General features: G+C 50.0%; 56 protein-coding genes and 2 pseudogenes. 15 read left to right on the forward strand and 43 right to left on the reverse strand.

The features are described 5' to 3' along the window. Window positions 1-155: 155 nt before the first annotated feature. The 4 genes from XYCOK13_RS19520 to XYCOK13_RS19535 form a co-directional block, all read right to left on the reverse strand. Window positions 156-509, reverse strand: a complete 354-nt coding sequence (locus XYCOK13_RS19520; protein WP_213413923.1) for a hypothetical protein — start codon at window positions 507-509, stop codon at window positions 156-158. A gap of 401 nt (window positions 510-910) precedes the next feature. Then, window positions 911-1,897 (reverse strand): Gfo/Idh/MocA family protein, encoded by a 987-nt coding sequence (locus XYCOK13_RS19525; RefSeq protein WP_213413924.1) that lies wholly within the window; start codon window positions 1,895-1,897, stop codon window positions 911-913. A gap of 91 nt (window positions 1,898-1,988) precedes the next feature. Next, window positions 1,989-3,683, reverse strand: coding sequence for a diguanylate cyclase domain-containing protein (locus XYCOK13_RS19530; RefSeq protein WP_213413925.1), 1,695 nt, complete (start codon window positions 3,681-3,683; stop codon window positions 1,989-1,991). 33 nt (window positions 3,684-3,716) lie between these two features. Then, on the reverse strand, window positions 3,717-5,093 hold the full coding sequence (locus XYCOK13_RS19535) for a sugar ABC transporter substrate-binding protein (protein ID WP_213413926.1): 1,377 nt from the start codon (window positions 5,091-5,093) through the stop codon (window positions 3,717-3,719). A gap of 327 nt (window positions 5,094-5,420) precedes the next feature. On the opposite strand from XYCOK13_RS19535, the gene XYCOK13_RS19540 reads away from it, so the two are divergent. Beyond that, the gene (locus XYCOK13_RS19540) at window positions 5,421-5,522 is read left to right on the forward strand and encodes a YjcZ family sporulation protein (RefSeq protein ID WP_213413927.1); all 102 of its coding nucleotides are present in this window, start codon (window positions 5,421-5,423) and stop codon (window positions 5,520-5,522) included. Between the two features lie 42 nt (window positions 5,523-5,564). After that, window positions 5,565-5,660: a YjcZ family sporulation protein gene (locus XYCOK13_RS19545; protein WP_213413928.1), complete on the forward strand. Its 96-nt coding sequence runs from the start codon at window positions 5,565-5,567 to the stop codon at window positions 5,658-5,660. Window positions 5,661-5,732: 72 nt separating this feature from the next. On the opposite strand, the pseudogene XYCOK13_RS22395 reads toward XYCOK13_RS19545, so the two are convergent. From XYCOK13_RS22395 to XYCOK13_RS19580, 8 genes and pseudogenes are all read right to left on the reverse strand, one after another. Further along, window positions 5,733-5,858 (reverse strand): annotated as a pseudogene (locus tag XYCOK13_RS22395) (hypothetical protein); the annotation flags it as partial. A gap of 86 nt (window positions 5,859-5,944) precedes the next feature. Continuing rightward, on the reverse strand, window positions 5,945-6,577 hold the full coding sequence (udk, locus tag XYCOK13_RS19550) for a uridine kinase (protein ID WP_213413929.1): 633 nt from the start codon (window positions 6,575-6,577) through the stop codon (window positions 5,945-5,947). Between the two features lie 198 nt (window positions 6,578-6,775). Further along, window positions 6,776-7,849 (reverse strand): GerAB/ArcD/ProY family transporter, encoded by a 1,074-nt coding sequence (locus XYCOK13_RS19555; protein ID WP_213413930.1) that lies wholly within the window; start codon window positions 7,847-7,849, stop codon window positions 6,776-6,778. A gap of 18 nt (window positions 7,850-7,867) precedes the next feature. Further along, window positions 7,868-8,089 (reverse strand): hypothetical protein, encoded by a 222-nt coding sequence (locus XYCOK13_RS19560; RefSeq protein ID WP_213413931.1) that lies wholly within the window; start codon window positions 8,087-8,089, stop codon window positions 7,868-7,870. After that, on the reverse strand, window positions 8,086-9,264 hold the full coding sequence (locus XYCOK13_RS19565) for a Ger(x)C family spore germination protein (protein ID WP_213413932.1): 1,179 nt from the start codon (window positions 9,262-9,264) through the stop codon (window positions 8,086-8,088). The genes XYCOK13_RS19560 and XYCOK13_RS19565 overlap by 4 nt, the downstream gene beginning before the upstream one ends. 24 nt (window positions 9,265-9,288) lie before the next feature. Further along, the gene (locus tag XYCOK13_RS19570) at window positions 9,289-10,833 is read right to left on the reverse strand and encodes a spore germination protein (protein WP_213413933.1); all 1,545 of its coding nucleotides are present in this window, start codon (window positions 10,831-10,833) and stop codon (window positions 9,289-9,291) included. 172 nt (window positions 10,834-11,005) lie between these two features. Next, window positions 11,006-12,442: a nicotinate phosphoribosyltransferase gene (locus tag XYCOK13_RS19575; protein WP_213413934.1), complete on the reverse strand. Its 1,437-nt coding sequence runs from the start codon at window positions 12,440-12,442 to the stop codon at window positions 11,006-11,008. A gap of 28 nt (window positions 12,443-12,470) precedes the next feature. Further along, entirely contained in the window at window positions 12,471-12,725 is a 255-nt protein-coding gene (locus XYCOK13_RS19580) for a hypothetical protein (protein WP_213413935.1), read from the reverse strand. Between the two features lie 228 nt (window positions 12,726-12,953). Between XYCOK13_RS19580 and XYCOK13_RS19585 the strand changes: the two genes are divergently transcribed. Then, the gene (locus tag XYCOK13_RS19585; RefSeq protein WP_213413936.1) at window positions 12,954-15,059 is read left to right on the forward strand and encodes a methyl-accepting chemotaxis protein; all 2,106 of its coding nucleotides are present in this window, start codon (window positions 12,954-12,956) and stop codon (window positions 15,057-15,059) included. A gap of 108 nt (window positions 15,060-15,167) precedes the next feature. On the opposite strand, the gene mutT is transcribed toward XYCOK13_RS19585, so the two are convergent. Next, a complete protein-coding gene (mutT, locus tag XYCOK13_RS19590) occupies window positions 15,168-15,557 on the reverse strand; it encodes an 8-oxo-dGTP diphosphatase MutT (protein ID WP_213413937.1) in 390 nt (129 codons plus the stop codon). A gap of 128 nt (window positions 15,558-15,685) precedes the next feature. Here mutT and XYCOK13_RS19595 point away from each other — a divergent pair, with 128 nt between their 5' ends. From XYCOK13_RS19595 to XYCOK13_RS19615, 5 genes are all read left to right on the forward strand, one after another. After that, window positions 15,686-16,303, forward strand: a complete 618-nt coding sequence (locus tag XYCOK13_RS19595) for a hypothetical protein (RefSeq protein WP_213413938.1) — start codon at window positions 15,686-15,688, stop codon at window positions 16,301-16,303. Window positions 16,304-16,392: 89 nt separating this feature from the next. Beyond that, entirely contained in the window at window positions 16,393-16,740 is a 348-nt protein-coding gene (locus XYCOK13_RS19600) for a potassium channel family protein (protein ID WP_213413939.1), read from the forward strand. 236 nt (window positions 16,741-16,976) lie between these two features. Next, window positions 16,977-17,144, forward strand: coding sequence for a hypothetical protein (locus XYCOK13_RS19605; RefSeq protein ID WP_213413940.1), 168 nt, complete (start codon window positions 16,977-16,979; stop codon window positions 17,142-17,144). A 169-nt stretch (window positions 17,145-17,313) separates the two neighbouring features. After that, entirely contained in the window at window positions 17,314-17,910 is a 597-nt protein-coding gene (locus tag XYCOK13_RS19610; RefSeq protein WP_213413941.1) for a spore coat protein, read from the forward strand. 343 nt (window positions 17,911-18,253) lie between these two features. Continuing rightward, complete coding sequence (locus XYCOK13_RS19615) at window positions 18,254-18,445, forward strand: hypothetical protein (RefSeq protein WP_213413942.1); 192 nt, start codon at window positions 18,254-18,256, stop codon at window positions 18,443-18,445. An 88-nt stretch (window positions 18,446-18,533) separates the two neighbouring features. Here XYCOK13_RS19615 and XYCOK13_RS19620 read toward each other — a convergent pair whose 3' ends face one another. From XYCOK13_RS19620 to XYCOK13_RS19630, 3 genes are all read right to left on the reverse strand, one after another. Further along, window positions 18,534-19,451 carry an aldo/keto reductase gene (locus XYCOK13_RS19620; protein WP_213413943.1) on the reverse strand — a complete coding sequence of 306 codons (918 nt, stop codon included), beginning with the start codon at window positions 19,449-19,451 and terminating at the stop codon, window positions 18,534-18,536. A 276-nt stretch (window positions 19,452-19,727) separates the two neighbouring features. Continuing rightward, window positions 19,728-21,758: a bifunctional diguanylate cyclase/phosphodiesterase gene (locus XYCOK13_RS19625; RefSeq protein WP_308443036.1), complete on the reverse strand. Its 2,031-nt coding sequence runs from the start codon at window positions 21,756-21,758 to the stop codon at window positions 19,728-19,730. Window positions 21,759-21,821: 63 nt separating this feature from the next. Continuing rightward, on the reverse strand, window positions 21,822-22,856 hold the full coding sequence (locus tag XYCOK13_RS19630; protein ID WP_213413944.1) for an HD-GYP domain-containing protein: 1,035 nt from the start codon (window positions 22,854-22,856) through the stop codon (window positions 21,822-21,824). Between the two features lie 361 nt (window positions 22,857-23,217). On the opposite strand from XYCOK13_RS19630, the gene XYCOK13_RS19635 reads away from it, so the two are divergent. Then, window positions 23,218-26,220, forward strand: coding sequence for an ATP-binding protein (locus XYCOK13_RS19635; RefSeq protein ID WP_244865282.1), 3,003 nt, complete (start codon window positions 23,218-23,220; stop codon window positions 26,218-26,220). Window positions 26,221-26,238: 18 nt separating this feature from the next. Here the strand turns inward: XYCOK13_RS19635 and XYCOK13_RS19640 are convergent, their stop codons facing one another. The 7 genes from XYCOK13_RS19640 to XYCOK13_RS19670 all read right to left on the reverse strand — a co-directional run bounded on the left by XYCOK13_RS19640 (window position 26,239) and on the right by XYCOK13_RS19670 (window position 35,646). After that, window positions 26,239-27,378 carry a response regulator gene (locus XYCOK13_RS19640; protein ID WP_213413945.1) on the reverse strand — a complete coding sequence of 380 codons (1,140 nt, stop codon included), beginning with the start codon at window positions 27,376-27,378 and terminating at the stop codon, window positions 26,239-26,241. A gap of 123 nt (window positions 27,379-27,501) precedes the next feature. Further along, window positions 27,502-28,455, reverse strand: a complete 954-nt coding sequence (locus XYCOK13_RS19645; RefSeq protein WP_213413946.1) for a D-2-hydroxyacid dehydrogenase — start codon at window positions 28,453-28,455, stop codon at window positions 27,502-27,504. Between the two features lie 14 nt (window positions 28,456-28,469). Continuing rightward, entirely contained in the window at window positions 28,470-29,660 is a 1,191-nt protein-coding gene (locus XYCOK13_RS19650; protein ID WP_213413947.1) for an AGE family epimerase/isomerase, read from the reverse strand. Between the two features lie 45 nt (window positions 29,661-29,705). Then, the gene (locus tag XYCOK13_RS19655) at window positions 29,706-32,096 is read right to left on the reverse strand and encodes an AraC family transcriptional regulator (protein WP_213413948.1); all 2,391 of its coding nucleotides are present in this window, start codon (window positions 32,094-32,096) and stop codon (window positions 29,706-29,708) included. Window positions 32,097-32,209: 113 nt separating this feature from the next. Next, on the reverse strand, window positions 32,210-33,712 hold the full coding sequence (locus XYCOK13_RS19660) for an ABC transporter substrate-binding protein (RefSeq protein ID WP_213413949.1): 1,503 nt from the start codon (window positions 33,710-33,712) through the stop codon (window positions 32,210-32,212). Between the two features lie 34 nt (window positions 33,713-33,746). Continuing rightward, window positions 33,747-34,628 (reverse strand): carbohydrate ABC transporter permease, encoded by an 882-nt coding sequence (locus tag XYCOK13_RS19665; RefSeq protein ID WP_213413950.1) that lies wholly within the window; start codon window positions 34,626-34,628, stop codon window positions 33,747-33,749. 16 nt (window positions 34,629-34,644) lie between these two features. Then, window positions 34,645-35,646 carry an ABC transporter permease gene (locus XYCOK13_RS19670; RefSeq protein WP_213413951.1) on the reverse strand — a complete coding sequence of 334 codons (1,002 nt, stop codon included), beginning with the start codon at window positions 35,644-35,646 and terminating at the stop codon, window positions 34,645-34,647. Window positions 35,647-36,085: 439 nt separating this feature from the next. Between XYCOK13_RS19670 and XYCOK13_RS19675 the strand changes: the two genes are divergently transcribed. After that, entirely contained in the window at window positions 36,086-36,427 is a 342-nt protein-coding gene (locus XYCOK13_RS19675; RefSeq protein WP_213413952.1) for a hypothetical protein, read from the forward strand. A 304-nt stretch (window positions 36,428-36,731) separates the two neighbouring features. Here the strand turns inward: XYCOK13_RS19675 and XYCOK13_RS22400 are convergent, their stop codons facing one another. From XYCOK13_RS22400 to XYCOK13_RS19705, 8 genes are all read right to left on the reverse strand, one after another. Beyond that, window positions 36,732-36,815, reverse strand: coding sequence for a putative holin-like toxin (locus XYCOK13_RS22400; RefSeq protein WP_373314463.1), 84 nt, complete (start codon window positions 36,813-36,815; stop codon window positions 36,732-36,734). Window positions 36,816-37,155: 340 nt separating this feature from the next. Next, complete coding sequence (locus XYCOK13_RS19680; protein WP_213413953.1) at window positions 37,156-37,725, reverse strand: hypothetical protein; 570 nt, start codon at window positions 37,723-37,725, stop codon at window positions 37,156-37,158. Between the two features lie 11 nt (window positions 37,726-37,736). Continuing rightward, a complete protein-coding gene (locus XYCOK13_RS19685; RefSeq protein ID WP_213413954.1) occupies window positions 37,737-38,369 on the reverse strand; it encodes a matrixin family metalloprotease in 633 nt (210 codons plus the stop codon). Between the two features lie 641 nt (window positions 38,370-39,010). Next, window positions 39,011-39,091 carry a putative holin-like toxin gene (locus XYCOK13_RS22405; protein ID WP_373314465.1) on the reverse strand — a complete coding sequence of 27 codons (81 nt, stop codon included), beginning with the start codon at window positions 39,089-39,091 and terminating at the stop codon, window positions 39,011-39,013. Window positions 39,092-39,348: 257 nt separating this feature from the next. After that, window positions 39,349-39,738 (reverse strand): LytTR family transcriptional regulator DNA-binding domain-containing protein, encoded by a 390-nt coding sequence (locus tag XYCOK13_RS19690; RefSeq protein WP_213413955.1) that lies wholly within the window; start codon window positions 39,736-39,738, stop codon window positions 39,349-39,351. 16 nt (window positions 39,739-39,754) lie between these two features. Next, a complete protein-coding gene (locus XYCOK13_RS22410; protein ID WP_213413956.1) occupies window positions 39,755-39,898 on the reverse strand; it encodes a cyclic lactone autoinducer peptide in 144 nt (47 codons plus the stop codon). Continuing rightward, window positions 39,895-40,422: an accessory gene regulator ArgB-like protein gene (locus tag XYCOK13_RS19700; RefSeq protein ID WP_213413957.1), complete on the reverse strand. Its 528-nt coding sequence runs from the start codon at window positions 40,420-40,422 to the stop codon at window positions 39,895-39,897. The genes XYCOK13_RS22410 and XYCOK13_RS19700 overlap by 4 nt, the downstream gene beginning before the upstream one ends. A gap of 3 nt (window positions 40,423-40,425) precedes the next feature. Further along, window positions 40,426-40,830: a hypothetical protein gene (locus XYCOK13_RS19705; RefSeq protein WP_213413958.1), complete on the reverse strand. Its 405-nt coding sequence runs from the start codon at window positions 40,828-40,830 to the stop codon at window positions 40,426-40,428. Between the two features lie 1,363 nt (window positions 40,831-42,193). On the opposite strand from XYCOK13_RS19705, the gene XYCOK13_RS19710 reads away from it, so the two are divergent. After that, entirely contained in the window at window positions 42,194-42,784 is a 591-nt protein-coding gene (locus tag XYCOK13_RS19710; protein ID WP_213413959.1) for a papain-like cysteine protease family protein, read from the forward strand. Between the two features lie 137 nt (window positions 42,785-42,921). Continuing rightward, window positions 42,922-43,581 carry a hypothetical protein gene (locus XYCOK13_RS19715; RefSeq protein WP_213413960.1) on the forward strand — a complete coding sequence of 220 codons (660 nt, stop codon included), beginning with the start codon at window positions 42,922-42,924 and terminating at the stop codon, window positions 43,579-43,581. Between the two features lie 80 nt (window positions 43,582-43,661). On the opposite strand, the gene XYCOK13_RS19720 is transcribed toward XYCOK13_RS19715, so the two are convergent. Then, window positions 43,662-44,459: a hypothetical protein gene (locus XYCOK13_RS19720; RefSeq protein ID WP_213413961.1), complete on the reverse strand. Its 798-nt coding sequence runs from the start codon at window positions 44,457-44,459 to the stop codon at window positions 43,662-43,664. Window positions 44,460-44,625: 166 nt separating this feature from the next. Next, complete coding sequence (locus XYCOK13_RS19725; protein ID WP_244865280.1) at window positions 44,626-44,955, reverse strand: extracellular solute-binding protein; 330 nt, start codon at window positions 44,953-44,955, stop codon at window positions 44,626-44,628. A 412-nt stretch (window positions 44,956-45,367) separates the two neighbouring features. Here XYCOK13_RS19725 and XYCOK13_RS22080 point away from each other — a divergent pair. Then, window positions 45,368-45,686: pseudogene (locus tag XYCOK13_RS22080) on the forward strand (DDE-type integrase/transposase/recombinase); the annotation flags it as partial. Window positions 45,687-45,888: 202 nt separating this feature from the next. On the opposite strand, the gene XYCOK13_RS19735 reads toward XYCOK13_RS22080, so the two are convergent. From XYCOK13_RS19735 to XYCOK13_RS19770, 8 genes are all read right to left on the reverse strand, one after another. Beyond that, the gene (locus XYCOK13_RS19735; protein ID WP_213413964.1) at window positions 45,889-46,410 is read right to left on the reverse strand and encodes a hypothetical protein; all 522 of its coding nucleotides are present in this window, start codon (window positions 46,408-46,410) and stop codon (window positions 45,889-45,891) included. Window position 46,411: 1 nt separating this feature from the next. Further along, window positions 46,412-47,680, reverse strand: coding sequence for an HD domain-containing protein (locus XYCOK13_RS19740; protein ID WP_213413965.1), 1,269 nt, complete (start codon window positions 47,678-47,680; stop codon window positions 46,412-46,414). Between the two features lie 165 nt (window positions 47,681-47,845). Further along, window positions 47,846-48,526 (reverse strand): hypothetical protein, encoded by a 681-nt coding sequence (locus tag XYCOK13_RS19745; RefSeq protein ID WP_213413966.1) that lies wholly within the window; start codon window positions 48,524-48,526, stop codon window positions 47,846-47,848. A gap of 53 nt (window positions 48,527-48,579) precedes the next feature. Beyond that, window positions 48,580-49,263: a hypothetical protein gene (locus tag XYCOK13_RS19750; protein ID WP_213413967.1), complete on the reverse strand. Its 684-nt coding sequence runs from the start codon at window positions 49,261-49,263 to the stop codon at window positions 48,580-48,582. A gap of 74 nt (window positions 49,264-49,337) precedes the next feature. Then, on the reverse strand, window positions 49,338-50,033 hold the full coding sequence (locus XYCOK13_RS19755; RefSeq protein ID WP_213413968.1) for a hypothetical protein: 696 nt from the start codon (window positions 50,031-50,033) through the stop codon (window positions 49,338-49,340). A gap of 40 nt (window positions 50,034-50,073) precedes the next feature. Then, window positions 50,074-50,763 carry a hypothetical protein gene (locus XYCOK13_RS19760; RefSeq protein ID WP_213413969.1) on the reverse strand — a complete coding sequence of 230 codons (690 nt, stop codon included), beginning with the start codon at window positions 50,761-50,763 and terminating at the stop codon, window positions 50,074-50,076. A gap of 34 nt (window positions 50,764-50,797) precedes the next feature. Continuing rightward, complete coding sequence (locus XYCOK13_RS19765) at window positions 50,798-51,505, reverse strand: hypothetical protein (protein WP_213413970.1); 708 nt, start codon at window positions 51,503-51,505, stop codon at window positions 50,798-50,800. A 9-nt stretch (window positions 51,506-51,514) separates the two neighbouring features. Beyond that, entirely contained in the window at window positions 51,515-52,219 is a 705-nt protein-coding gene (locus XYCOK13_RS19770) for a hypothetical protein (RefSeq protein ID WP_213413971.1), read from the reverse strand. 495 nt (window positions 52,220-52,714) lie between these two features. Between XYCOK13_RS19770 and XYCOK13_RS19775 the strand changes: the two genes are divergently transcribed. Both XYCOK13_RS19775 and XYCOK13_RS19780 read left to right on the forward strand, forming a co-directional pair. Beyond that, window positions 52,715-53,188, forward strand: coding sequence for an SdpI family protein (locus tag XYCOK13_RS19775; protein WP_213413972.1), 474 nt, complete (start codon window positions 52,715-52,717; stop codon window positions 53,186-53,188). Between the two features lie 242 nt (window positions 53,189-53,430). Continuing rightward, window positions 53,431-53,544: a YjcZ family sporulation protein gene (locus XYCOK13_RS19780; RefSeq protein ID WP_213413973.1), complete on the forward strand. Its 114-nt coding sequence runs from the start codon at window positions 53,431-53,433 to the stop codon at window positions 53,542-53,544. Between the two features lie 167 nt (window positions 53,545-53,711). Here the strand turns inward: XYCOK13_RS19780 and XYCOK13_RS19785 are convergent, their stop codons facing one another. Together XYCOK13_RS19785 and XYCOK13_RS19790 are read right to left on the reverse strand one after the other, a co-directional pair. Next, window positions 53,712-54,149 carry a spore coat protein gene (locus XYCOK13_RS19785; RefSeq protein ID WP_244865283.1) on the reverse strand — a complete coding sequence of 146 codons (438 nt, stop codon included), beginning with the start codon at window positions 54,147-54,149 and terminating at the stop codon, window positions 53,712-53,714. 138 nt (window positions 54,150-54,287) lie between these two features. Continuing rightward, on the reverse strand, window positions 54,288-54,761 hold the full coding sequence (locus tag XYCOK13_RS19790) for a DUF4871 domain-containing protein (RefSeq protein ID WP_213413975.1): 474 nt from the start codon (window positions 54,759-54,761) through the stop codon (window positions 54,288-54,290). Between the last annotated feature and the right edge of the window lie 323 nt (window positions 54,762-55,084).

Genomic DNA, 55,084 nt, shown 5'->3' on the forward strand with positions numbered 1-55,084 from the left:
TTTGATGCAAGGCTAGTGCAATCGCTCCCTCTATTTCACCTTCCACGAACACAGGTGCTGGCAAGCCGGTCAAACGGCAAGGCAACATGACACAAGATTCGATGAATGAACGGTTCCCTCAAGCAAGTGACGGGTCTGCTCGTTACGCTCACTTCTTACGAGGAGACCGCTTGCTTCTCCGCGTGCTCGTGGCCTCCGGCAGCCTCCAGCATGAGCATAAAAATCAGGCCAAGCGCAAACAGGAAGCAAGCAGCGACAGCCAGACCAATGCCGCCGAACATCAAATATTCCCGCATGCTGCTGCCTGATGCAAAAAAGCTGGCCACAAAAGCAGCAATGCCCAGCAGCACCGTTACGGAAGTCAGTCTGCTCGCCAACGTCCACACCTGCTGCTGCTGTTCATTCATCTTCGACTGCCGCTTCATGCGCTGCTGCGGCATGTTCATCCCAGACTGCCGCTGCCCGTTCGCGCCCGGCTTCTGCTTCATGACCGGCTGTTGTTCATTCATCGTGATCCGCCCCTTTTTTCCTTCATTCTACCGGCGTTCACAGATTTGTCAAATCTTTTTTTACGCCGATATGGAGGACGGTGCGGCCAAGGGCCAAGGCCTGCGTTACCGCCATAAGAGCAGTTGGCAGCCATACGTTCATGTAAGTTGTCGCCCATACTGTGCAAACCATAAGAGCTATCCTGCTATTCGCCGCAGCCGATCATTCGTCATTGGCCAGCCATTCCTGCTGCCGAGCGCACAAAAAGCTCCGTACGCCAACACGCTTCTGGGGTACGGAGCTTTCGCGTCCTTTCTGGACCGGAAAAACAGCTTGCGCTTACGGAAGGGACTGCAGGCAAACTTACGTCTGATCCTGCCACGCTCGTCGCCTTTTTTAGTCCCTCATTCCGTTACAATTATTACTCGCCTGGATAGCTCAGCTTCCATTGCGCCCGGATTGCGTCGAGCGTCTGCATAATTTGCAGCGTTTCGTCTACAGGAATTACGCTGCTTTCGGTCCGACCTTCACGGAGGCATGCCATCGCTTCCATCGCCTCATAATTGTAACCCTTCGTTTGGCGATCACAGTTGAAGTGAACCGGTTCCTCGTCACGCACGTGCAGCGATGCAGATGAGGCAAACAGGAAATTCGGGATATGAATGTATCCCTTCGTGCCGTAGAGAAACGCATCATTGACCAAGCCAAGCCGCACCGAACCGTTCAGCATTGCCTTCCGGCCGTCGTCGTATTCGAACAGCAGCGAGAAGCGTTCATCCACATCGGTCTCGCCAATATGTACACTGCTCATAATCTTGCTTGGCTGCTTGCCGTACACCATTGAGGCAAGGGAAACCGGATAAATGCCAGCATCCAGCAAAGCCCCGCCGCCGAGCTCCTTGTTCAACAAGCGGTGCTCAGGCTGATACCCGATATCGAATCCAAAGTTCGCCTGTACGAGCTGTACTTCTCCGATCAAATCGGCCTGCATCCATTCCCGCACTTTGACCAGAGGCGGCAAAAAGCGCGACCACATCGCCTCCATCAGGAACAGCTTGTTGGCCTTCGCATAGGAAACCAATTCTTCCGCTTCGGCAGCATTAATCGTAAATGGCTTCTCGCAGAGCACAGCCTTACCAGCGCGCAAGCAAGTCATCACATTGTCCTTATGCGCAGGATGCAGCGTGCCGACATAGAAAATATCGACCTCCGGATCTTGCGCCATCTCCTCGTAACTGCCATACGCACGAGGAATGTTGAACTCCTTGGCAAACTTTTCTGCGCGCTCCAGCGACTTGGAGCCAACCGCCACCATTTCGGCCCCTTCCACTTGCAGCAAATCCTTTGCGAATTGCGACGAAATCCAACCCGGGCCCATGATGCCCCATCTAATTGTGCGTTCTGCCATCTTCATTGTCCCTCCCATGAATTGGTACATCATCCTTACCATTATGGCATACTCTGCCTATGAACCATGTAGAATTTTTTATGAATTTTGTCTACGCACGATCCATCGTTGACCGGTAGGCGACTACCGCATCCTTGCCGGATGCCTTCGCTTCATACATCGCACGGTCTGCCGCCTGCAGCAAACCTTCCGCATCCGCGGCATCCTTCGGATATACGGCGGCGCCGATGCTCGTCGTCACGAGAATCTCTTGCCCGAGGATGACACATGGTCTCCGGACAGCTTGCATAATGGAAGCCGCTACTTGTTCCGCCTCTTGGGTGTCCGACTCTCTTAGCGGGAGAAGCGCGACGAACTCGTCTCCAGCTATTCTCGCTACTGTATCCCCCTCTCGCATACAGGTAAGCAATCGCTTGGCGATTTTCTGAATCAGCTGGTCTCCCGCATGATGCCCTAATGTGTCATTAATGTCCTTAAACCGATCCAGATCCATGAACAACACTGCGAATCTGTGTTGCGATGTCTGTGCCTCCTCTATCAGCTGCTCGATTTTTTCGATCAAAAAGCGGCGGTTCGGCAAGCTCGTCAACGTATCGTGATAAGCCAGCGTAATTTGCTCCATCATCTGGTTGAACGCCCTGCCCAAATCGCCAATCTCGTTATCCGGATTATCCGTCGTGCGCACGGCTATATTCCCGGCTTCGCCTTCACGCATGACCCGATGGAGATGGCGAAGCGGAATGCCAACCCCCCGATGCACCAAGTAGCCGACGCATATGGCGGCAACCGCGCTGCAGACGACCGCCAGCCACAGGAAATTCCACAATAGCTGGCGAACCGGCTCGAGCAGCTCCTCTCTCGGATAGTAGCTCAATACGTACCATCCGGCCGGGTCTGTCTCATAGTAGACATAATAATGGTCGCGATCCATCCACTCGCTGGAAGTAAACGTTCCGCCACGTCCGTTCCCGGCCATGACCTCCTCCAGAATCGATGCATCCAGCAGACTTCCTCTAGCAAGGGCTGGTTCAGAGGCATCCACAATTCGCCCTTGCTCGCTCAAGATGACATACCCGCTGTTGCCCGTCTGCGCGGACCCGTCGAGCGCGGCATGAAGCTGGGCGGTGGACACCTCCAGCAGAATCATCCCCAGCGACAAAGATGGATTTAGCGGATCGCTCATCTTCCTCGCAACAGCAAAGTACGCTTCCTGCGGATTGGTGCTGACGAATGCCTCTTCGCGGGCATCCAAGAACACTGTCGGGCCTTCCGCAGCATCCAAGCTGTGGATCCAATCGATTTGCCGTATCCTTTCCGCATTGCCGCTTTTCATCATCGGGTGAATCAAGTTGTTCGGGAAAGTAGACACCACATGATGATAATCTAGCGAAAAAACGGTAATGCTTTCTCCGAGCGGCTTTCCGTACGTATAAGACCGGAGCAATTGGGCAAGCTCCAGTTCGGTTCGCTCATAGACTGCGGCATCTTGCGGAGTCGACAGCACAATCAGCTTGTTGAGGAGCTCCTGATCGTACACCATCATATCCAGATAGGACGCATATTCCCTAAGCATATGCTCCAGGTGCTTGCCGGTGCGCTCGACAGTCTGCAGCACCGCATCCGCAGTCTCCTGCTCGACGATGCGCACAGACTGTTTGTAGGAAAAGGCGGACAAAATCGACACGATCACGATCACACTGATCAGCAAAGATATCGTTAAACGAAACGATGTACGGCGCAGAACGCCGCGAATCGCGGTCTTCCATTCGTTGACAGGTCGTTTCATAGCTTCGCCCTCCGCGCGAGAGAGTTCCTCACCTCAATGCTGTCGACTCCGCTCCAGGATGCTGTTCACTTCTTCCACCGCATCGTTCAAAACCGCGCGGATCTTGTCCTCATAGTCCGAATCGCTCGCAACCATATCCCAGATAGCGGAAATATGATTGACCAGCGTCGTCTCGATCGGCCCCCATTGCGGAATGGACGGGAAGGACCTGCCGTACGATGCGGCCTCAGCGAAGGCTGCCAGCGCGGTATCCGGCTCATTGGCGGCTGCATCCAGCACCTCCAGCCTTGCTGGCAAGAAGCCCGTCACTTCGGCATATCTGGCTTGAGCTTCCGGACTCGATAAATACTTAATCAGTTCCCATGCTTCCGCTTTGCGCTCGGAATGCTTCACAATCGACAGATTGCTGCCGCCAATGAATGTAGCGCGGCCCTCGGGTCCGGCAGGGATCGGCGCAATCGCATAATGCCGGGCCGCTACGGTCTCGGCTTTGCCGCCCCGCTCATGGGGCGTGGCCAGCCTGGAGGCCAGCCAAGGTCCGGAAATGACGGCGGCCGACTTGCCGTCAGCGAAGTCGTCTTCCACCTGCCGGCTGTTCTTGGCCAATGAAGTCTCGTCCACCAAGCCTTCCCGCACCAGATTCATGTAATACAAGATGCCTTCGAGCGCGGCCTCGCTGTTGAAAGCAGCCTGCTGCCCGTCTGCGGTTAACACCTGGCCGCCGGCTCCCCATATCCATGGGAAGAAATTCTGCATGATGTCCCAATCATGCTTGCCGGGTATCGCGAATGCATGAACCGCTGCGCCATCTATCTTCGTTCCGTTGACGCTGCGCAGCGCCTCAAGGAAGGACTCCCAACTGTCAAAAGCTTCATCCGGATCGATCCCAGCCTGCTCGAATACATCCGTACGATAATAGACCGCGCGTGCGTCCACATGCCAGGGAATGGCATAAATCGCCGGGTCCCCCTGAATCCCGGTCGTTTGCCAGCTGGCCGGCAAGAAGGATTCGCTCCCGCCGATTTCATCCACGAGCGTCGTCAGCTCTTCCAGTCCGTCCATCGCCGCAATGGCAGGCACCCAGGTCGTGCCCAATTGGAGCACATCCGGCCCAGTCCCTTCCGAAACCGCTTTCACGATGGTCGACCAAGCCGGGGCCCAGTCCAAAACCTTAATTTCCAATGCAATGTCCGGATGGGCTTCCCGATATGGCTGGAGCACATCGAGCAAATCGTGATACTGCTTCTGATCGTTGCTGATGATCCACATATCCAGAGAAACCGTTTTACTATCTGTCGGTTCTGCTGTCTGATTCAAGTTCTGGACGGTCGGTGTACTTGTACAAGCTGCCGTCACGAGCACTAGCAGGAGGAATGCCGTGATCATACGCAATAGGTTTATCGTTTTCATAACCGGTTAATCTCCTTCACATGCACAAGTACCTAAAATTATATAAAATTATACTCCAACCCTGCTCAGAAGTACAGATTGGAAGTGGGTTCGGCTTTGTTTTTCTCCTGTTTGGCCAGCCCTCTCTCCAATTCGCCGCTTGCGCGCCCCCGCCAGCTTCCCAGTAAATGTACGCTAAATCGTCCGCCGTCTACTCCAATCCTTATGACAGCCTCTGCGTCCGCGCATAGGCGGATGACGATTTCCTGGCTGGCCGGGCGTCTGCTTATACATAACGGATGCATGCGCCATAGAGTAAGGTATCAAAGCAAAAGGAGGGAATGCATTATGGCATATGCCGCTGGTGCAGGCTATGGATTTACGTCCACTGGAGCCATCCTTGTGCTGTTCATTTTGCTCGTCATCATTAGTCGGACTATCTTGGTCTGATCGCAGTGAGTCCGACTGATTCGGATTGAAGGAGGGATAAACATGTCCGCAGCAGCTGGATATGGTTGGACAAATACAGGCACCATTCTGGTGCTGTTCATCTTGCTTGTCATCATAAGCCGCACATTCTACGTGTAACCCGCATATCCGATAAAGGAGCTGTCCCATAATCAACGGGCAGCTCCTTCATGTTTAAATAAAGTATATATGCTAACTATTAAGAACAACCAGTGAGCGCAACCGGTTCAAAGCTGCGGCCAGCTCCTGCTTCCGCGGCAAGGCAAGATCGCCCGGATGCTTGCCGACATAAGGAGAAATGGCATCCAGACCCTGTTCCTTTTATAGGCTTTGTAGCCCTTTCCATCCAACCGAAGCAGCAGCTGTTCAAGACGCTCCATGGTTCTTCCAATCCCCCGTCTCCCTTATTTCCCGCTAGATGCCGCACCGGACCAATACTTCTCCGTCAGCACGGTCAACAGCTGCACGCCGACTTCATTATGTCCCCCTTCAGGGATGATCAGATCCGCATATTTCTTGGACGGCTCAATGAAGGCTTCATGCATGGGCTTGACCGTACGCAAATATTGGTCGTGAATCGACTGAATGGTGCGCCCCCGTTCCTCGATATCGCGCAGCACCCGGCGCAGAATGCGCACATCCGGGTCTGTATCGACGAACACCTTGATATTCAGCATCTGGCGCACATTCTCGTCGGACAGCACATGCAGGCCTTCGATGATGACAATTGGATTCGGCAGCAGCTTCACCGTTTCGGTCTCGGAACGGGCATGAATGGAGAAATCATAAACGGGTGCATGCACCGTCTCACCAGCCTCCAGCTTGCGAAGATGCTCCACCAGCAAATCATTGTCGAAGGCAAGCGGATGATCGTAATTGATCTGCTCCCGCTCCGCCATACTAAGATGAGCTTGATTTTTGTAATAATTGTCCTGAGAGATGAATGTCACCTTGTCTGCACCCATGCGATCAATCACCGAACGGGCGACCGTCGTCTTGCCGGAGCCGGTTCCACCGGCGATACCAATGATAAGCATGCGCTTCTTCCCTTCCTGCCAGTCTTATGCAACGTTCTATTCGATTTCTGTATTGTAGCACAATCCTGGCCGATTGTTGACTGATCGCCTTCGCATGAGATTGTTCCCGCTGCATGAGAAGCCGAGAGCCTTTGCCACTAACGGCCAGAGGCTGAAAGGGAACGATAGCCATCACGTGCGCGAGTATGCCGGATGCGGTCAATGACGGGAAGCTGCCTTGCGCTTCAGCCGCATCATGCCGAAGATGACGATGGGCAGAAACAGCTGGAACACGAGCCCCAGCGCAGTCCATGGACTGTTGAAATTGAAAAGGCTGATGGCATTCTCGAAAAACCAGATGGAACAAATCGCTCCGAGAATGCCGAACGCTGTAACAGAGAGCTGGCCGGAAACACCGCGAAATACCCGGCTTGTGCCAAGCGTGATGAAATACAGGCTGAAGGCGATTTTGACAAGCATCGTGGCCAGCCAAATGCCGACTAACGGCAAGTCGAAGCGGTCCAGAAAATCGGTAATGCGAAGCTGCCTCACCATCTCGTAGGTAGGATAAAGCGTCATCTGGGGAATATGGACGCCTAACGTCAGCACTGTGTAAAAATTCAACAGCAGCAAGCTGCCAACGCCGATAACTAGCGCATAAAAGCCGTGTTTGAAACGAAAGGTTCCGCCTGTGAACAAGAACGGGATCGCAATGACCTCCCCCACATACGACAGCACATACCAGCATCCCTCAAGCGAAGGGCCAATGCCATACTCGAACATGGGCGTAAGATAGCGATATTCAAATTCCGCAGCAATAATCATACAGATTCCTACGATCACGATCACCAATATCGGAAACCAGATTTCAGTTAATCTGCCAATAGTTTCTAGACCGCCTTTGGTAATGAGAATGACGGTTACGATGACCGGAAACAAAACCATGATCATCGGCGTCTCCCGCAGCAGCGCGAGATTGACGAAATCCGCAACCATCCGCAAGTCTCTAATGAAAATATAGAAAAAAAACAGCATGTAGCCCATTGCCAGAACTCTGCCTGCAATCGCATACTGACCGATCAATATTTCGAACAAATCCTTATTGGGAAAACGGTGCGAAACTTTGGCCAGGAGATACAGCGGAAGCATCATAACGAAAAACGCGATGCAATAGGACAGCCACGAATCCATCCGGGCAGCGCTGATCACTTGGTTCGGCACGTTCACTAAAGTTGCGTCCAAGATGAACGCAGCGCCGATCAAGATTAATTGCCATTCCGTTATCTTCGCCACAGTGTCGCACTCCTTCTGCTATTGAATAGGATCGAAAGGCTCCAGCACAGCCATAAGCCAATTAATCGGCCGCGGAACATGCACGCCGGTTGTGATATAAATCCACAGCCCGCCGCTGGCAAGCAGCATGATGAGGAAAAACCACCTGTTGCCGGGAGAGGCCTTGCGCAAATTTCTCCATTCCAGCACAACGGCGGCAATCAGTACAAAGCCGATCAGCAGCACAAGCTTCAGGTTCATTGCGACACCCCTTTCCGTGTAGGAAAGATGAGGCTGCCCGGATACTCAATATGGATATCGCTGTTCACCTTTACTTGAATGTTTGAGTAGAAATCCTCATGCCAATCATGCCTGATCTCATGCCAAATATCGGGATGTTTGCGGTATAACGCATCCCCGAACCCGAGCGGATCGGACTTGAGTCTTTTCAGTTCCTCTAACGCCTTCTCCACCATGGTAGTGATCCGGTCATTCAACACTCGTTCTACCTGGACCAAATGCGATGCATGAGACAAATTGAAATCCGACTGATTTTCTGCCACCCCGCCTCTAGCTCTGATGCTGAGTTCGTAGGTATATGGGGGCGTCGTGGACAGCGGCGTAATTTGCTGCTCGATCTCCACCAGCCGTACGGTCATTCGCCCTTCTTTTCCTTCAGGTGGATTGACTGTAATATAGGGGCCTCTAACATATCCGGAGCTAATCAGCAGGCCCTGCGTCAACTCTTCATCAAGGAATCCGGATAACCGGTCGCCTCGAAACACGGCAAAGTTGACCAGCTTGATGCTCGACTCAGCTTTTCCAGCCGATCCAGGTTCGGTCTTGGCTAATTTTATTGCGGGCAGCATCAAGTCCACGCCGTCCGATTTGAGATTGTCGATCATCATTTTAATGGTGATGGGCCTGCCCATCGTTTGGATCACAAGCTCGCGAATCATCTCGGAAGGAATGCGCTCCACCGTTGATTCTGCATTGAGAATATCGCGGCCCTGACCTTTTGCAACGACGGCCAGTGCGGTCAGTCGATTCTCCGGCAGACGGGCAGAAATGTCCGTAACCGTGGCAATATTGTCCCGGGCCAGCTCCTCGCCGAAAATCAGCACGCGGCGATGGCCGAAATAGAGCTCCCTTGGCAATGATTGCTGCTGATGGTCGTCTGCCTCGCGAATCGTGGAGCCTGTGGCAGAGTCCATGTACCAGGACTTCCCCCCGCTTGTTCCGCCACCGCCGCCTCCGGGTGAGCCAAGTTGGCCTACGAGCGGAAACTGGAAGCTGACGCGATAGCCTTCCTCATCTTTGTCGTATGCCGTAGCCATGACGAAAGCCACGTCATTAATCTCCCTTCGGTCCCAGCAGCCGCTCAACAGCGCTATTATGCTGACCATGGCCAAAACAGACGTCATCTTCCTTACCATCCTAATTCCCTCCGAATCAGCGGATTAATAGTTCGGCCGCTTTCCCCGCTTCCAGTTGCGTCCTATAAAGCTTCGCGGCCGGAAAATCATGCGCCACCATGGCGCACGCGTCAAGATGTCCTTCAGCTCTTTTTCCCTTAATGGCGCAATGCCCGACATGTACGGCACACCGAAAGATTTCAACTGGACCAGATGGAGGGCAATGAGCAACGTGCCGATAATAATGCCGAACAGCCCGTAGACGGCTGCCAGGATCAAGAGCGGGAAGCGCAGCATGCGAATAGCTATCGCCATATTGAAGCGAGGAATCGTGAAGGAAGCGATCCCCGTCAAGGCGACAATGATCACCATAGGCGCCGATACGATCCCCGCCTCGACCGCCGCTTGGCCGATGACGAGCGCGCCGACAATACTGACCGCCTGGCCCAATGTCTTGGGCAGACGTATCCCTGCCTCCCGCAAAGCCTCGAAGGAGATTTCCAGAATGAGCACTTCGACGACCGCCGGGAACGGAATCGTCTCTCTGGCTGCCGCTATGCTCAAGATCAAGCTCGTCGGCAGCATATCCTGGTGGAAGGTCGTCGTTGCTACATACAAGGCAGGGAGGAATAAGGCAATGAACATGAACATGAAGCGCAGCCAGCGAATAAAGGTGCTGATCAAAAAACGTTCATAATAATCCTCACTGGCCTGCAGAAACTGCCAGAAGGTGACCGGGCCTGTCAAGACGAACGGGGTCCCGTCTACGAAGATGGCGAACCGCCCTTCCAGCAGCTGGCCTGCGACCGTGTCGGGCCGCTCCGAGTACTGCAGCTGGGGAAAGGGAGAAAACGGTTGATCCTCAATCATTTCCTCTATGTACCCGCTCTCCAGCACACTGTCGATATCGATCTTGGACAGGCGTTTGCGCGCTTCCTCCACCACCTTTGCGTTGGCGATGCCCTCCATGTAAGTCAACACTACGCTTGTCTGGGTCTCTGCCCCTATGGTGAACAGTTCTGTCTTCAACCGGGGAGACTTGATTTTGAATCGAATGAGGCTTGTATTGGTTTGAATGCTTTCGTTAAAGCCTTCGCGCGGTCCGCGAATAACCGCTTCCGTCGTGGGTTCCTCTACGCTTCGCCTGATGCCGCCTTTGACCTCGAGAACAAAGCCCTCCGCGAAGCCATCCAGCAGAAGCACGGCGTTGCCGGACAAGATGCCCTCCACCGCTTCCCTCATCTTGCTTGTTCTCGAAATCTTGGATAACGTTATGGTCTCCTTCTCAAGCGAATCGAGGGTGGGCTTTGACTGGCTCTCGGCCGCCAGATCGATCAGCAGCGGACGCAGCAAGTGGTTATCCAACAATTGCGATTGGACGATCCCCTCTATATACACCAGAATCGCTTCCGTCCGCTCGTGAATCACCTCGCGAAACACAACATCATAGCAACTCCGAAACGCCTCTTTCAGAACTTCGCAATTCTCTTCAAGGGATTCGGACAAATTTGCTTGCAGCGCATCCGGCCAATTGCTCTCCTTATACAGCTCTGTAGATGCGGGCTTCCCCGCCTTAGCCTTGTTCCGCATAAGCAATTCCTTTCCAATTGTTTCTGTGCCTTTATTGTGCGCAGCAAGGCAACCTTTTACTCTATTCGCCCGTACCCTTCCTGAAGAAAGAAAAAGCCCGCTATCCTTCACGGACGCGGGGCTTGACGCCAGGCTTTCGATTCAACAGCATATCGGCTTTGATTATGCATTTTCAACGCATGTGCGCCTGCAGCAGCCTCTCCCTCATTTGCCAGAGGTTCGGACTCAGATCGACAGGGTATTTCTCCGGGTTCATGCGCCGCAGATATTCCGGCCAGAATTGACGGAGCCCTTCCCGATGGAAGGCGCGTGCATGCTCGATGCCAGGGAGGTCGTACACCAGCTTTCCCTTCTGGAATACAGGCTGAAGCAGAGGGATCGCTTCATACTCCCCGACTTCCTGTTGCAAATAGGGATGGATCGGGTCAAACAGCCGCAGCGGCTTTCCCTCCTGCATATCCGTTTCTTCAACGGAGGCGATATAATCGGCTATGGCTTTGCCTGATTGCCGGTTGATGATGCGGTACACCTCTTTGGCGCCGGGAGTCGTCACCTTCTCCGGATTAGCTGAAATTTTGATAACCGGCTTCAAGATGCCGGCCTGTTCCCTGGCGACCAGCTTGTATACACCGCCCAGCGCAGGGTCATCCTTCGCCGTGATGAGCTTTGTGCCCACTCCCCAAGTGTCGATCCTGGCCCCTTGCGCCTTCAGATCGAATAAAATGTGCTCGTCCAGATCATTCGAAGCGACTATGCGCACATAGGACAACCCGGCTTCGTCGAGCATGGCGCGAGCCCGCTTCGACAAATAAGCCAAATCGCCGCTGTCCAGGCGGATCGCCTGCATGCGCTTCCCTCGCGCTTCCATCGCCTTGGCTGTGCGGATGGCATTCGGCACGCCGCTCCTCAATGTGTCATACGTATCGACCAGCAACGTCACTTGGTCGGGCAATGCAGCAGCAAACCGGTCGAACGCCTCGGATTCCGAATCATGCATCTGCACCCATGAGTGGGCGTGGGTGCCTTTCGTCGGAATGCCGAACAGCATGCCGGCCCGAAGGTTCGAAGTCGCATGGAAGCCTGCCAGGTAGGCGGCTCGGGCTCCCCATACAGCTGCGTCCGCCTCCTGGGCGCGGCGCGTCCCGAATTCCAGCAGACCGTCTTCCCCCGCAATATGCTTGATGCGCGCCGCCTTGGTAGCAACCAGCGTCTGATAGTTGACGAAATTGAGCAGTGCCGTTTCGATAAGCTGCGCTTCCAGGATCGGCGCCTCGATTCGCATAAGCGGCTCCCCGGGAAAGACGATCGTCCCCTCCGGAACACTATAGATTTCCCCTGTAAAGCGCAGACTGCGCAAGACCTCGAGGAAATCCGGACTGTACCCCTCTTCCTGCCCGGCCAAATAATCCAGCTCTTCCTCAGTAAATCGCAGCTCCTGTACATAACGTACTACGCGTTCCAGTCCCGCGAACACCGCATAGCCGTTGGCGAACGGAGGCTTGCGGAAATACATGTCGAACACCGCCCGGTTCCGGTGAGTTCCATTAGCCCAATGCGCGTACATCATATTAATTTGGTACTTGTCTGTATGCAAAGCCAGTGCGTTCATAGCCTGAGGTTCTCCTTTATGCAAGTGTTCACGGCAGCGGGGCCGGCTGGCCGTTCCGCAGCAGCGTCGCGCCCATCGCCTGCTGGAAGTGTTCGATTGCCCAATACCCCTTCGTCCCCCTAATATGATGCGGCGGGTATAGCTTGGTCTCCGGATATACGATGCCGCTTATAGTCTGCGGGGAATGAGGCGTTTGTATCCGCAGCCCGTTGTTCGGCGGAATATGCTGGATGCGTTCATCTTCGAGTCGGAGGAGATCGAGATAAAGTGGGAGCAGCGGCAACGCAGCACTTATGTCATCTTTTCTAACATATTTTCTTTACCCCTCTATTCCATTATGTATTTTTTATGAAAATTCGACAAAATCCCCTCTTCGATGTCAGGAAAATATTGCATCATAAGTGAAGTTCATGTAAGATAAATCCTATCCAATCAAGAGCCGTGTCAGTTGGTCCTTGCTCCATGCAGCTGACAGGCCTTGCGACTACACAGATATCGGGAGGTTTTACACATGAATACTCTGCTTCGACCCTTTATCCGCCTGATGAACCGTGCCAAGTATGCGCAGAAGTTTCTCTTAATTACCTCTTTGTTCTGCATTCCGATTTTGATCATGCTCCATCAATTGATCCAAGCGCATAGGGATGATATCCATCAACTGTCCCTTGAGCTGGAAGGCGTCTCCTATATCGCGTCGTTGGAGCCGATTATACTGGAGATGCAAAAGCACAGAGGTCTGGCGAACGGTTGGTTGAATGGGGACAGCTCTTCCGAAGTCGCCATCCTGGAAAGCCAAGAGGCAATTGAACAATACCTTCTAAGCAGCGACAGTCTTCTTAAGCAAGCTGATCCCGCATTTGCGCTGGAGGAGGAATGGGAAGCAATTCGCATCGCATGGCTGGACTTAAAGGAAGCTTACGCTCGCCTGGCTCCGGAAGAAAGCTTTCAGGCGCACACCGCATTGATCGGGGACATCCAAGGCTTGATCACAACCATTGCCGATCAGTCTCAGCTCACCCTGGACGCCAGGCTGGATACCTTCTATCTGGCCACCCTGAGCACCAATCATCTGCCAGCGCTTATCGAAACGGTCGGACAAGCCCGAGGAAGCGGCAATGGCATATTAGCCGCATCGCGGATCAGCGAGGAACAGACGCTGTCTTTCATGTTGGCCACCGAAAATATGGACCGGGCGGCAGCAGCCATGACAAAGGTTCAGGAGCTCGTTCTGTCCTACAATCCATCGCTGCGGGAGGAATTGGAAAAGCTATCGGCAGCGAGCATAGAGGCAGCTGAAGACTACTCCCGAATTATCGCAGAGCAATTCATCGAACGCTCCCTTACCATGGAGCCCAGCGATTATTTCGCTCGAGGCACGCAGACGATCGATGAGGCATCCCTGTTCTTCGACGCCGTCATAGCGTCACTGGACAGACTGCTGCTCGAGCGACTAGAACAAGCGAAATTCAATCGGAACCTGGTATTCGCCAGCCTTCTCCTGTCATTCTCGCTGGCAACTCTGCTCTTCCTCAGCTTCTATTGGAGCGTCAAGCGCTCCGTAGCGGCTTTGAACGAGAGTTCCCACCAGCTTGCTACTGGCAACCTGAAAGCCCGGATCGTCGTGGAGTCCCGTGATGAGCTGGGAGATGTAGGGCATTCCTTCAATGCCATGGCGGAAAGCATTGGGAACCTTATTCGCTTGAACCAAACGATGATGGAACAGATCGCTGCTGCCTCCGGCCATTTAAGGGACATGTCGCAGCAGACCGTAAGCGCCACCGAGGAGATCGCGGAATCCACCCAGCTGGTCGCCGCCGGAGCGGACAGGCAGCTCGAAGCGACGGACGAAACTTCCCGTGCCATGAGCGAGATGGCAGCTGGCGTACAGCACATTGCCGAGGCTACTTCCTCCATATCGGAGCTGGCCGAAGACGCAGCCAATCAGGCGAAAAGCGGCAATGACACGCTGGTATCGACTGCCGCCCGCATGCAGCAGATTCATCAGACGGTTCACCGATCTGTCGAGACGATGCAGGTGCTGGGACAGCGCTCCCGGAAAATCGGCGACATCGTCTCCGATATTGCCAACATCACCGCCCAGACACATATTCTGTCCTTGAACGCTGCCATAGAGGCAGCAAGAGCCGGCGAAGCAGGGAAAGGATTCTCCGTTGTGGCGGATGAAATCCGGGCGCTGGCTGGGCAGTGCAAACAAGCGGCAGAGTCCATTGCCCAAATCGTGCTGGAAATTGCCGCTTCTGTAGAACAAGCGGATGGCGCGATTCTTGAAGGACAGCAGGCTGCTGCGCTTGGGCTGAAGAGCATGGATGAGATGAGCGCCATATTCCACAGCATACTGGACTCTGTTCAGCAGGTAGCCGAGCAAATTCGGGATACCTCGGCCATATCCGAGCAGATGTCTGCCGGCACCGAGGAAATCGCTGCTTCGGTCACCGAATTGACCGCCATTGCACAGCAAGCGCTGGACAAAACCCAAGTCACTTCCGCATCCAGCCAGGAGCTCCTGTCCTCGATGGAAGAAGTGCAAGCGGTGATTGATACATTGAATGAATCCGCAGATCAATTAGCCGGGGAGATGAAAAAGTTCCAGGCTTGATTCCTGATACGGGCGCTCCCCATAGAGCGTCCTTCCCATCATCTAAGAGAATGACCGGCTCCCCTGCTCGTTTGCGTGCGGGAGCTGGTTTTTTGTCTACGAAGGAGATTAGCCGCTTTCCTCGCTTAATCGACGGACAAACGGAACATCCGCCGGAGCAAATGCATAGTGCTGCAGCTCCGAACGCGCGACCCAGCAGTATGCGTCGTGATCGACCAGCCGGATGTCCCCCCTCAGATATGTCGCTTTGTAAGCAATCAGGCGAATGCGTACTGTGCCATAGTCATGCTCGTTCACCCCAAACCTTGCATAAGGCGCAATGTCAATGCGCATCTCTTCACGCAGCTCCCGCTTCAAGCATGCCTCCGGCGTTTCGCCCGGCTCGAGCTTGCCTCCCGGGAACTCCCACATTCCGCCCTGCGCCTTGTCCGCAGCCCGGCGGGCAATAAGCAGCCGCTTCTCTTCGTCCTCAATGATCGCTGCCGCTACCTCGATCAACTTCGTCCCCCTCTTTCCTTCTATTGATGCAGCCCTAACATAATTTGTCCTTCTTTTGAATATAAGTCACACTAAAGGGCCCTGTCCAACGCTGGCGCTACTTGTTCCAACGCGCAAGGGGGAAGTCGATGTCATTCATTTATGAGCATGAGTGGTTGTTTTTCTTTCTGTCGGAAGTTTTGATATGGGTGCTCGCTGTGCCGTTCCTTATTCTTCGTTACCGTTATGGTCTGGAACAAGCCAGTATTGTACTGCTGATCGTGATTCTCGCGTGCAATCTGTTTCAGGGACTGCTTGTGGTGGTGGACTTTGTACATACAGGGGAAATTTCGTTCTTTCAGGTGGTCATTGTCCTGTTCTTTATTTATGCCTTTACGCTTGGGAAATCGGACTTTGCGCTCATGGACCAATATCTGAAAAAGAAATTCAAACCGCCGCACCGTGTCGTGAAGGAGGCCTCTCTCCTTCCTTATATGCGCTTCCGCAGAAAGTGGATGCTGGGGCATACTGCGGCCTTCCTGCTGCTCCATTCAATCTGGTATGCGGTGGACATCGGCACGCTTGTGCCGCCTGCCGGGCTATTCTTCTTTCAGGATTGGATTCGGCTGCCGCATCAAGGTTACTTCGAGATTCCCCAGCTGAATGCGCTCAGTTATTTCTGGAAGGTCATGTATTATGTAGATCTCCTATTCTTCCTGCTGCTCAGCACGATATGGCAAGCAACCAAACCAAAAACAAGCGTATGAATCCCGCAGATTTTGCCCCACACTGATGCGTGGACACCGCTTGCATGTACCGGCATAGTCGAATCTGAGCTTGGGAGGACGCGAAGACGATGGGCAGTTTCCTGAGAAGCGTGTACAATTTGGGCCGCCGGACGAAGCATGCTTTTTCAACGGAAAAGGTGTTCGTCGTTCTTCTGTTCATGCTGGCATTGTTCTATTGCATTGGCGTCATCTTCTATATCACGGTAGAAAAGACCAGCTTCGTCAACGCCGTCTACCACTGTGCCATGCTGATTACGACGGTCGGCGATTCCAAATTCACGCCTACCACAGTTGCCGGGAAGCTGTTCACAGCCGGTTACTCTCTGCTCACAACCGTTCTGTTCGTCGGGTTCATTACCGGATTGGCACAGGCCATCATCATTCAAGAGCATCAAAAGGAGAAAAACCAGCAATAAAAAAAGGACCCGTCTTGGGGCCCTATTCACAAAACGAATTTCCCCGCCCCGTTACATTCTGAGAGGTCTGACATGATGACGCAACTGGTCCTGTCGGGATCTTCGCTGGAATAGCTTGATCTTACTACCTCGTGTCGAACTTTGTCAAATACATTGTCACCCATTTTTCCCATACGGATAATCGTCGGATGTGCGGGCAACCCTACCGAATAAACGGAAATGGAGGGAACAAGCGAATGCCTGACGAGCAAAAGAATCTGGAAAATGCCACAGATCAACATTTTTTCGAAGAGATCGCTGAGGTAGCGGATTTTATCCATGATCGGCTGGGCGACGTAGAGGATCCAACCGGTTTGAACAATACCGTTGAAGAATATGCCGAGCATGAAAACCAGGAAGAATAATGCGAAAAACAAAGCTAATGGGGCCGTTCTAGCTAGACTATTAGGACACATCTGGTCAGGAACAAATTTCTGCATTTTATGACATAGTTTGCATATAACTATCGCTGCCGGACATAATTGTAGAGTGCCGCAGGCACGACAATCTATCTCTTGGAGGTCAACGAAACCCATGAATACTCTTGGCGCTCACGAAGTACTGGAGCTGCATGAAGTCTTGAACGACGCCATCCACGGCTTGAACACAATGCGACTGTACCGCCCTTATGCCCAGGATCAGCAGCTTCAAGCTATGATGGACAGACAAATCAACGCAATGGTCATGGAGTACAACCACATGGTGCAGACTGCCCATCAGCAGGGCGGCTCCCAAGCTGTTCCTGCCCGCCGCGGCCAGATGCAAATGCAGATGCCCCAATCGTTCCAACCGACATACGGGCTGCGCAATCCGCAAACTCAGATGCCAGCTGGCAGCGTAGAGGAAATTGACGATGTGGACGTGACGATCTGCCTGGTCAACTGCCACAAGCAAACCGCCGGACTGAAAATGAAAGCCACCTTGGAAATGGCGAATCCAGCACTCCGCCAGATGATGCAAACCGCTGCCAACAGCTCTGCAGACATGGCCTATGAAAGCTTCCAATATGCCAACCACAAAGGCTACTACCAAGTACCTACATTGAAGGATACTACGGCCAACACCTTCATGCATGCTTACGGCACAGCACAGCAAGCCCCTATGCACCAGCATGGCACGCACATGATGTAAGCAGCTGCTGCGAACCAGGCCTCGACACCCGTCGAGGCCTCTTGTGTTTAATGCGTGACTTCAGCCGCAAAAAAACAGCAATAAATTATCGCTATGAATAGACCATGCCGCACCAAACCCGACATTGTAAATATGCCTCTCGGACTGACTATCGCAACACTATCCCGAATATCACCAAAACATGATATTATATTTTTGTGAGTTGGTAGTCGCTATTACACACCCAGAACATGTTAGTCAAATATCTGGTTCAGAGTATATGGTTTACAGATACGATACATTCAATAGAATGTAAAAGCTCCCCCCAGGGGGCACTCAATCAGAAATGTTGGGAGAATGCATCATGATATTTCTATTCTTTATTGTTTTGCCTATTACGTGCCTGGTCTTCTTCTTCAACTTGGTCTCTCTATTGAAGAAAATTCGAAGCGAAACCGGGTATACGACGGCTAACACCGTATTTGTTGCGCTATCCTTTTATTGCATCCTGTTCATCTTCACCTTTATGATTATCGGGAATATCCACCCGAAATAACACGAAGCCCCTCGCGAAAAAGGAGCTGCCCGGACAAGAGATCGAACTCTTGGCGGGCAGCTCCTTTTTTTTCAATCCTTGTTACGCCTTATGGCAGCACATTGCCTGCAGCGCGGTAAATCTCATACCATTCCTCGCGGGTCAAGCGCACGTCGCTCGCTTTGCAGCAGTCCTTCAGACGTTCGACATTCATCGTGCCGGTGATCGGCTGCATATTCGCCGGATGGCGCAGCAGCCAGGCGATGGCAATGGTTGTGTTGCTTACGTTGTATTTCTCAGCGATCTCATCGATCTTCTGGTTCAGTTCAGGGAATTTCTCATTGCCCAGGAACACGCCTTCGAAGAAGCCATATTGGAAAGGCGACCACGGCTGAATGGTGATGTCGTGCAGGCGGCAGTAGTCCAGAATGCTGCCATCCCGATTTACAGCCGGATCATTCTCCATATTGACGTTGATGCCTGCGGAAATCATCGTCGCGTTCGTAATGCTAAGCTGAAGCTGGTTGGCCACAAGCGGCTGCTTGACCGCCTTCTTCAGCAGTTGAATTTGCATCGGGTTTTGGTTCGATACGCCGAAATGGCGCACCTTGCCGGAGCTTTCCAGCTGATCGAACGCTTCCGCTACTTCCTCCGGCTCAACCAGCGCATCCGGACGATGCAGCAGCAGAACGTCCAGGTAGTCCGTCTTGAGTCGCTTCAGTATACCGTCCACAGATGCCAGAATATGCTCCTTGGAGAAATCGAACATGCCTTGACGAATGCCGCACTTCGATTGCAGAATGATCTTCTCCCGCACATCGTCATTCATGTGGATCGCGTCGGCAAAAATCTCCTCGCAGCTGCCGCCGCCATAAATGTCCGCATGGTCAAAGAAGTTCGCGCCTTCCTCCAGCGCCGTCTGCACAAAACGCTCAGCTGCCGGCTTGTCCAGCGAGTTGATGCGCATGCAGCCGACTGCAACAACCGGCACTTCCAAGGTGCTCGTTCCAAGCTTGATCGTTCTCATGCATAGCCCTCCTGTTTGTTCTGCCTATAGTCCCGCATACGGCGTTCGGCACGAAGCGTCAGCTCGTGCGCACAGATGCAGGCTTCCGCCTTCCATGTGTAAACGTTTGCCGAAATCGCCGCACCTCTCCCCTTGATTGTGCCACAGCCGGTGCAGGTTCGCAAGGGGCGCTCGTCTTGCCTATGCCTGTCTGGCAGGAATACATAGAAAACCCGGCTGGGGGACACTCCCCACTGCCGGGCTTGTTCATCATGATTCATTTCAGGCTGATATCCCTCAACCTTCCTTCGGTCTTCCGAGTCCTTCTTGCGCAAACCCTTGCAGCCATTCCGTGATCTTGTCGTCCTTCATTGGCCGACCGTAGAAATAGCCTTGCATCACATGACAGCCCAATTCTGTAAGGAATGCGATGTGCTCCTGATTTTCTACCCCTTCTGCAATGACATCGAGCTTCAGGTTCTCCGCCATCAAGACAATGGCATGCACAATCGCCCGTTTGCTGGGCGTCTCCAAGTCATGGGTGAACAAGCGGTCCAGCTTCAGCGCGTCGATCGGAATGCGATCCAGTAATCCAATGGAGGAATACCCGGTCCCGAAGTCATCCATCGATACCCGCACGCCCATTCGCCTGATGATATCCAGCTGGCGAACGATCTCCTGAATATCATAGATGACCATCGATTCTGTAATTTCAAGCTCGAGGTATTGCGGCCCCAGCTCCGTCTTCTTCAGCACACTGGTCAAGTATTCTACCAGCGTGTCGGTCTGAAACATGCGCACAGACAAATTGACCGATACCGGCTGCGCCATGCCCCGGTCTTGCCATGCCTTGCATTCGCGGCAAGCCTGCTCCAATGTCCAGCGAGTAATCGGGATAATGAGGCCCGTCTCTTCCGCTATCGGGATGAATTCGCCTGGCGGCACAATGCCCAACCGCGGATGATGCCAACGGATCAAAGCCTCGAATCCGTACAGTTGATTCGTCTTCACATTCCACTTCGGCTGGTACTCCATATAGAATTCATTGTGTTCCAGCGCGCGCTGCAGGTCTTTTTCCAGCTCCATCTTCCGGACTTCCTGCACGCCCATCTCGTCGGTGTATACACAGTACTGATTCTTGCCCAAACCCTTGGCCTTATACATCGCCGTATCGGCTGTTTTCAACAGAATGGAGCGATCCGCTTCCTGAATAGAGCCGGTGCTGATGCCAATGCTGCCAGTCACATACAGCTCGTGCCCATCGATATGATACACCTGCTTAATCTCTTGCAGGAGGCGAGCAGCCAACTCTTCGGCCTGCTTCTGATCGCAACACTTTCCAATAATCAGAAATTCATCTCCGCCTATGCGGAACACTTCCAGGTCCCCGCCTGCAAATCGCTGCAGCCTGTGTCCGACCTGCTGAACGAGCAGATCGCCGACATGATGGCCCAGCGTATCATTAATCGCCTTGAACTGGTCGAGATCCAGAAACAGCACACTCATGCTTTCCTTGCCGGCATACGTATCGAAAAACCGGTTCATCTCATTTCGGTTGGGCAGGCCAGTAATCGTGTCCCGGTACGCCATTCTCTCCAGAACATGACGGTCGAAAAACATCGCTCCCCATGAAACGAACAGCATAATAAAAATCGTTAGCGAAACACCGAGCAGTAAAAATCCGTTGACGTGGGACGTGCCATGGTCCATAGCCATGTGCGCGTCTCCATGAAAGATAGCCGCTTTCATGCCAGTGTAGTGCATGCCGCATATCGCGATGCCCATCGCTACCGCAGACAGCCACTTCCACAAGCTGGAGGTTGGTCGGCTGCGGAACTGGAGAAATAAAAATAAAGCCGCATAGGCTGCGACAAAGGCAATCACGGCTGACAGTGCCCACAGTACCGGATCATAGGTCAGTTCCATCGGCATCATCATCGCTTCCATGCCGATATAGTGCATCGATACGATGCCGACCGCCATGAAAAAGCCGCCAATCGCAAGATGAACCCCCTTCGTCTCCTTCGGCATAGTGATCCTAAATGCTATAAACGAAGAGATGACACTGGCTCCCATGGATAGGAGCGTCAATCCAATATCATAGGATACTGTCGCGTGCAAATGAAAGGCGAGCATGCCGACAAAATGCATCGACCAGACGCCATTTCCCATTACTACTGCACCGGCACATAACCAAATAAATCTTGTGCGCCCCGAAGATTGTGAGATCTTGGCCGCGATACTTAGGGCGGAATAAGATGCCAGTATCGCGATCAGTATCGAGAGCGCCACAATCCAAACATTATAGCTGCCTTCTACGATGTTCACTGCATACCTCCCTCCATGCTTCTCTCCTCCGTATTATTCATCAGGCACGGTTCCGGACGCCCGCTATAGAATTTGTTGAATGTGCAGAGACAGGTCCTGACTCAAATCAACGAACCGGCTCCCCGCCTGTACGAGCGGACGCGTCGGGTTGTGCGGGTGAACTGTGAGAATAATCCCTTCGCTCTCATCGGTCAGCCTGACCGAATGACCAATCAGGGACTGCATAATTTTCTCGATGAACAGCCTTGTGACGACGGGGTCCAACACGCCGAAGATGTCCTTCTCCATCTGCGAGAGCACCTCATAGAACGGAGCCGGATGGCGATACACCCGCTTGGAAGTCATGGCATGAAACACGTCCGCTACGGAAACGATGCGGCTGAATGCATCGATCCGTTCCTGTGTCAGGCCGAACGGATAGCCGCTCCCGTCCATTCGCTCATGATGCTGCAGGGCAACCAGAGCCTGTCTGTGGTTGACGCCAACGGTCTCCCGCAGAATCCCGTAGCCCAGCACCGTATGACTCTTCATGATCTCGTATTCTTCCCCGGTGAGCTTGCCCGGCTTATTCAACACTTCTTCGGGAACGAGCATCTTCCCAACATCATGAAGCAATCCGGCGGTTGCCAGCTGCATCAGCTCCTGCTGCGGGAGCTTCAGCCAAATGCCGAGCAAGCTCGCAATGGTCCCTACCGCTATATTATGCCGGTACGTATAATCATCCTTGGCCTGCAGGCAAGCAAACAAGCCGAACAATTGCTGCGTTCGGGCTGCCTCCTGGATGATCGGAATCACATTCTTTCGCAAATCGGCCAGCGGAATTTCCCTCGTCTCCCGAATCTCGTGAAACAGACGCCTCGCCTGCACGACAGCCTCTTGAATGACTGGCCCGTACTCGAACGCCTCCGCTTCCGAGTAGGTCCCCATTTCCGCAACGTCCTGACTGGTGAGCGTAATGCCGTGCCTCTCCAGTATCTGTATATGCTCGGTCGAGATGATGGAATGCGCTGAAATAAGCAGCAATCCGCCGGCGTTGAAGATATCCCGCAAGATGCGCCTGCCCATAATCTGCTGCGAAGAAAGTGCTCGCTTCTCCATCCAGCAGCCCTCCCTCCCTCTGCCATGCATCTTCGAGTCGTGCGCTGCACCCAGTATGACGGCACCAGCTCTACAATTTCTCTACAAGATTCTATCTTATTCGCGAAAGGACTGTAAACATTGTCGAGCAAGCCTGATATCAAGGAGGAAGCATCACGGAGCAGCGGCCAGCACCTCTCCCGACATTTTTTTCTACCTAAAAAAAAATGGTGTTCCTCGTCCAATCCAGAGAGGATATAGCGCCTTGAAGTGGAATAGTAGAAAGATGTTGAATACTATTAGAAAGCGACAATCCCTCCTAATCATCATAATTTTCGTGTTAGCCTTGTCTGCCGTTCGGTTGGCATGGTATAGCGTGCAGATGCCTATCGAGCATCCTTCGGCGGTGAACGGCATTGTCGACCTGCGCGGATGGTCCATACCGGATAATCGCACGATTCCTCTTGACGGGGAGTGGATGCTGTATCCGTCTGCGCTCCTTGAGCCTGACAGGCTTGGCGAGCCCGCGGCCTCCTTGCCAGAGTCAGCATTCGTTCGGGTGCCTGGCTCATGGAACAGTGCCTTTGCCCATCAAAAGGCCGACTACATGTACGGAACATACCGGCTGATTGTGCTGCTGGACGAAGGGGTGGAGCATTCCCTGCAGCTGCGCATCTATGAAATCAATAATGCTTCGTCGATCTATATAAACGGACAGCTTGCCGTGCAAAACGGCCTTCCTTCGGAGCAGAAGAGCGACTACCGTCCTACTGACTTGCCCAGAACGGTGTCCCTTCCGATGGGAGAAGAGCGTATTGAGATTCTTGTTCATGCTGCAGATCACACTGGGAATGGCGGCATTATCAAGGAAATTCACTTCGGTACAGAGAAGGCCATCCAAATGCGCAACATGATCTCAATCGGGTCGCAGCTGCTTCTGGGCATGCTCTTCCTGATCCACGGCCTGTACGCCTTCTTGCTCTACTTGCTCGGGGCCATTAACCGGGGTCTGAATTATTTCGCCATGCTCGTCTTCTGCGGCATACTTAGTATATTTACAGTGGATGACAAGCTGCTGTATGTCTGGCTGACGATCCCTTATGAGCTCCAGCCCAAAATCAGCTTGCTTTCCTACGTCGGCGTCATGGCTTACATCCCGCTGGTGCTCAAGCATGTATTTCCTATTCAAGGTCATGACCGGCTGCTGCGCTGGTATGCCCTCTACTGCTCGGGCTATGCCCTGTTTCTCTTGTTGGCGCCGTCGGACTATACGCTGCCAAGCTATCCGTTTTTTCTCAGAATAGTCTTTCTGGGTTCAGTCGGCATATCGATCTACATGTTGAGATCGGTGAATCGGGGGCAAGTGGGCACGATCTTCCTCATTTTGAGCTGTGTCTGCTTAGGCAACAACATTGTATGGACCATTATTGCCGGCAGATGGATACCCGGGACGACCCATTATCCGGTCGATCTGAGCATATGCCTCCTGTTGTTCGCGGCCTTCTGGTTCAGGCGTTACTTCCATTCCAGTAAGCAGACGACCATTCTTGCGGAGAAGCTTCAACGAGCCAATGAACAGAAGGATGAGTTCCTGATTAATACCTCGCATGAGCTGCGCAACCCGCTGCACGGGATCATCAACATTGCGCAGAGCATATTGGACGACCCCAAGTCTTCTGCGAATGAGGCGCTCAGACAACGGCTGGAGGTGCAGGTTTCGGTCTCCAGGAGAATGTCGCGCATGCTGGACGATTTGCTGGATGTGGCCCGTCTGAAGGGAAATACGATCCAACTGCAATTGCAGCGGGTCAGCTTGCAAGGCGTCGCAACCGGCGTCTGCGAAATGCTCAAGTATATGCTGCAGGGCAAGCCGGTACGGCTCAGCCTTCACATCAGCGACAGCTTTCCGGCTGTACAGGCCGATGAGAACAGGCTGATTCAAATTTTGTTCAATCTGCTGCACAATGCGATTAAGTTTACCGATCAGGGAGAAATCTCGATTAGCGCGAGAACCGAGGATGGCAAAGCTTATATTAGCGTGCAGGATACCGGTATCGGCATGGACGAAACGACGCAAGTCCGGGTTTTTGCGCAGTATGAGCAAGGAGACACTAACGAGCACAGGGCGAGCGGGGGATTCGGACTTGGGCTGAGCATATGCAAACAGCTGGTTGAGCTGCACGGCGGTACAATTTCGGTCAAATCCGTTGTGGGTGAAGGCTCCATCTTCACCTTCACTCTGCCGCTGGCAGAAAGTGCCGGACAGTACAGAGCAGCCGAGCTTCCTGCCGATAGCAGCGCTGCTGCCTGGACTGAGCCCGATCACACGTTGGGCCAAAAAGGAGCTGTCGCAGCCAGCGAGATCAACGCGCCGTCTGCGGGGCAATTCGCGTCCCAGACTAAACCCAGAATTGTAGCTGTGGACGACGACAGTGTCAATCTTCATATTATCGTCGATATTCTCGGTCGCAGCAAGTATGAAATCATAACAGCAACCAGTGCCACGGAAGTGATTAAACTGTTGGAATCCACACAGGTCGACCTCGTGATCTCCGACGTGATGATGCCGCATATGTCTGGTTATGAGCTGACTCGCACGATCCGGGAGCGCTACTCCATCTCCGAATTGCCGGTCCTGCTCTTAACGGCCCGAAATCGGCCGGAGGACATCTATGCCGGCTTCCAGTCCGGAGCGAATGATTATGTAACCAAGCCCGTTGATGCGCGCGAGCTTCGGTCGCGGGTACGCGTTCTAACCGAGCTGAAGCTGTCGATTGAGGATCGGTTGCGTATGGAGGCGGCATGGCTGCAGGCTCAGATTCAGCCGCACTTCCTGTACAACACGCTCAATTCAATCGCGGCACTGAGTACGATGGATATCCATAAGATGCAAAGACTTCTCGAGGAATTCAGCCATTATCTGCGGACCAGCTTCGACTTTCACAATACCGACCAGGTTATCGCCGTTGAACGCGAGCTGGCGCTGGTGCGGTCGTATCTATACATCGAGAAAGAGCGGTTCGGCGAACGGCTTCAGATAGAATGGGATATCGACAGCAGCATCTCGGTGCTGCTCCCTCCTCTTTCTATCCAGACTCTGGTGGAGAATGCCGTCAATCACGGTATTCTGCGAAAATCCCAAGGCGGCAAGCTGCACATCCAAGTCAAAGATAAAAGAAAATTCGTCGAGGTTGCTGTACACGACAATGGCGCAGGCATGCCGGAAGTATTGCTCAGGCAGGTGCTGAGCAGGCAGCCCGCCATTACCAGCGGGGTGGGCCTCAGCAACACGGATCGCCGCTTGAAGCAGCTTTATGGCAAAGGTCTGCATATTCAAAGCGCGCCGGGTCTGGGCACAAGCGTCTCCTTCCATATACCGAAATAAAGGCGTGAGCTGCAAAGCTCACGCCTCATTATCTTGTCTCCATTGGGTATACCATTCCGTAATATAAGGGCTCGGCTCCTCGCCAAGCTCTTCCTGCAGGATCGTTGTCAGCCAGCGGTATTGCCGGTGAACGGACAGGTGGTTGTTGGCTGCCGCATACAGCTTCATCAAGGCAAAATGCGCCTCTTCCGCCAAGGGATGCCGATGGCAGATGTCCAGATACAGGACGACCGCCTTCTCCTTCTGGCTGTTGTCCACATACCACTCTGCCATTCTGATCGACGTCCGTATCCACAGCAGCTTCAACCGGTGTCGCTCGCTTTCCGCCCACCAGTACTCATATTCCTGCAGATAATCCCCTTTATACAACGCCATCGTCTCTTCATATGTTTCGATCGTTGCTGTTGTCACCGATTGTTCCTGCAGCACGAACTGCTCCCATTCCTCTACATCCAGACGCACATGCTCCACATGCAGAATATAACTGTCTGTGGCGTTCACGATCGTGAACGCGTCTCCGTACGGCTCCAAGGTTTTGCGAATATGGTAGATAGCCGTATACAATTGCGCATACGCCCGATTCGGCTCGTAATCCGGCCACATGAGCTCTACCAGAACCGACTTGCGAACGGGCTGCCCCCTGTGTTGAAGCAGGTAGAGGAACAGCTCCTGCGCTCTTGTGGTCCGCCAGCGAAGCGGCGACCATTGGCCGGAGCCTGACTCGATCAGCACTTGTTGAAACAGCTGCATGCGGATAGACTGCCCAGACGGCAGAACGTCCGGGCGCACCTCTTGCATACGCTCTTGTATACGCTCCAGCGTCTTGGTCAAGCGCTCTGTGCTGACCGGCTTCATAATATAGTCCAACGCGTTCAGTTCGAAGGCTTTAATGGCATAATCATCGTACGCTGTCACGAAGACAATATTCAGCCCCGGCCTATGTTCGAGCAATTGTTCGGCAAGCTCTACACCGTTCACCTCCGGCAGGTGAATGTCCAGAAATACAAGGCCCGGCTCTTCCTTTGCTTCCCGCATATAAGCCCTGAACTCCTGGGGGTCGGTAAACTTCTTGATGTCTTCAATTTCTGCTATTTGCCGCAATTGATGCTCCATATATTTCAAAGCCAGAGCTTCATCGTCCAGTAGTACGATTTTCATCCATATCCCCCTCAACATCCCTGTTGCAGATCTCTAAACAGACTTTTCATGACCGTACCCGACACATATCGACAATTTCTCTACATGGACATGTCGATCCGCGCTGGAATACCGGCTATGAATTCAGTAGCCTGCCTTCAAGTCTACCACATTCATCGCAGGCGTGCCGCTGCGAACGTATGAGCGAAGATTTTCCTTGAAGATGTCCATCGCGCGCTCGCCGTAATGAATCGTGGAATTGGCGTTATGCGCCGTGATGATTACGTTGTCGAGGGCCCACAGCGGATGGTCAGCCGGCAACGGCTCCGGATCGAATACGTCGAGTCCCGCTCCTGCAATCGCACGGGTTCGCAGCGCCTCATATACCGCGTCTGTATCTGTCGTTCCGCCTCTGCCGATGCTGATATAGAAGGCCGTCGGCTTCATCGCCGCAAATTGCGCTGGGCCGAACATCTTGGCAGTTTCCTTCGTTAACGGCAAGGCATTGACGATGTAATCGCATTCCGCGACCATCTTGTTCAAGTCCTCCGGCTTATACAGGGCATCGACATTCGCCACAGGCGTCGGGTTCCGCTTGATGCCGAGCACCCGCATGCCGAACACCTTCGCGATCTTGGCAATTTCCGTGCCAATCGCGCCTACACCGACGATGCCGACAGTCTTGCCGTGCATTTCGCTTCCTTCCTCACGCTGCCACTTGCGCTGCAGCTGATTGCGGATAGAATAATGCACCCTCCGGGTAAGGCCGAGCATCATCGCATAGACCGATTCGGAAATCGGAAAGGGATGCACGCCCCTCGCACATGTCAGCACAGCGCCCTTGTCGGCAAACTTGGCGAACGGATACCCGTCCACGCCAGCGCCCCAGCTCTGCACCCAGCGCAGCTTGGCATCCGCCTCGAAGCAATGCTCCTCGACTAGCGAATGCCAGCCGACGACCACCTCCGCCTCCTTCAGCTGCGAAACCGGCAGATCCTGAACCCTTCCTGCAGCAATTTCCCAGCCCGGCGCGATCTGGCGGATTTCTTCCGCATCCTCCGGTGTAAGCGACATCAGAAATACAAGTTTTCGCGTCATAGTAGACCCACTCCTTATTCGGTATCTTGAGGCATCACCTGATAGCCTGCGTACATCGCGCTGATCGGATGATAGTCTGTTTTGTGAAAAGGGCTTTTCAAATCGGTCGTACGCGCATTGGCCGGGCTTAAATCCGCGTACCATGCGCCATACTTATGATCAATCAGATGCATCCATACATGCTCCCATAATCTAAGATACCACTGGGCATAGAAGGAATCGCCGGTTTTTTGCAGCAGCACGGCTGCCGCGCCGATCGACTCGGCGGCGACCCACCAGCTTTTGTTCCCATTCAGTACGGTGCCGTCGATGTCAAGGGAATAGTTCAACCCGCCATGCTTCGAATCCCATCCGCGGTTTACAGCCGTGCGAAACAAATACTCGGCTTTCGGCAGCATCCAGTCTTCCTCCTGATAGCGGCTGAGCATCACCAGCAGCTTGCTCCATTCGGTCAGATGGCCAGTGAGAATGCCATACGTGCCATAACGGGTTCGCGTCTCCCTCGACCTGTCGGGCGTCCAGTCGTCGTGGAAGGTTTCCCAGATCAAGCCGTCTGTCTGAGCGGCCAGATGCAGGACGACTCTTCTCGCCAAGGTGACAGCCCGATCCAAGTACTTGCGTTCCTTCGTAGCTTCATAAGCGTAGATCATCGCCTCGCAGAGGTGCATGTTCGCGTTCTGCCCCCGCTTGCAGGAAGCATGCGACCAATCGTTATGAAATTCATCGGCATAAAGTTCATGCTCGCTCAACCAAGCATGCTTCTCCAGCAGGTCGAAGGTAGAGTCGATCCACTCTCCCGCAGACAACAGTCCGGCCCGATAAGCGACGGAGGCAGCCAGCATGACATGGGCGTGGCCGTAGCCTTGCTTCGAGTCGTCTGCCACCTCCAGGCCGTTCAGTTCATTGTAAAAGCCGCCGTGTTCGGTATCCGCATGAGAATCGCGCAAAAAACGAAGCCCTCGCTCGGCCATTTCGATGCACCATCCCGGGCCGCCCAGCAGCGCGCCGACGCTGAACACATAAATAAAGCGTGTCGTGCCGACCAAGTGCTTGATTCGGTTATCCGCAATCGTGCCGTCGTCACGAAAGCTGTTGAAAAAACCGCCGCGCTCGTGATCGACGCACCTGGGGTAATAAAAGTCCAATGTGCGGAAAATTTGCTCCTTCAAGAAGGCGCGGCTTCGAAAATCCGGTAAGGTACGCATAGTGGCACCGTCCTTTCCAGGTGAATGCTTGCCAACGAGCAATCCTTATTCCTTCTCGGGCGTACTGCTATGATTTTCAATCGATCTTTTCAATCGATATTCCTTGGGGGTGGTGCCATACCGCTTCTTGAAATGACGGAAAAAATTGCTGACATTGCCATACCCGACACGCTCCATAATGTCCGCAATCGGGCTGTCGCTTGTCTCCAGCAGGCGAAGCGCGTGCTGGAGGCGCGTCTCGCGAATATACGCATGAATGGCCACCGACTCGGCCTTGCGGAATACGCGGCTCACATAAGCCGGGGACATCCCCAACGCATCGGCAATCGTCTGCAAACTGAGGTTCAGGTCAGCATAACGGGTTTCGATGATTTCCTTAATCGTCTCGACCAGCACTCTGTGCGTGTCCTTCTGCTCATTCGCTTGCTTATCAGCGATTTCCGTAAGCAACTGGGCGAACAGCATATGCGCGTCTGCCAATGTTTCGAGCTCTGTCACTTCCCGAATATAGCGGTTCCAGCCAATATGAATAGCCTGCAGCCTGTTCTTGTTCACTTCGCTTAACGCATGGCGAATATGGGTCAGGAGCGCAAGCAGGCTGTGCATCAGCTGATCGGGCGGAAGCTTGCGCATGCAGCTTAATGCTTCTTCCAGCCCCTCTTCTGCCTCTGCCTTGTGGTTCATGCGGATGGCATCGGCCATTTTCTTCTCCAGGGAGTTCAGCGTCTGCATCTCCCCTTCCGCCTCTGCCACATTCGTCTGGACCATGCCAGGTGTTATGACAGAGCCATGTCCGCTGACCATTCGGTACAAGCTCCTGTCCTCCAGCCTGCCGCAGCTGCCCGACAAAGCCCGGTAATCGCGTTCCAGATCGCCCAGCGTAACCGTCAGCGAGAGCCGATAATACTTGCGCAGCGCTTCCTGCACCCTTTGTGCGTGCAGAACAAGGGGCGGTTCCTCCAACCCTTCCTCGGCGCTGAGCAGCAGCACGGCCCAGTCTTCCTTCCCTTCGATCCACTCGACCTGTCCCGCTGCAGAAAACACATGCTCTGCAATGTTGCGGAGCGCGAAACGCAGCAGCTTCTGCTCAGCCGCGCTGTAAGAGTCGCGGAAGCGAGCAGCTTCATCCATCTGCAGCGCAACTAGGCGGTACACCCCCCGCGGCTCAATGCAAAGCTGCTGCTTGCGGATTTGCTGTTCGAACGCCGCCTGTGACAAGGAGGGGCCTTCCAGCACAATGGTCCTGGCATAATAACTCCGCACAATCGCGCGGTGCTCGTCGTGGGCCCGCTGGATGGACTGCAGGCTGGTGAGCATGCCTTTGTAAGCGTGCTCAATATAACGCAGCTCATCCTTCCATGCGGATGAATCGGCAGGGTGGCCATCGAGATGGAACTGGGAGGCGGGGCGAATATGCTGCACAAGCCGTCGGATCGGCCGATACAAGCGGCGGGAGATGAAAATCGAACAAGCGATAGCCGCGAGAATGAAGCCGAAGATCAGCCATAATGCCGTCTGTTTCAATTCGTCGATGCGCTGCAGCAAAGACTTGTAGGGCTGGACGATAATCATTTTCCAATCGTTCAGCCCTGTATCCATATAAGTGACAACTTGCAGTTCCTTGCCGTCCCATTCAACGAATTGGTTCGAGTCCAAGCCTTCGCTTTGAATACGCTGCCGCACGCTCGTCTTGAAGTCCGGCTCCAGCGGCAGATTGTCGATTGTCGGATAGAACATATAGCCATGCTGGTCCATTATGCCGATGGTTCCGCGTTCGTTGTCCACAAAAGCATTCAACAGGTTCAAGTTATCGAACAGCCACTCTGCCTGAATGTTGACCACAAGCATGCTTTTCTGCGGGGAATAGCCCGCATTCCCTTCATACATGAACATGGCGAATACATCGGCCTCCGGTTCGCCTTCCTCCTGAGGGCCTTTCCCCTTCAGCGGAATCAGCCGCAGCTTGGGAATATCCTGATGCTGTTGTCTATAGCGATCAATCTCAGACAAGATCGGATCGCTCTCCGGGAACATCTCCATGCGTCCCCCGGTATAGTACTGGTCCTGGATCGCATTGTACATGACGATGGAATGGAGGAACGGCGAAGAATTGACAATGCGATCCAGATTCTGCAATCTGGACAGCATCTCAAATGCTTCTATGTGTTCCGCATTCATAAGGGGGTAGTTGCGATTGTCGAAATACTGCGTCATCACGACGCTCTTCAGGTTCTCGTTCATGTAATCGATATTGAACTTCAATTGGGACAGCATCTTCTGATTCGCCGTCAGATTCAATTCGACCATAGCCTTCTCCGCGCCATAGTACATCACGCTGGATACAGCCACCACGATGGCCACCATGACCACAGCGATGGTGAGCAGCAGCTTCTTCAGGTACTTCCCGGCTCGTCGTCCCCTGCGAAATGCGCCCACAACGTTCCCCTCCCGTTCCCGTCATGTTGAACTATGCAGCAACCCATTGTTCATCTGATCGGAAAGACCGCCGCGGGGACGGCTGACATTCGTCGTCCCGCGCAGCAACCCCCTTACTTCAAGCCTTGCTCCACAAGCCATTCATCGAGCTGCCTCTGCTTCTCCTCCCGCACTCTTTCGCTTCCCGCAGCACGAAGCTTCTCGATATAGACAGGCAGATATTGTTCCGGGTCCAGCGTGCCCGTATTCAATGCAAGCGCGTACTCGTCTTCCACCGCCGCGATGTTGGCCAATTCCGTCAGCACAGGCTGCTGGTCGAACTTGAAGCCGACGGTCGGCAGAACGAGGGCGTTGTCATTGATTTCTCTTACTTGCTCCCATACATCAAGCGGCTGCCCTTCCAGCACATATCCATTCGTGACATTGCCGATGAAGTGGCTGTCGAACTTGTATCCGCTGTCCGGGATCGGGCGAATCACATCGCCTTCCAAGCGCTCGAAGTGCTTGCCTTCAATGCCGGCCGTCAGCAGTCTGTACAGTTCCCGATCCGTATTGACGAGCTCTATCAGCTCCACAGCCTTCTGCGGATTGCGGGATGTATTGCTGACAGCCGTCATCGTTGCAAGCGAGTTGGTATAAACCTGATCCACCAGATCGACAAACTTGACGGGGTTGTTGTTGTTCTTGCCCTTCTCGTTTATTTCGCCGTCCGGCTTCAGTGTGTTCTTCAGGTACAGCGCCACATTGCCCTTCGCTTGTATCGTATAGAAGTCTTGAATGGTGGCGGCGCTCGGCGGAAAATACCCCTTCTGGTTGAACTCGTGCGCCATCTTCAAGTATTCCGCATACTCGGGCGTCTCCTGCAGGATCAGCACTTCAAAATTGGGGTCCCCTTTGCGATACGGTATTTCGTTCATGTCATACAGTCCGTACAGTGTGGACATCCAGAAGACTGAATTGTTCTCGAAGCCGATTGGCACAATGTCCGGCTCGTTGGCCTTGATCGTCTCTACGAACGGAATGATGTCCCGTACGTCCTGCAAGCTGTCCACGTCCAGGTTGTACTTCTCAATGAACCGCTCCTGAATGACGAAGCCGCCCGATGTCGTGAACATCTGGTAATTGGGTACCGCGTACATGACGCCATTCACTTTGGCATCTTCAATCATTTGAGGGGTAAACAGCTCCTTGGTTTTGGGCGCATATTGCTCGAACAGCTCGGTAATATCGTAGAAAGCGCCCTTATTGGCATTGGTGACATAGTTGAACGCCCAATGCGACGTCCACACAAGATCGAACGCTTCGCCGGCAGCGGCCATCGTATTCATTTTCTGCTCGTAGCTGCCGAAGTCGATTGGCATGATGCGCAGCGTCGCATTAATCTTTTCACGGATGATTTGGTTGGCCTCTTCTTGCACGATCGCCAGATCCTTCTGTGGCCCGATCGGCATATACCAGGTCAATTCCACCGGGTCGCCGCCGCTGCTTCCATTGCCGCTGGGCGAGGGAGAGGACGAATTTCCGGCACATGCGGTTACTAGCAGGCAAACAGACACCAACAGGGCCAATAAGGAGATGCTCCGGTTTCCATTCACACGCTTATTAGTCTTATTCAAGGACAACGCCTCCTAATGAAATTTAGGATGGTAATTAACCTTTCAGCGATCCAATTGTCAAGCCTCGGACAAAGTATCTTTGGAAGAAGGGAAAGATGCACAGCATCGGCCCGGCGGCTAGCACGGCCATGGCCATTCGCATGGACAGACTGGGGAATTCCGACTGGTTGATGTCGAGCGAAGCCGTGAACTCCGCATTCGCCGACAAAAATTCGATAGTGTTCATGATGCGAACTAGCATGAGCTGCAGCGGCACCTTGTTGTCGCTGTCGATAAACAACATGCTGTTGAACCACTCATTCCAATACGTGAAGGAGATCAACAGGCCAATCGTCGCAAGGGCCGGCGTAGCCAGAGGCAGGATCATCGTGAAGAAGATGCGGACTTCTCTCGCGCCATCCATCTTGGCCGACTCCACAATTTCCAGCGGAATCTTGCTTAGAAACCCTTTCATGACCATGACGTTCCAGGGCGTCAGCAATCCGGGAAGAATCAGCGCCCACAGGGTGTCTCTCAATTGGAGGAACTGCGTCATCAGAATGTAAAAGGAGACGATCCCCCCGCTGAACAGCATCGTGAAGAAGATGTAGAAGGTGGCCGAGCGATTATAGCGGAAATCCCGTCGGGAGATCACATAAGCGGTCATGGCCGTCATCAGCAGACCGATAGCGGTGCCCACAAGGGTAACCGTTATCGTGACGCCATAAGCGCGCATGAGCACAACGGGCGATTCGAATACATAGCGATAAGCATCCAGACTTAGGCTTTCGGGGATGAACCTGTATCCGTTCTGAAGCAGCGATTGTTCCTCTGTAATGGAAATACAGACGACCAGAATGAACGGCAGGACCATGGCGATTGAAAGCAGGAGAAAGAACAGCTGGATGAGTCGTTCTGCCAGTCCGGTGGTTCGCATTTTTGGTCAGCCCCCCTTACCAAAGCGCATTCTCTTCATTGATTTTCTTGATAATCGTGTTTGCGCCAAGCACAAGCACGAAACCGACAATCGACTGGAAGAAGCTTACGGCGGCTGCCATGGAGACATCGCCCAGCGTCCGCAGCGCACGGTACACATAGGTGTCCACGACGTCGGTCGTCGAATAGATCAGACCAGAGTTGTTCGGAACGAAATAATGCAGGCCGAAGTCGCCTCGGAACATGTTCCCCACAGCCAGAATGAACAGGATGGCGATCAGCGGCGTCAAGAGCGGTATCGTAATCCGGCGAATCATCTGCAGCTTGGACGCGCCGTCGATTCTTGCCGCTTCGTAATACTCGGAGTTGATGCCGATGATGCCTGCATAATAAATCAACGTTGCAAACCCGACCGTCTTCCACAGGTTGGTCGTATTCAGAATATAAGGCCAGAAGGACGACTCGTAGAACCAATTCTGCGGATTCATGCCTACGAGCATCAACAGACGATTCAAATACCCGCTCTCATGATCCAAAAAGGCAAGGACGATATACCCGACCACGACCCAGGATAGAAAATGCGGCAAAAACAGAACGGTCTGATAGGCTTTGACCCATCTTCGTCCGATCTCGTTCAGCATAATGGCGAACGCCAATGCCGTAGCCGTCGTGAACACGATAAAGCCCGCATTGTAGAGAATGGTATTGCGTGTAATACGCCAGGCTGTCTCCGATGCGAAGAAAAACTCGAAGTTTTTCAACCCTACCCATTCGCTGCCGAATATCCCCAGATCATAGCGGTAACTTTTGAAAGCAATGATGATGCCGACAAGCGGCAGGTAGTGAAACACAAGCGTATACAAGGCACCGGGCAGCAACAGCAGAATCAACTCCGCGTTTTTCTTCAATTGCCGCCACTCGGTCGTCCATCTGGAGGAAAGGCTGCGTCCTGCCGGATGTGTTCCGCCAAGCGCCGCAGATCCATTTCCCCTCTGCCCGCGGGTTTGCGGTGGAATCATGCACACACCTCCCTTGATGAGATAGCCCAAGCCGTTTGGTGAAGCGCTTACATTTCTCCTTGGCTTGTGCTCCTTCATCGTGGCATAGACGGACGCCGACTTCTATTGTAAAAAACGTAGTTCCTTCTTAAATCTTACTATGAACTTGTGCAATTCCTACAGTTTTCGAATTTCACCCATACAATTGCATAAAAAAACAAACCATTTCCGGCATGCAAGCCTCCGCTCACTTATTCTGCCTGTATCGTGTCGCGCTCCTGCTGCCATGGCCGCTCAAGCTTGTCCGCATGTCTGCCCACAATCTGTTGGCGCGTCATGCATCATTGGGCTCTCTTGTGAAACGCCCTGTGTGCGTGTCCATACGCTTAAGCGCCTTCCGTCATATAATACCATGCGGCTACTCTTGTTCGGTCGCAATAATCGGGATGGAGGTGAACATATGCATCTGCTCTGTTCTTATCCGGTTCAAGCTGATACAGTCCTGCCGCACTGCAACAAACCGATTGTCGCCATGACAACTGCAGGCGACCTGGTTCCGGGCATCATTGACGGGGTAAGAGACGGTGTCCTGTATCTGCGTCCTGTCGGCAAGGAAGCCGGCATCGCCATGATTCAGCGTGTGAAGAAATACAACAAGAACAAAATATCTGTTCCGAAAAAGGCTAAAACCAAAGCATTCGGATTCGGCTATCCTTCCTACGGCTACGGCGCCGGGCTCGCTCTGGCTCTCCCCCTGTTCCTGTTGGCCGCACTGTTCGCATTCCCGCCTTTCTTCATATAAGTCGGCCAGGGAAGACTTCGTTCTGTTCGCGGCGAAGTCTTCCTCTTCCATGCGGCAAGATCGAGGTCGGGCGCTTGTGCCGGGAGGAAATTGCTCTTGGGGCGACATAGTGAGGTGAGTGCGGAGGCTGCAAGCGATTATTGCCGAGGAAATAAGGACAACCTTCGCCTTGCATGTATGAATGAGTTGATTTATCATAAAGATAAAGAAAGGGATCGGCTGGCGGTCCGATCCCTCAGCAGTCCGCATAAGCGGCGGGCCGAACAAGTCTACTAGAAATAGACCGAGACCTGGCAGGGGCGGTCTATTTCCGTTTATGGAAACTGAGGATCAACACAACCAACGTCGCGAATGAAATCATTAGCGATAAGGCATGATGGACCTCCATCGGACATCCCTCCCTTCTGAGGAGAGTGCCCGCCGCCCTGCTACTGCTGTACCTTTATTGTTTCATAGGCTCGCCCAGATTGGGCGAGTTTTTCCATTTGTCTGCTCTGTTCGTTTTAGTGCTCATTTCTGGTCACTGATTTAAGCGAAGGGGCTCATTTCTCCGATAAGTGATCATACGTGGTTACACCGTTCCGTTAGCGCGTAGAGCAGCACCATTGCAGCGCTTGTCCGAATGCAACACTGCTGGCTCTATGTATTAGGTGTAGGCACATCCCTAATATTGGAAAATCAGCCCCGTAAGTTTTACAGGGCTGCAGGAATAGGTGCTTCCTGTATGATTATTCGTATCTCGGATGTTTCTTGTTTTTTGCGGCTCTAACAACGGTCTGGATAAATTCTTCTGTCTTCATGCCTTTCAGTTGGGTGAAATGGCTGTCCGCAAATTCTGCATCTACTACCCCGTCTTTTTCCTTCCATATGCCGTTGTTTGGAATGATCTGAGCATAGTGTCCTTTATTGCTTCTGGTCAAGAGAAGATACACGTCTTCTCCTGAATACGCAAAATTTTTGTGAGTGGCGAACTGCATCAATGTGATTACATCTTCCTTCGTATCACCGTAATATACTTCCTCTACTTGAACCTTCGTAGGTGTTCTTTGAATAATAAATTCTGGTCTGTCCGGAAGAGCGACATTATTTCGCTCCGTGGCACCCGTGTCCAACACCTTTCCTTTCATAATGAGATCAACATAGACAAAATCTTCTTCCAGTGACTTGGTAGGCAAATATAGACCAGCGGTGTTGTGATGCTCGTCAGAATGTTCATTCTCTCCGATAAGCAAACTCGTTCCATAAGCAACACTTACGGTGAAGACGAGTGCAACTATAGTGATAACCACCTTTTTCATGAAGCTTCCCCCTAGTATTTATTGTTCAAATCGGTAATATCGTATGTGGTTGGAACATGACTAAAGTCATTGCTTCCCACATGAAAGGCCATGATCGATAAAGTTCCCGCTGGTGAATGATCTAGTCCAAGAATATGCCCGATTTCGTGAGCTATAGTTGCCTTTTTCAACGTCGTGGATAAGTTGTATTCAGGATCATTTTTCCCATTGAAGTATATGGTACCGTGATCAACATTACCGGTGCAGATCGCACTTAAATGGTCATCCGGTGTTGCGGCACACATTGTTGTACCGTTCCACGGTTGAGCAAATGCAGAATAATTAACGCCCCAACCTCTGTCTGCTACCCAAGAGTTAGCATCAATAGATACCAGATCTAAATCAGAGTAATAATAGTTTATATCCGAAACGTAAACTGGTGCAGCACTGCCATTCCACGCCCATCTTCCGTCATTATAGATTGCGCCATTCCAACTGCTATTCAGATAATCAGCATTTGCCTTTACATCTACGATACTCCCATTCATATGAGCCCACTTAAAACTATGCACCCTCGCTGAAGAATGTGCGGAAAACAACAAAGTGCTTAAAAGATAGATGATTAGGCAAACAAAGAACAACTTTCTGCCATAGGATAGCGTCATTATATTCTCCCCTGTCTAAAATAAAATTGGATGATAGCACTGCAGTTTCTTTTCACGCCCCCTTTCAACTCCATGCAACATCCTAGTATGTTATATTATATTCTTTTTATTCAAATCCTTCCTCCAATTGGTATTTAGTTCTTTTATCCTATACTTTTTCCAGCGGCTTTTCGTAGTGATCGCATATTGAAGTGTTTCAGCGTTAGGAAAAGAAAGATGAGGAAAGAAAATGGTCTTATGATCAGGGGTAGGGGATAAGCGGATATAAAAGTGAACAAGTTGGTCTTTTCATATCGCGAATCCCATCCAGTCTCTAGAAATGATATGTAAAAGACCATACTAATTCGCTTCATTTTCACAGCTTCAAGACAATTGGCCGAAATAGATATCAGTCAGATGGTCGCTAATTGCCACTGAACCGCGATTAGCCCGAAATTAATCATTAGAAATGGCCACTAATGGGGCTCGACCTCTACCTATACCCTTGCAACAATCGCCTTGCATGTATGAAGCAGATGATTTATCATAAAGATAAGTAAAGGGAGACAGCCGCTAACTGTCCCCCCGGCATAACACTTGGATGGGAAACCTCCAGGCAAGGCTAGAGGAAAATAACCCGACTTAGCGGAAACTTGGGCGGGTTATTTTCTTTTGTTCACATATGTGAGGAGCGCCAAGATAAACATAGCGAACATCATCATATCAGCAAAAGAAAATTTCATAGCAACCACCTCCCAACCGGAGGCAGCTTCTTCCCACCCAAGCTGTTACGCCTTCCTAAATTCTACCACATGCTTACCGATGATAGTAGAGTAACTTTCCATGCAAGTTTTGCTTCAAAGCACCCGTATTATAAACTTCCCCCCTGTAACCAAACCTAGTCGGGCCTTCCTAATCGTTATCCTTCCACCTTTCAGTACGAAAATTCGGTCTACCCTATTTCACATGGTGATATGTACACAAGTTGAACAGAAGAATGTCATTCCTCGGGGAAAGGTTGATCCATCAGGGAAATATCCCGGCTCTTCGGTAGAAGCTTCTCAACCTTCTTCATGCATGCTGCGGATACTGTTGCGTAGTGGGAGTTCTTATGAAGCGGATCGTCGAAGTATACTTTGCCCAGCACGGAGTCGTAGTAGGTAATCTTGTCCATCTGCACATTTACGCCCCGATCTAGCTTCTCAAATCCAGTCGGGGCCAGCAAGTCGAGCAATTCTTCTAAATTTATAATATGATGATAGACGTCATCTTGGGTATAGTAGACCACACGTCGGCCTTCCAACCCAAAGTAAAGGATCTCTCGCACATCCAACCAATGAAAGCTTCGATCGTCGGGTCTGATTACGGGGATGTATTTTTCCTTATCCATACACCCTGCACAACCTTTAATTTTTCTTTTTTAGGAGTTCTTCGGGGACCTCGGGCCTATATCCGATAACCCAACAAGCTGTAGAAACGGAAATTATAGATACGAAATACAGTAGTGCTGATATAGATATAATAGCATATCGTATTACCTTCTTCTTCATACACCTCTCCCTCTCCTCCTAAATTTAACAATCCCTAAAGATGCTGTAAAGCAACCCTTTGCAAAGATACCTGACAAGAAAAAAAAATTTAAAGAAACTATAATCGCGGCACTAAATTTAAGCAGTCGAAAGTGTTTTTCTGGAATTCTTGTCTTATTTGCTATATTAGATGGAGCAAATACCAAAATTATAAGCACGCTTAAAACTGTTAATATTACAATCCAGGTATTGTTAATCGGAATAAGTGGTAATATTGTCAGCACTACAACCGAAACTAGCATACACACCAACATTGATCGAAAGTGTATGCCGCCTATAATGAACCGAAGTAAAGCAACAGTTAATATTGTTAGCACTGTTTCTTTTAGCATTCCTATAAACAATCCAAATATAATTGCGAGTAAAACAACGGAAACATTACTGATCAATGTCACCAAACCAAATTTCAGCACTTCTACTGAGGCTGTTCTATCAGGTACCGCCTTTTTCATTGACATGGCGATTCTTTCAGCAATTATTTGCACTAATTAACTCACTTCCTTTCTCTCCTTTTTACGTGAGATAGAAATTAAAATAGAGGAAGATAGAAAAAGCAATAAACTAACAATTAAGAAACTAGTTGAATTCCCAAATTGTGCAGTAAAGAAATAGGTGCCAGCAAAACTAATTACCGAAAGAATAGCTACAAATAACAACATTAAATTCTCTTTTTCTTTATAGTTAACTGCTGCATCTTCATCATGAGGGACATATGAGAAGCCATAATTCTTTCGCCTTATAAACAAGGCTATTCCAATCGCTATTGAACCAGAGAAAAATGCAACCAAGTACATTTCTAAACTGAATTGATCAATTTGAGGTGAAAATAATGAAACGAAAAAAGCGACGGCTAAATCTAACATCGCAAATATGATTGATCCGGTAATTGCCATGACTGCCGCGTAAAAAATTTGAAAGCGAAACAATAACCATATGAATATAATTAGGCAACCCATCTGAACAAACGTTGCGTACATCGCGTGATCGGCCACTCTCATCGTGTAGGACAAATAAGATAACGATATACAAACAAATACTATTTGTGGTATATACCATCGATAATTAATTCTAAACAAACTAAACATGAGCACTAGCATTCCAATATATTGTACTGACGAGGCTAATGTGAAGATTAAGTAGTTGACCATTCACTATCTTCCCTCTTTACTTTAGTAATAAACTTATATTTTTATTTTAGCATCACTATTCTGATAATTGCTACAAAAAAAATAACCAGCATTCAATTTTATTCATTCTAAATACCTAAATCACCTGGTAAAATTGGACTACTTCCTAAATCATCCATTTTCAGGGATAAATTCACCCCCTATTAGTAATCATACCTATTTCAAAATCCGCTTCTTTTTATCATACTTCTGTATTTCTTCCTTCCCCGATAAATACATCAAGACACCCATGCTCCCAAGTACAGTTAATATCATGATGAAAAACCTTCGAGAATCTGCGTATAAAACTAACACGATATAGACTACAAAAAAGCAGATGATCAAGCAGACAACAATCAATATAAAAAACAGATTGCTTCTTTCGCGGTAGTTCATGAGAATTGGACGTTCAGCAGGCACAAATGAAAATCCCCAGTTCCTTCTGTGGATCAAGTTGGCAAGGCCTAATGCGCAAACTCCTGATAGGAGAGCCACGATATGCGTTCTTGAAGTCATGGGTTCCAAATTGGTAACAACCTTCAAAGCCAGCAAGGCTACACATAATTGAATCAAGCCATATGTAAAGAAACTACACACGGTTATAATGGCTGCGTGCAGTAAGCTAAATCGAAAATGCAACCAATATAGACGATCCAGAGTAACAATTGAGTTACTGAAGTATAGAAGGCACTGAACATGAGTGCAAAAATGGGGATATACTCCACGAATGAAACAGAAATAAACAGTGCATATCTCATCATACAAAGCACTTGACCTGATTATCCTTTTAATTTCAGGTGCTTCTCTTCACAACATCGTTTGAAACAATCTCGTTAGCGCCTTGTCTTTACATCTCTCATTGTTTGTTTCAGTTATGCTCTTAATGATTGTCTGTTTCATATATGGGAAATACATACAAAAAAATTTAGGATGCAATAGGAGTATACATATAAACATCGAGAGAATATAGTGTTGGTAATATCCATCTCATGGTTTACCACCTTATTTGTGAAAAACGGATCCGTTTTTTATAAAATCCATGATGTCGCGAGTCATGGACACCTTAAAAATTGAAATGGAGGACGGAATAATGGTAAGAAAATTATCCCTATTATCTTTATCTTATGTTTTGATTTTTGCTCTATCCTTTGTCGGCACGTCCACAGCTAGTACAACCTATAAATTGCTAGATGTAGTGCAGCACCCACAAGAAAAAAGTAACTGGTGCTGGGTTGCGGCATCTAAATCAATCGTACAGTACCATACAGGTACTGCATACACACAATGCCAGATTTACAAATGGGGCAAGGGGACGACAGATTGTCCGAATGAAGATGGAAGCTGGTCAAATTATCAAAATGTATTTGATAATGCTGGCTTTGTGAATAAAGGTACGGAAGCGTCAGGAACTGTTACTTTAAATTTTATCAAAGGTCAAATCGATGCCGATAAGCCCATGATCATTAGAAAGTCATGGCTTGACAGTAGCACCGGTAAAAAGACGGGAACTAATCATGCGGCACCAGTAATTGGGTACAATACTTCCACTAAAAGAGTTGCTTACATTAACATCACTTATTCAAACCCCTCTAACACGGGAACAGTTTGGCGTGACTATGACTATATGGTAGATAACACAAGTTATGAATGGACTAAATCTCGCTATGGTATGTATAAGTAAGAAAGGGAGCGATGGAATGAGGAAGAGTGCGGTTTTATTACTGAGTGGATTATTGACGATCCTGCTGGCAGGATTCTCTTATGCTGAAGATACAGGAGAGCGAATTCCGAACGAAGTGAAAAATCATCGATCATGATTTGATTCGCGGCTTAGAAGCGGAATTTTTCGATACGGGACTACAGCAATCGGTAAACTTTGAAGAGAAGAAAGGGAAGCTAAAGGCAGGAAAGATTCATCCTATATTTAAGGTGAATGTTAGTAAAGAATCCGGCGTGAGTATAGATTTTGCCGATTCTTATTTGGTGCCTATATATCAAAATGACATCGTTCGCACTGGTGTTGAAATTGCAAATCACAGAGGTGAATATCGGGTTGTTGCAGTTGGCTTCCCCCAAGTGCAAGCACGCGCATTGGACAAAAGGAAAAACGATGAGCGGTTTGTCTGGGATATGGTAACCGGCGCAGCGTATCTGTATGATACCAAAAGTCAAACGATACGAGCATTGGAAGAAGGTACACAGTCCTATGTGAACGAGGCCAGTAAACGGATGAATAAACGTCAAGCTAATTCATCGGAATTAACAGTCGATGAATTTAAGGATTTCATATATGCGGAATACGAAAGTACCGTGTCAAGTAATCCTGAAATGGATGGTTTCCTGGGAGGGGGAGCTTCCGATCTAGGCAATGAATCGAAAATATCGACACATTCACAGTGGTTGATGTGGATTACAGTATTGCTCGTTGCGGTGATAATAGGTGGAACCTTCCTATATCGCAATCAGAAGAAGGGTTAGTCGAAATATAGCCCCCGGCTTTGTCCGGGGGCTATGCTATGCATATTAAGTTATTCTTCAAGTATGGATTCTGGATCTCTCTAAAAGTCACATCTTGTTTTCCTCACAGCATCCTGAGTTTGTCGGTCGAACATAAATCTTCCCGGATCGTTCTGATCCAACTCATACACATTATTCAGACCATAACCTTTCCCAAGTACAGTAGTGAAACTATTGTATTCCTCTACGATTTCTATGGGCATGTACAGTGCATACCCGTCAAATCTGACCAACCAAAGCGCGCCCGCTTCTTCGTATTCATAAAAGTCCGCCATGTACACTTCTGTTCCTGACCAAATACCGCTTTCCGTGCCTCTTTCCAGATCCTCGCAGACTGCTTTTGCAGTTTCTTCTATAGCTATGATCATCTTTTCCTTGCGAGGGGACATCCCATAATTCGGGGGATGCGCCTCTTGAATCTCGATAGTAAAACTCCCCACCGCCATATAGTTGCCTTGCGGGTAATGATCCTCACCTGGACCTACTTGACCTTCACTATAGACGATTCCTTGTTGAATCATGAACCGAACCAGCCACTCCCCTGCACTCGTCTGAGCATATACCTGTTTGTCGCCAGATCCATCGTCATAGACCCGAACTTCAACCTCCAAGGTCCGGCCTATATAAGGATCAAAATTCTTATCAGTAGGACTCCCCCTTACTTCCGTCGGATAAAACCACAGCCGGTCGTTGATGTACTGCTCAAGTGCCGTCTGGATATTCTGTAACGTGAAACCGCTCGGCAACAGGGCAGTTCCGCTTGTGTGGGTTGCTGTGCCACTGCATAGTAGCAAGAAGCTCAATAGAAGACCGCCCAATCGATATTTAATGCCAGACACCGCACACCCTCATTTCTATGGAAATGTTCGCGAATTTCCTGCTTTGGGATAGCCCCTTATCAACCGTGTACCTCTATCGCCGCCTGGTCTACCGCCTGTTGGCCCTGGATCTCAATCTGCTCCATTGCTGCTTTCAACGCTATTTCTCCTTTTATCAAACGGTTCATCACAGCATCCCCGCTTGCTTGGCGGGAAACCGCGAGGCTAGCTCCAGGATTTCCTTCCACGTCATTTTATCGTTGGGGTACGGAATACCATAACGGTCAAACAGGTCGATGTTATAATAGATGGCGTGGCTTTGAAAGAACGGAGCTAAACCGTATAATCGACCATCCCCATCCATTAGGGAGTTCGTCTCAATCGTTGGTTTGGGCTCTAGCTTGCTTGCCCGATCCGTTATATCATGCAAGCCGCCTTGCGCAGCCCATTGTTTCAACTCCCACTCCCCGTTTATATACAGAATATCCGCCTGATTTTCTTCCATCCATGCATCCACTGAAATCTCATCATGGAGCATTGGCTTCATAGATACGATGCCGTAATCAAGCTCCGGGTTTCAAGACTTAGCAAGTCCCCATATCTCTCCCGGAAGTTGTCCTCCGAATGATAACCGATTGTTACGGATACATTATCCTCCAGGAGCCCTTTATCCGTGGCAGCGTTATTGCAGGCTGCGAGTGCTACAGACCTAACATAATGATTAAAAAAAGGGAATATGTTTTTGTGCTTGTCCTGAATCTGACTTTCTTCCATACGTTATCCATTCGCAATCTCTCCGCACGCCCTCTTTCCAAGAAATATTCACTGTACATAATCCTTATATATAGACGTTAAAAGAGGTTTGAATGTTCAATATAAGAAAACCCGAGTACTCGAAATGATCGATACTCGGGTCCTTCGTAACTATCCGATGGCATTACGTTTGCGTCCTCATTGACCTGTTTAATCGAGAAATCATTGGCCAAAGTGCAGGTCCACATAAGGACGCTGCTTTGATTTCCCGTGCCTTTGCTACGGTAGAAGGCGATCTGAGCCAAATCCAGTGGTTTCACACGGACCGTGGGAGTGAGTTTAAAAACCAAAAGATGGACGAGCTCCTGCAAACCTTTGAGATCGGTGGAACTATACGACTATGTCAACTGGTTTAACAAGCATCGACTTCATGGATCATTGGGGTACATGACGCCTGTTCAGTACCGCCAAGCAGCCCTTAAAAAAGCTGTCTGATTTAATGTTGACAATCCAGTTATCTGGATTTTAAGAATTGGTTAAGGGGGCATTGCAGGAAAGGGTTGGGAAAAGAAGAAAACCCCGAGCTCTCGAAATGTCGATTACTCGGGGTTACACACATCAAACTTATGCAGAAACATCCAACTCTCAAATTACAGTTCACAATACGCATCAATAGGCATTTGAAGTGACCTTATATTCATGGTAGAAGCTTTAAATCCAGTAATTTGTCATATGCTCCTGCTATTTCAGCCTCGGAGAACTTTTCCTTTTTAATACTTTTGACCTCACTTATTACTTTATCTTTCACTGCACCGCCATAGAATTTATTCATGGAATTGGCTACAAAATGAGTGGTTGACCATAACTCAAGGGTCCTGGATTCATTCGGCAATGCATCAAGGACAAAGTCGATTATTTCATCGTACTCCGAAATGAATTCTTCTCCGTTTTCAATGATACTTTTCGATTTACTCCCTGGTTGAATAACAAAACCCGAGCCTGATTCCTTGCTGAGAATTTGCAACGCCCCTTCAATCTCCAAATTATCTGTCTGGTAATCCAAATCAGCAGAATAGGGACCAAAATGGTGAATGCGAAAACTTAGAGGTGTAGGTACACCTTTCGCATCCAAAAAGTACATATATTTTTGGAATGCTTTTTTTCCAGGAAGCGGTCCTTTCTTAACCACTAAATATGCCACAAGTGTTTGTAAACTCATGTTACTGCCTCCTTAATATCATTGACTTTATTTGGACGAACTCCCGAACTTCTTTAGCCACATCAGCATCTGCGTAAATTCTACAAACATATATCGGTTCTTCTAATTTAGCAATTACAGGTGCTCGTTCTTTCAAGGAGTAAGTCATTCTCGGATCCTCCTTACTGATAATACTAATAGTCGGAGATCCATCAGAAAGGGTGAATTTCAAAGGAGGCTTCTGATACCTATCTATTATAACTTGATAAGGTTTGTACCTTGCTTCAAGTTCATCCTTGATCTGTAATTCTACTTCTCTCTGGAGTTTCCTCTCATCCAGAGTCGGGGCCGGTTCTGACTCCCAGATGCACTTAATGTGTTTCCTATTCAGAAATCGATCAGCCCATGGACTATCCGATGATTTCGCTTTTTCGATGACTGTATAGTCATCCCATTTAATAAATTCACTTACATCACTGGGCAACCTTCCTGTCGATGTCTCTTTGGCTAGCATGTCCCTAAGGAGCTGAATCATTATATTATCATATATTCTGCGAGTGCGATGCAAGTAAACTTGAGTAAACATGAAGTATCGCGCCAGAATGAGACCTTCAACTGCCTCAACCCCATCATATTCAATCCCGAGCTTCCACTCCCCGTCCTTAAAACACAAGGAAATAACGTTTAGAATCCGCTCTAAATCGAAGTTCCCGTATTTAACGCCAGTATAAAGAGAGTCGCGTAACAGGTAATCCATTTTATCAGAGTCTAATTCTGAAGCAAATATATCGGCTAATAATCGTTCATTATGATGGAAAGCATTCCCTGTAATTAGGGCTGCGATTGCTTGTGCATTGAATCCATGTTCCGCCCCTATCTTATCAATAATGGGGGTTATCTCTGATTCTGTAATGATTTTCCCAGCCATTCCTTCATGGCTTTTTACAGACTCATCGAACAAATCATCTGCTACATGAGAAAAAGGTGCATGTGCAACGTCGTGGAGCAATGCTGCTAATCTCAACATTTGGCGATACTTATTGATTTCGTCTTGCGACCAACCCAACACTTCCCCTCTTTTATTTTGTATCTTGTCAAATACAAGGTTCGATACATGCATGACCCCCAGGGAGTGTGGGAACCGTGTATGCTCAGCTGATGGATACAGAAGGAATGTAGTCGCAAGCTGACGTATTCTTCTCAGCCTTTGAAATGGGGCTGTATCGATGATTCGCTGTTCATCCTTCGATAAAGTTATAAAACCATGTATGGGATCCCTTACGTCAGGCATTTTTCCCCTCCCAATTATATTATATAAGAACATATGTTCCTTTTCAAATTTTTCTACTTTTCAGTTAATATTCAACACTACAATTCAAATACCTTTCTAAAGGGCGAAATTTGTAGGATATTGTAACTAAAGCTCTTCCACAATACTCATCCTATGCTAAAAGTTTCATTTCACATACGGCCTCTTCTTGCTGTACTTGCGTATCTCCATTCTTGTGGATAAATAAATCAAAACGGTCAAGTTTACGAATACAGTTAATAATGTAATTAATAAAACTCGCGTGCTATCATAAGATATCCACAGAAAATAAGTCACAAAAAAACAGAAGAAAGCAAGAAAATTCCCAACAATAAGATACAGATTTTCTTTATCGCGATATTTAACCCTCGACGGCTGCTCTGCCGGAACAAAGGTGAAGCCCCAATTCCGTAAACGAACATAATAAGCCACGCCCAATGCACTCATAGCACTTAACAGGGCAAGTACATGCATCATTACCGACATATGTTCAAGAGACGGTACGAATAGTAACATCACCCCGCCGATGAAAAACTGGATAACCGCATAGCTCAAATACCCAACGACAGTAATAACCGCTGCATGAAGCAAATTGAACCGGAACAGCAGCCACGAAAACAACACCCAAAGCAGCATTTGTGTGATCGCCGTATACATCGTCAACCCAGACTCCCGCATTACCAAGGAAACACCGGATAACGAAACACAAACGAACAACATCTCTGCTTTGTACCATTTGTAGTTAATTTTGAAAGCACTGAACATGAGGGCAAAGATGCCCAAATACTCCATACAAGATACCACTATAAAAATTATATATTTCAGCATGACATTCGCTTCTCCTCACGTGCCTTTCGTTATTTGCTATGAAGACGCCCGTCTTATTGAAAACCATTCCTTCTCTCATACCCTTGTTTTTCACTACGGTAAGAGAAATACACAAGCAGTCCGCAAGCCGCGAATAATTGCAACAGAACGAGCCAAATCGAAGCAGGAGAATACCATACCAAAGCAAGGGCATAAACGGCAAAAAAACCAAGAACTGCGAAAACAATTACGCTGATCCAAAAGAAGAGGTTAGTTCCATCAGACCGTTCTTTCACTCCCTCATGTGCAAACGAAAATCCCCAACGTCGCTTATGTATCCAACTTGCAAGTAGAATATTGGAGGAGCCCGCTAGGACAGCCCCTGTATACATCACAGTGGAAAATGGTTCAATCTTATAACCACCAAGCAGGAATAAGTAGCCCCATACAAAATCTACTGCTGCTGAGAGAATATATCCCGTTACTGTTATAATTGCGGCATGTAGCAATTGAAAACGAAATAGCAGCCACATGATCACGATTAACGTAATGACCTGAACAGTAGGCGCGTATAATGTCAAAGAAGCCATTCGCATGGTAAAGGAAATATACGATAAGAATATACAGATGAACACCATCTGCGGAATGTACCAGCGATATTCTATCTTAAAGATGCTGAACATCAGCATCAAAGTACCCACATAGCCAAATGACGAGGCCATGGTGAATATCGCAAATTCCCCTATAAGCAACTCCATCCCCCGCTCTGATCGTAATCAACCTCTTATTGCGATTCGCTTAATCTGATCTCTATTACCAGACAGCAAATTCTCTATTTGCCGATCCAAAACTTTCTTCGCTTACTCTCATATTCCTGACGTTCCCGCTCCCCGGATAGGTAGAGCAGCAATACCGTGCTCACCAATGCGACGATGACAGTAAAGAGTACGCTGGTCGGATTATTTATGTACAATACGAAGAAATAGCCTGCGAAGAGACCGATGATCCCCAAGCCAATCGCACTAACCAGCAGTAAGCTGTTCCTCTCCCGAAGATTGACCTTCACCCGTTCTTCTTCCCGAATAAAGGAAAAACCCCAGTTCTTCTTAGAGATAATGGCGGAAACTGCAAGGCCCAACAATCCGGATAAGACCCCTACCACGTGCATCTGCACGGAGAACTGCACCACCTCATAACCGGCTAACATAAAGAAAAAGGCAACTCCCGGATCCAACACCCCGAAGCAAATTATCCCCGTCACTCCCATAATGAATGCATGAAAGAAATGAAACCGAAATAGCAACCAGAGCAATACGACCAGAAAGGCCATTTGGATAAACGGAGAATACAATTCAAGCGAAGCCGCTCGGGTTGTAAATGAAAGATAAGAAAGAGAGAGGCAGACAAACACTATATGTGGAACATATTGTCGATATGAAAATGCGGAACAAACTAAAATGATAAACAACGTACCTATATATGAGACAGAAGAGGTCAGCGTAAAAAGAAGCAATCTGCCCAAAAGCATCAATTTCCCTCCATTTGTGAAATCAGGCATCTATTTAAACTCAATTCCTGCTTTCAGTTGACTTTCCCCGTGTATACTTGTCCACTTCCTTCACAAAGGACAAATATACAAGCGCGCCCAATGTGGGAAGCATCAACAAAACCACTGCTAAGAAACTTTCTAGTGTGCCATAGATAATCGTTAATGCATAAAGGATTAGAATATTCGTTATCGCAACGGCCAAAACTAATAGAATTTTCTTGTTATTGCTTTCCCCATAATCGATTTCATGATTATCGCCGCCCTCTGCCACAAAGGAAAATCCCCAGTTTCTTTTGCGTAACAAGTAAGCAATATACGCCATTACAGATGCTGACAATAGTGCTACTATATCCATCGTCATGCTCATAATCTCAGGCATTTCTACGTATATCAGCGTAATGACTAAAATAAAACCTTGAATCAGTCCAAACGCCAATGTCGTGCTTACTGTTACAATCGCTGCGTGAAAAAACCGTAGTGAAAACAATAACCACATACTAAGCAACAACAAAATGGCAGAGGCCAATGGAACGATGACTGTCCAGCCATAACCACGCAAAACAAAAGAAAGTTGTACCAGCATTATGCAAATCAATATGACCTTGGGAAACTGTCCACGGTAGTTCAATTTGAACAAGCTCATCATAAGAAGCATTACTGCCATATTCTCTATGAACGATATGATTGTAAACTTCAAATAGTATGACATTTCACGCTAACCCCCGGTGCATGTTGTTCCGACTTTACTCACCCGACCGAAGCTCATGCTTCGGCACAATCACAGGAAGCTTCCCTGCATATTTCTGCACTTCCTTAACCCAGAGCAAGTAGAGCAGCATACCAATAGTCGGGAGCAGCAGCAGCACTGCCGCCAAGAAGCTCTCGATATTCTCGTACAGGATGGTGAAGGCATATGCAATTACGAAGCCGGTCATCGCCATGACAAGGACGAGCAGGAAACGCATATTATTATGGTCCCTGCCTGGTGCCGCTAAATCACCACCCTCAGGCACGAAGGTGAAGCCCCAATTCCGTATTCGCACATAATAAGATGCCCATAGCGCCAGGGAGGCAGAACTGAGTGAGATCAGATCCATTATCGGTCCTGAAAGCACGCCCCTCTCTATTAATAACATGTGAGTGAGGATCAGAGAGCCTTGGATCAGAGCGAACGCCAGATACGTACACACCGTTACAATCAAGGCATGGGCCAACCGCAACCGGAAGAGCAGCCACATGCACAGCGTCCATACGATAACCGCCGCAACCGGAATAACCTCTAACCAACCAAGTACACATAGCGCATAAGAGATTTGGCTCATCAGCACGCAAATGCTGGAAATCTTCATATATTGCCCTCGGTGGTTGAATTTGAACACGCTGAACATCAGGATCATGGCCGCCGCATATTCCAGGCCAACCATCAATGTGAAATACAGATAAAAGACCACTGTCCCTCTTCACCTCCTGCTTCCCGTTATTTGCCCATCCAACTCCGTTTCCTCTCGAACTCTTGCCATTCTCGCTTCCCGGACAAGTAGATCAACATCCCGGTACCAAGGATTAAGACGAGGACTGTGGCTAAAAGGCTCATGGGCGTGCTTAAATAAAGCATGCAGAAATAGCCCACAAAAAAGCCAATAACCGCAACAATACTTACACACAGGAGTAATACAGTGCTCTTTTCCCGCAAATTGATTTTTACCTGCTCGTCCTCCCGAACGAAGGAGAAGCCCCAATTCTGCTTGGTGATTATGGTCGCCGCTCCAATGCCTAGCAAGCCAGCCAGCACCCCAATCAAGTGCAACAGAAAATTGCTCGACTCCATATCCAGCTAATGCAAATAGAAGGCCAACCGCAACATCTATAGCACCAAAGCAAATTGACCCCGTCACCCCCATAATCAACGCATGAAACGGATGGAAGCGAAACAGCAGCCACAACAGCACAATCAAAAAGCCTATTTGAATAAAAGGTGAATACAACGCCAACGAGGCCTCGCGAGTGGTGAATGAGATATAGGAGAGCGAGACACAGACAAACAGCATCTGCGGAATATACCACCGGTATTGAATTCTGAATAGACTGAAAATAATAAGCAGTATGGCGATGTAAGATACGGAAGAAGTCAAGGTGAAGAGTACAAGCCTTCCGAGAAGAAGCATAGCACAAACCCCTTTTTAGATTTAGATCATAAATAGTTACTGCTTATCTGCTTGTTATCTGCTAGAAAAGCACGGGGCAGAACAAGAGTGGAGGTCAGCAGAAAAGATAACCGGACCGGATCGGGCCAGCCAGTTGAATCTGCAACGGTCACCTATGACCGTTAGAGCGAAAAAAACGTTTTTTCGATTTTCTAACGGCCGCTGATGTCCATTAGAGGCCAAAAAGTATGGTTTTGACCTGTCCATTCAGCACTAGCGGTCATCAGTGTCCGTTACAATGTCAAAAAACCGTCCATACCCCCTGCAACAGTCATCCATGTCCGTTATAGTTGCACTTCCAAACGGCTAAGTCAGCAGCAGTGTTATCATCGGCAAGGTTGATCGGCAGTGGACGTGTGTCAAGTCAGGCAGGTAGGGGAGCTAAGGAGTCATCATAAATATTATTATCTTAGCACCATTTCTTGCACTTGAACATGCAAAAACAAGACTGTATGGATGAAACTGGACTGCACCTTGATTCTAATATACAAGGTACCGAACATCGCCATTAAGCTAGAGAAGGACACACAGAAGCGCGTCCGTTCAGAATTGACCGTTCCTGCAATCGCCGCCGTCCTCCCCCTGATTTTGTTCGCCGTACGCGGGTTTATCCTATCCTATAATCTGGGGTATGTGATCAGTGTTGCCGCCTTTGCTGCGCTAGCCGTCGGCGTCGTATTCATCTTCGTGGGCAATCTGGTGCCTAGCTTGCTGCAGGGGTCCCATACTTGGCCCAAGCTTCCAGAGCAGGTTCAGCGCAAGCTCGCACGCTTTCAGGGTCGCCTGGTGTTCGTGCTCGGCATCCTGTTCGTGCTGCTGGCCTTCCTGCCCAGCCCCATCATCTTCCCTGCGTTCTTCGTCCTGTTCGTCGGCTTTCTGCTGATCTCGCTCAGACAATGGATGCGTTACGCCCGCACGGCGAGTGAATAGCTGCCCTTCCATACTGCTTCGGTTTATACCGAACAAGGCTTCGTTTATCAATATAGCAGCTCATCATTAGGAGGGCACCTGCTCAGACGGGAGCGGCTAATGTTCCCTTGCGAATACCGACTAACAGCAGCTCCGCCATGCCCGCCAGCGCATGAGCAAGAACACATCTCGTTAATCAGCCCGTACGAATCCTCCTTTATGTCCATAACATATTAGGAAGCTCTAATAAAGGAGGTGTTCGCATGGGCTACGCTGCAGGCGCAGGTTTGGGCGGCGGCTTTACTTCAACGGGTGCAATTCTCGTTCTCTTCATCCTGTTGGTCATCATCAGCCGCACGGTTCTGTTTGGCGGTTAACAAAGCCGCTTGACTCGTTCGACCCTCGCAGTTCATGCTGCGAGGCTCCTACATACAGTGTGCACCGCTTCTGCATGCGGCACCCACAATCATTGGGAATGCGCTCCCGTCAGGCAAAAAATGCGTCTCCCGTTGAACGAAAGGCGCATTTCCTAGACAAGGAGCTATTACAGGCTCAAAGCATTTTTCGCATTCTTGACATCGGCCGCTAGGAGCTGATCCAGCTGGTATGACGGATAGAGCCCGCGTTCATACATGAAAGCAAACACCTTGCCATGCAGCTGGATAGCCTTGTCCAGATGCTTATGGAATGTTTCTCTTAACTGGGGAGTAGCCGTTTCGGTAATCGCAATCGCATAATTGCGCACAGCGGTCTTGGCAAATCCAAGCAGCTGCCCGGCATAAAAGGCGGTCATCTCATCCCCGGCGCTTTTTCGCATGGCGGTTGGCGCTTGCGGGTAGTACCCCAGCAGGTCCTGCAGGTTGCTTTCGATCCCTTGGATCGCTTCCGCATAGAGCCCTTTCAACTGAGGATCCTTCACATCGTTCCGATTCATCTTGAAGTTGACCAAGTGGTTCGCTTGATAAGCGACAAGCTCATGCATCTCCAACGTCTCATGCCAGGCGAGGTGCTGCTGATGGGATTGCCTGTTGGTTGCGTACAAGTAATATCCCTCCATAACTGTGATAGGATACCTTATGCACCAAGGTCCTAGGCGGAACATTGTCTTTCCAGGACGAACTTATTTTTCCGTAACCGGAACGACAATTGTGCTGAAGAGCGAGCCGTCCACGTAAGCATCCAGCTTCCACAAGCCCGCAGACGGCAGGGCAATGGATGAAGGGAAGGAAGCAGTCGCACCCCAGTTCTCACCACCAAGTCTAGACTCGACAAGGGTCATTTCCTCCCCCTCTTCGCTAGTAGCAGTCACGGTAAAGTCCTTATGAACCAGCTCCTCCTTCTCCCCCCACAGCAACCACATATATTTCTGCTGCTCACCTGCATAAAAAGGATTGTTGGAAATGGCGATTTTCTCCTCAAGGCCTACCCAGGTCGTTGTGAATTCCTCCCCGGTCTCTCCGAGAATCCCACTTAGCTCAATCTCCCCGGTTGCCTCCCAACCAGCTGCATGCTGCACCGAAGATTCCGATTGCGAACAGCTTGTCAGCAACAGGCAAGCAAGGAGCACCGTACACAGGAGCCTCATCCTCGTCATATTCATTCCCCCTTTGCTTATATGACGCTGGTGAGCGGTGTGTGGTTCGATGAAAATGGTTCATGCGTCTTCTTCTCACTGTTTAGGGTTTGAGCGCATACCCCTCCGCTTAGGACTCAATGTAGCGGCTGCGCCCCTTGAACACCTCTCGTATATGCCAATGAAGGAACTGGCCCCCGGGCGCATATTCTGGACGAATTCGGAAATCTACTTTAACGGAAGTCAAAGACACTATTTGCGGTGTTATCGAGCATTTCTATTTCTAACGGAACTCCTGGACCTTATTTGTACAAAACCAAGCCATTCCAAGCCCTTTCTATCAA

The organism is Xylanibacillus composti, from assembly GCF_018403685.1.
In the GTDB taxonomy this organism is placed as follows: Bacteria; Bacillota; Bacilli; order Paenibacillales; family K13; genus Xylanibacillus; species Xylanibacillus composti.

Excerpts from the sequence above, each read along its gene's own strand:
- XYCOK13_RS19670 (WP_213413951.1), bottom strand. The coding sequence starts at position 35,646 with ATGATTCCACCGCAAACCCGCGGGCAGAGGGGAAATGGATCTGCGGCG.
- XYCOK13_RS19785 (WP_244865283.1), bottom strand. The coding sequence starts at position 54,149 with ATGCATGAGCTTGTCGCTTATCAAGCGAACCACTTGGTCAACTTCAAG.
- XYCOK13_RS19665 (WP_213413950.1), bottom strand. The coding sequence starts at position 34,628 with ATGCGAACCACCGGACTGGCAGAACGACTCATCCAGCTGTTCTTTCTC.
- XYCOK13_RS19530 (WP_213413925.1), bottom strand. The coding sequence starts at position 3,683 with ATGAAACGACCTGTCAACGAATGGAAGACCGCGATTCGCGGCGTTCTG.
- XYCOK13_RS19620 (WP_213413943.1), bottom strand. The coding sequence starts at position 19,451 with ATGAGAACGATCAAGCTTGGAACGAGCACCTTGGAAGTGCCGGTTGTT.
- XYCOK13_RS19780 (WP_213413973.1), top strand. The coding sequence starts at position 53,431 with ATGGGCTACGCTGCAGGCGCAGGTTTGGGCGGCGGCTTTACTTCAACG.
- XYCOK13_RS19540 (WP_213413927.1), top strand. The coding sequence starts at position 5,421 with ATGGCATATGCCGCTGGTGCAGGCTATGGATTTACGTCCACTGGAGCC.
- XYCOK13_RS19750 (WP_213413967.1), bottom strand. The coding sequence starts at position 49,263 with ATGGAGTTGCTTATAGGGGAATTTGCGATATTCACCATGGCCTCGTCA.
- XYCOK13_RS19635 (WP_244865282.1), top strand. The coding sequence starts at position 23,218 with ATGCCTATCGAGCATCCTTCGGCGGTGAACGGCATTGTCGACCTGCGC.
- XYCOK13_RS19570 (WP_213413933.1), bottom strand. The coding sequence starts at position 10,833 with ATGCGGAACAAGGCTAAGGCGGGGAAGCCCGCATCTACAGAGCTGTAT.
- XYCOK13_RS19645 (WP_213413946.1), bottom strand. The coding sequence starts at position 28,455 with ATGACGCGAAAACTTGTATTTCTGATGTCGCTTACACCGGAGGATGCG.
- XYCOK13_RS19565 (WP_213413932.1), bottom strand. The coding sequence starts at position 9,264 with ATGGTAAGGAAGATGACGTCTGTTTTGGCCATGGTCAGCATAATAGCG.
- XYCOK13_RS19640 (WP_213413945.1), bottom strand. The coding sequence starts at position 27,378 with ATGAAAATCGTACTACTGGACGATGAAGCTCTGGCTTTGAAATATATG.
- XYCOK13_RS19610 (WP_213413941.1), top strand. The coding sequence starts at position 17,314 with ATGAATACTCTTGGCGCTCACGAAGTACTGGAGCTGCATGAAGTCTTG.
- XYCOK13_RS19770 (WP_213413971.1), bottom strand. The coding sequence starts at position 52,219 with ATGCTTCTTCTCGGAAGGCTTGTACTCTTCACCTTGACTTCTTCCGTA.
- XYCOK13_RS19790 (WP_213413975.1), bottom strand. The coding sequence starts at position 54,761 with ATGACGAGGATGAGGCTCCTGTGTACGGTGCTCCTTGCTTGCCTGTTG.
- XYCOK13_RS19675 (WP_213413952.1), top strand. The coding sequence starts at position 36,086 with ATGCATCTGCTCTGTTCTTATCCGGTTCAAGCTGATACAGTCCTGCCG.
- XYCOK13_RS19745 (WP_213413966.1), bottom strand. The coding sequence starts at position 48,526 with ATGCTGAAATATATAATTTTTATAGTGGTATCTTGTATGGAGTATTTG.
- XYCOK13_RS19690 (WP_213413955.1), bottom strand. The coding sequence starts at position 39,738 with ATGGATAAGGAAAAATACATCCCCGTAATCAGACCCGACGATCGAAGC.
- XYCOK13_RS19755 (WP_213413968.1), bottom strand. The coding sequence starts at position 50,033 with ATGCTTTTGGGCAGATTGCTTCTTTTTACGCTGACCTCTTCTGTCTCA.
- XYCOK13_RS19575 (WP_213413934.1), bottom strand. The coding sequence starts at position 12,442 with ATGAACGCACTGGCTTTGCATACAGACAAGTACCAAATTAATATGATG.
- XYCOK13_RS19685 (WP_213413954.1), bottom strand. The coding sequence starts at position 38,369 with ATGACGCTATCCTATGGCAGAAAGTTGTTCTTTGTTTGCCTAATCATC.
- XYCOK13_RS19560 (WP_213413931.1), bottom strand. The coding sequence starts at position 8,089 with ATGAACCTGAAGCTTGTGCTGCTGATCGGCTTTGTACTGATTGCCGCC.
- XYCOK13_RS19595 (WP_213413938.1), top strand. The coding sequence starts at position 15,686 with ATGTCATTCATTTATGAGCATGAGTGGTTGTTTTTCTTTCTGTCGGAA.
- XYCOK13_RS19705 (WP_213413958.1), bottom strand. The coding sequence starts at position 40,830 with ATGGCAATTACCGGATCAATCATATTTGCGATGTTAGATTTAGCCGTC.
- XYCOK13_RS19775 (WP_213413972.1), top strand. The coding sequence starts at position 52,715 with ATGAAACTGGACTGCACCTTGATTCTAATATACAAGGTACCGAACATC.
- XYCOK13_RS19605 (WP_213413940.1), top strand. The coding sequence starts at position 16,977 with ATGCCTGACGAGCAAAAGAATCTGGAAAATGCCACAGATCAACATTTT.
- XYCOK13_RS19520 (WP_213413923.1), bottom strand. The coding sequence starts at position 509 with ATGAATGAACAACAGCCGGTCATGAAGCAGAAGCCGGGCGCGAACGGG.
- XYCOK13_RS19760 (WP_213413969.1), bottom strand. The coding sequence starts at position 50,763 with ATGTCATACTATTTGAAGTTTACAATCATATCGTTCATAGAGAATATG.
- udk (WP_213413929.1), bottom strand. The coding sequence starts at position 6,577 with ATGCTTATCATTGGTATCGCCGGTGGAACCGGCTCCGGCAAGACGACG.
- XYCOK13_RS19600 (WP_213413939.1), top strand. The coding sequence starts at position 16,393 with ATGGGCAGTTTCCTGAGAAGCGTGTACAATTTGGGCCGCCGGACGAAG.
- XYCOK13_RS22405 (WP_373314465.1), bottom strand. The coding sequence starts at position 39,091 with ATGAAATTTTCTTTTGCTGATATGATGATGTTCGCTATGTTTATCTTG.
- XYCOK13_RS19735 (WP_213413964.1), bottom strand. The coding sequence starts at position 46,410 with ATGAGTTTACAAACACTTGTGGCATATTTAGTGGTTAAGAAAGGACCG.
- XYCOK13_RS19650 (WP_213413947.1), bottom strand. The coding sequence starts at position 29,660 with ATGCGTACCTTACCGGATTTTCGAAGCCGCGCCTTCTTGAAGGAGCAA.
- XYCOK13_RS19545 (WP_213413928.1), top strand. The coding sequence starts at position 5,565 with ATGTCCGCAGCAGCTGGATATGGTTGGACAAATACAGGCACCATTCTG.
- XYCOK13_RS19740 (WP_213413965.1), bottom strand. The coding sequence starts at position 47,680 with ATGCCTGACGTAAGGGATCCCATACATGGTTTTATAACTTTATCGAAG.
- XYCOK13_RS19525 (WP_213413924.1), bottom strand. The coding sequence starts at position 1,897 with ATGGCAGAACGCACAATTAGATGGGGCATCATGGGCCCGGGTTGGATT.
- XYCOK13_RS22400 (WP_373314463.1), bottom strand. The coding sequence starts at position 36,815 with ATGGAGGTCCATCATGCCTTATCGCTAATGATTTCATTCGCGACGTTG.
- XYCOK13_RS19535 (WP_213413926.1), bottom strand. The coding sequence starts at position 5,093 with ATGAAAACGATAAACCTATTGCGTATGATCACGGCATTCCTCCTGCTA.
- XYCOK13_RS19585 (WP_213413936.1), top strand. The coding sequence starts at position 12,954 with ATGAATACTCTGCTTCGACCCTTTATCCGCCTGATGAACCGTGCCAAG.
- XYCOK13_RS22410 (WP_213413956.1), bottom strand. The coding sequence starts at position 39,898 with ATGAAGAAGAAGGTAATACGATATGCTATTATATCTATATCAGCACTA.
- XYCOK13_RS19615 (WP_213413942.1), top strand. The coding sequence starts at position 18,254 with ATGATATTTCTATTCTTTATTGTTTTGCCTATTACGTGCCTGGTCTTC.
- XYCOK13_RS19710 (WP_213413959.1), top strand. The coding sequence starts at position 42,194 with ATGGTAAGAAAATTATCCCTATTATCTTTATCTTATGTTTTGATTTTT.
- XYCOK13_RS19680 (WP_213413953.1), bottom strand. The coding sequence starts at position 37,725 with ATGAAAAAGGTGGTTATCACTATAGTTGCACTCGTCTTCACCGTAAGT.
- XYCOK13_RS19630 (WP_213413944.1), bottom strand. The coding sequence starts at position 22,856 with ATGGAGAAGCGAGCACTTTCTTCGCAGCAGATTATGGGCAGGCGCATC.